Source organism: Streptomyces sp. NPDC058678 (assembly GCF_042714835.1).
Classification (GTDB): Bacteria; Actinomycetota; Actinomycetes; order Streptomycetales; family Streptomycetaceae; genus Streptomyces.
This window is the reverse complement of sequence record NZ_JBHXSG010000029.1, coordinates 1-56,451: the sequence shown is the minus strand read 5'-3', so window position 1 is coordinate 56,451 and position 56,451 is coordinate 1. Positions and strand designations below refer to the sequence as shown.

The window sequence follows — 56,451 nt, the reverse complement described above, 5'->3', positions numbered from 1 at the left end:
CTGACGGTCGAGGAGTGACGGCGGGCGCCGCCACGCGCCGTCGACGGTGACTGAGCGACCCGGCCCGTGTGGGCCGGGTTGCGGCCGTTGCGGGACGGCAGCCAGGGCGCGGCCGAAAGTTTGCTGTTACCCGGAGGAACCCCTTTCCTCGTGGGATCCCGTCCACCACTATGGTCACCCTTCACAGACTGGCCGGTACGTCAGGATGTCCGGGTCGGCCGGCTTCGCGGGGGCGAGGAGGCGGGTGGATGGCTGGGGCCGACGGGATCGACGACGGCGACGTGGTCGGGGGTGGCCCGTACACAGGCGTGCCCGACGCACGCCTCACCGAACTGCTGCGCGCCGGCACGAGCACCGCGTACCTGGCGCTCCAGGAACTCCGCGCCCGCCACCGCACCCAGGTCCTCGCCTACGCCCGTCTGTGCGCCACCGGCGACTCCACCGCCCGCCAGCTGGCCGCGCAGGCCTTCACGCTCGCGGCCCGCGAGACGGCACGCGGCATCGACCCCGGCGTCCCCTGGCGGCACCGGCTCCTGCTGCTGACCGGGCGGGTGGCCGCGTCCTGGGCGGCGGACGAACGCTCGGCCGGCCTCGACGCGAGCCTGCTCCTGGTCCTGAACACGACGGGGGCGGACGGCCCGACCCCACCCCTCCTCGGCCCGTTCCAGTCGCTGCCGTCCCGGGCGCAGGGGCTCATCTGGTACGGGGTGGTGGAGCGGGAGAGTCCGACCATCACGGCCGGTTACCTGGGTCTGACGCGCGAGGACGTGACGTACGGCACGGACCAGGCCCTCCAGTCCCTGGCCCGGTCCTGCCTGCACTTCCGCCTCGCCGCCTCCGACGATCCGCGGTGCGGCGACTTCCGCCGGCTCATCGAGGAGTCCGTACGGCCGGACAGCCCGCGTGAGAGTCCCGACCTGCACGCCCACATGGGGCACTGCGCCCACTGCGCGACGGCGCACGAGGAACTGTCCGCCCTGCGGGACGCGCCGCGCACGGCGTTGGCGGAGGGGCTGCTGCCGTGGGCGGGGACGGCGTACGCGGCGCGCGAGGGACGGGCACGAGGCGGGGAGTCCCGTACGCCGCCGTCCGGCGCCCGGCAGCCGTCCCGTCGCCTGGTACTCACCTCTGCGGCGCTCGGCGTGGCGGTGGCACCGCTGCTGGTGTTCCTGCTGACGCAGGGCGGCGGTTCGGCGCCGCGGGAGTCGGCGGGCGCGGTGGCGACGCCGTCGAGTCCCCCTCCGGTGACGGTGACGGCGACGGTCTCGGCGACACCGTCCCCGTCGGCGACGAGCAAGTCGCCCTCACCGACGACGAGCCCGACCCCGACGAGGACGGCAAGCCCGACACCGTCGCCGTCGCGGTCACAGCCGCCGTTCCGCCCGCCGGGAGGGACGTACACGCAAGTGGTGAACCTCGTCTCCGGTCGCTGCCTCGACGTCTTGGGCCCCTTCGAGAACCGCACGGACGTCGTCACGGCCCCGTGCGACGCCTCCCTCACCCAACGCTGGCGCGTCGACGCCGGCCGCGGTGTCCTTCAGTCGTCCGCGGACCCCGACTTCTGCCTCGACAGCAGGGGTGGCGTGGACAAGGGCGTGGGCATCTGGGAATGCGGGTCCGTGGAGGGCCGCAACGGCGCCAACCTCAGGTTCACGGTGGACGAGGACGGGGTGATCCGCCCGGACATCGCGATCGCGACGGCGCTCACGCCGGTGGGCGGAGGGCTGTCGTTGGAGCCGTTGAGCGGGGGTGCGGGGCAGCGGTGGCGGGCGGGAGCCAGGTGAGCGCGCCACACGGCGAGAACGCCGAGCCGCCTACGGACTCCCGCCGAAGGAATACCGGCTGCGGGCACTTTCCGAGCGGAAATGGACTCAACGCCAAGGAACTGTGGACGGAGTGCCAACACATCCGGACAGCGCCCAGGCATTCTCGATCATGCGCAGGTCATCGACTCGGCGACCACCCATGGGTCGTCTGCCGTCCCTGCGGCCCTGCTGTCGTGAGTTGCGAGTACTTCGGGGGTACCCGCGAAAGCAGGGCCGCAGGCAGGCGGAAGGCGACCGGAGCTCAGACCTCTCGCACGCCGCGCCGCCACACGCCACTCACCAGCGGCACCCCCGGCCGATACGCCAGATGCACGTGGCTCGGCGCGTCCAGGAGCGTCAGGTCCGCGTACGCCCCCGGTGTGAGGCGTCCGACGTCCTCCCTGCGCAACGCCTGCGCGCCACCCGCAGTCGCCGACCACACCGCCTCGTCCGGCGTCATTCCCATGTCGCGTACCGCGAGGGCGATGCAGAAGGGGACGGAGGAGGTGAAGGACGAACCCGGGTTGCAGTCGGTGGAAAGGGCTACCGTGACGCCGGCGTCCAGGAGGCGGCGGGCGTTCGGCCACTCGGCGCGGGTGGAGAACTCGGCGCCGGGGAGCAGGGTCGCCACCGTGTTGCCGCCGGCCAGCGCGGCGACGTCCGCGTCCGTGAGGTGGGTGCAGTGGTCGGCGCTGGCCGCGTCGAGCTCCACCGCCAACTGCACGCCGGGGCCGTAGGACAGCTGGTTGGCGTGGATGCGGGGGTGGAGCCCCTTCGCCCTGCCCGCCGTGAGGATCGCGCGGGCCTGGTCGCCGTCGAAGGCGCCCTTCTCGCAGAAGACGTCGATCCAACGGGCGTACGGGGCGCAGGCGTCGAGCATCTCGCCGGTGACGAGGGCGACGTACGCGGCGGGGTCGTCGGCGTGCTCGGGGGAGACGATGTGGGCGCCGAGATAGGTGACCTCGTCGGTATGGGCGGCGGCGATGCGCAGGGCGCGGGACTCGTCGGCGACGGTCAAACCGTAGCCGGACTTGGTCTCGAAGGTGGTCGTGCCCTGGCGGAGGGCTTCGGCGAGGTAGCGGGTGAGGTTGCGTTCGAGGTCGTCGTCGCTCGCGGCCCGGGTGGCCGCGACCGTCGTACGGATGCCTCCGGCCGTGTACGAGCGCCCCGACATGCGGGCGTTGAACTCCGCCGTCCGGTCGCCCGCGAAGACCAGGTGGGAGTGGGAGTCGACGAAGCCCGGGAGGACCGCGCGGCCGGCCGCGTCGACGTGATGGTCAGTGGCGGGTGCTTTGCTTGATTCACCGGTCCACGCGATGCGGTCGCCGTCGATGACGACGGCCGCGTCCTGGATCAGACCGAGGGGAGAGCCTCCCCCACTCTCGAATTTGCTCGAGCGGGGGGACCCCCATCCGAAGGAGGGGTCGTTGGTGACCAGCGTGGCGATGTTGGTGATGACAGTGCTGCTCATCGTGTCCTCGTGGGCGTGGGCGTCGGTGGGGTTCAGGAGCGCAGGGCTTCGACCGCGGCCGCCAGGGCTCCCGGCACGTCCGGTACGAGCGTGTGCACCCCGTCGCGTACGACGTGCCGCCCGCCCACGATCGTGTGCCGTACGTCCGCCGCGGTCGCCGCGAATACGGCCGTCTCGGCGCCGAGCCTGGGCAGCGGCCCCGCTGTTCTGACCGAGTCGAGCGCGATCGTCGTGAGGTCGGCGAGCGCGCCGGGTTCGATGGTGCCCGCCTCGTCCCAGCCGAGGGCGGCGTGGCCGTCGGTTGAGGCGGCCCGCAGCAGGGCGGCTGCCGTCCAGTGACCGCGGGTGCGGGTGCGCAGGCGCTCGTTCAGCTCCATGGCGCGGGCCTCTTCGAGGAGGTCGATGACGGCGTGGCTGTCGGAGCCGAGGGAGAGCGGGGAGCCGGCTTTCTGCAGGGCGGCGGCGGGTCCGATGCCGTCGGCCAGGTCGCGTTCGGTCGTCGGGCACATGCAGGTGCCGGTCCCCGAGTCGCCGAGCAGGGCGATGTCCTCGTCGGTGAGGTGCGTGTTGTGGACGCCGGTGGTGCGCGGGCCCAGCACCCCGTGCTCGGCGAGGAGCCGCGTCGGCGTGCAGCCGTGCGCCTCCCGGCAGGCGTCGTTCTCGGCGGTCTGCTCGGACAGGTGCACATGGAGCGGGGCCCGCCGCTCCTCGGCCCACCGCGCCACTGTCGCCAACTGCCGTGCGGGCACGGCACGTACGGAGTGGATGGCGGCCCCGATCCGCGCGTGATCCCGGTCCTTGAGAACTGAACAGCGTTCCGCCCAGGCGTCCGCGCTCCCGTCGGAGAAGCGGAGCTGGTGGGTGTTGGGCGGCTGTCCGAAACCGGCGGAGAGGTAGGCGGTGTCGAGGAGGGTGATGCGGATACCGGCTTCGGACGCGGCGTCGACGAGGGCCTCGCCCATGGCGTTCGGGTCGGCGTACGGGGTGCCGCCCGGGGCGTGGTGCAGGTAGTGGAACTCGCCGACGGCCGTCACGCCGGCCAGCGCCATCTCCGCGTACACCGCGCGGGCGAGCGCGTGGTAGGTCTCCGGGGTCAGCCGGTCGGCCACGGAGTACATGACTTCGCGCCAGGTCCAGAAGGTGCCGGAGCCGACCTGGACGGTGCCGCGCAGGGCGCGGTGGAAGGCGTGCGAGTGGGCGTTCGCCAGGCCCGGGAGGGTCAGGCCGCGGAGGGTTTCGGCGCCGGGGGGCGGGGTGGCGATGTCCGTGCGGACGGCGGTGACGCGACCGTCCGTGACCTCGACGGCGACCCCCGGCTCGACGTGGGTGTCGAGCCAGGCGTGCTCCAGCCAGTACGTACGTGTCTGCTCCGTCGGCGTCACGCGCAGGCCAGCCCTTCCAGTACGTCGGCGAGAGCGACAACTCCCGCCACGCAGTCGTCCTCCGCCGCGTACTCGGCCGGGGAGTGCGAGACGCCGGTGGGGTTGCGCACGAACAGCATGGCGGTCGGGATGCTCCCGGAGAGGATTCCGGCGTCGTGTCCGGCACCGGTACCCAGGACGGGGACCTTCAGGTCGGTGTCCTGGCCCAGGATGCGGGCGAGTTCGTCGCGCAGGGCGTGGTCGAACTCGACGACGGGCGTGAAGGACTCACGGACGACGTCGAGGGCGACGCCGTGTGCGGCGGCGTACTCACGGGCGGCCTTCTCGACCCCGCCCACGACGGTGTCGAGGGTCTCCTGGTCGGCGGCACGGGAGTCCAGCCAGCCGCGCACCAGGGAGGGGACGGCGTTGACGCCGTTCGGCTCGACGGCGATCTTGCCGAAGGTGGCGACGGCACCGGCGAGTTGAGCCTCACGGCGGGCGGCGAGCACGGTCTCGGCGTACGACAGCATGGGGTCGCGCCGGTCGACCAGCCGGGTCGTCCCGGCGTGGTTGGCCTCGCCCCGGAAGTCGAACCGCCACCGTCCGTGCGGCCAGATGGCACTGGCGATGCCGACCCGGTCGCCACTGAGGTCGAGTGCCCGCCCCTGCTCGACGTGCAGCTCGACGAAGGCACCGATGCGGCCGAGCCGCTCCGGGTCGGGCCCGATGGCATCGGGGTCGTACCCGGCGGCCTCCATGGCGCGCGGCAGGGTCACCCCGTCCCCGTCGGTCAGCAGATGCGCCTGCTCGACGCCGAGCTCCCCGGCGGCGAGCCGCGACCCGACACAGGCGAGCCCGAAGCGGGCCCCCTCCTCGTCACCGAAGTTCACGATGGCGAGGGGCCTGGTGAACGTGACCTGTCGCGCGCGCAGCTCATCCAGCGCGGCGAAGGAGGACACGACCCCGAGGGGCCCGTCGAAGGCCCCACCGTCGGGCACGGAGTCGAGGTGTGACCCGGTGACGACGGCGTCCCCGGCGAGCGGATCCCCGAGCCACGCCCACTGGTTCCCGTTCCGGTCCAGCTCGTACGTCAGCCCCCGCACCTCGGCCTGTGCCTTGAACCAGGCCCGGCACTCGACATCGGCACCGGTCCAGGCGAAGCGGCGGTAGCCGCCGGTGGCGGAGCTGCGGCCGATCGGCAGCAGCTCCGTCCACATGCTGTGGAAGGTCACGCGTCGTCACCCTCGCGCATCGGCACCCGCACGCCCCGCTCCGCGGCCGCCGACTCGGCGATGTCGTACCCCGCGTCCACGTGCCGGATGACACCCATACCGGGGTCGTTGGTGAGAACCCGGCGGATCTTCTCCCCGCCCAGCTTCGTACCGTCGGCAACGGTCACCTGCCCGGCGTGGATCGACCGGCCCATGCCGACGCCTCCGCCGTGGTGGATGGACACCCAGGACGCACCGGACGCCACGTTCACCATCGCGTTCAGCAGCGGCCAGTCGGCGATCGCGTCCGAGCCGTCGAGCATCGCTTCCGTCTCGCGGTACGGCGATGCCACCGACCCGGCGTCGAGGTGGTCGCGGCCGATCGCCAGCGGTGCCGCCAGCTCGCCGCTCGCGACCATGTCGTTGAACCGCTCACCGGCCTTGTCGCGCTCGCCGTAGCCGAGCCAGCAGATGCGGGCGGGCAGGCCCTGGAAGTGGACCCGCTCCCCCGCCAGCTTGATCCAGCGGGCGAGGGACTCGTTCTCGGGGAAGAGGTCGAGGATCGCCTTGTCGGTCTTGGCGATGTCGGCCGGGTCGCCGGACAGCGCGGCCCAGCGGAAGGGGCCCTTGCCCTCGCAGAACAGGGGGCGGATGTAGGCGGGGACGAAGCCGGGGAAGGCGAAGGCTCGGGAGTACCCGGCGAGTTGGGCCTCGCCGCGGATCGAGTTGCCGTAGTCGAAGACCTCGGCGCCCGCGTCCATGAAGCCGACCATGGCCTCGACGTGACGCGCCATCGACTCGCGGGCGCGGGTGGTGAAGCCGGCCGGGTCCTTGGCCGCGGCCGACGCCATGTCGTCGAAGTCGACGCCCACCGGCAGGTAGGCCAGCGGGTCGTGCGCCGAGGTCTGGTCGGTGACGATGTCGACGGGGGCGCCCTCGGCGAGCATGCGCGGCAGCAGCTCGGCCGCGTTGCCCAGCAGGCCGATGGAGAGGGGGCGGCGGGCGTCGCGGGCTTCGACGGCGAGCTGGAGGGCGTGCTCCGGGGAGTCGGCCTTCACATCGAGGTAGCGGTGCTCGATGCGGCGCTCGATGGCACGCGGGTCGCAGTCGATACAGATCGCGACGCCGTCGTTCATGGTCACGGCGAGCGGCTGGGCGCCGCCCATGCCGCCGAGACCGGCGGTGAGGGTGATGGTCCCGGCGAGGGTGCCGCCGAACTTCTTCGCGGCGACGGCGGCGAAGGTCTCGTAGGTGCCCTGGAGGATGCCCTGGGTGCCGATGTAGATCCAGGAGCCGGCGGTCATCTGCCCGTACATGGTCAGCCCCAGCTGTTCCAGGCGCCGGAACTCCTCCCAGTTCGCCCAGTCCCCCACCAGGTTCGAGTTCGCGATGAGGACGCGCGGGGCCCACTCGTGGGTCTGCATGACGCCGACCGGGCGGCCGGACTGGACGAGCATCGTCTCGTCCTGCTTGAGGGTCCGCAGCGTGCGGACCATGGCGTCGAAGGAGCGCCAGTCGCGGGCCGCCTTGCCCGTACCGCCGTAGACGACGAGCTTGTCGGGGTGCTCGGCGACCTCCGGGTCGAGGTTGTTCTGCAGCATCCGCAGGGCGGCTTCCTGCTGCCATCCCAGGGCGCTCAGTTCCGTACCGCGCGGCGCTCGTACGGGGCGGGGTCCTGACATGGTCTGCCTCCTGGCTCCTGGTGGGTTGCTCCCAGCGGATTCTTACTGTCGATATTCACATCCTGGCTCTCTGAATAGAACTAGTCAATACGTTCGTGCGTCGGCATGGGTGGGGCACGGGTGTTTCGCTGGACACAGGGACAGAAGGGTCCAGGACAGAAGGACCCAGGGTTCAAGGGCTCAAGACCCGTGGGCGCGGGCAGTGACAGGACGGGGGAAGTTGTGGACCAGGACAACGGCAACGCGGATGCACTGGGCGGCGACACCGACGGAGAACGGGTCGTCCGCCGGGACGAGGCGGTTCGGGCGGCCGTGGAGCAGGGGCTGCTCCGGCCGGACGTTCCCATCGTCGGCCTGCTCGACGTCACCGGCATCCGGGAGTCGGCCGCGGCCCTGCGGGCGGCGTTCGACGCGGTCACGGCGCCGGGCACGCCCGTACTGCACGCCTTCGCGGTGAAGGCGACCCCGCTGGTGCCGGTGCTGCGGCTGCTGCGCGAGGAGGGCATCGGCGTCGAGGTGGCGAGCCCGGGCGAGCTGGCGCTGGCGCGGGCGGCGGGGCTGCCGCCGGACCGGACGGTTCTGGACTCGCCCGCCAAGACGCCGGCCGAGCTGAGGGAGGCGCTGGCGCTGGGGATCGCCGTCAACGCCGACAACCCGCAGGAACTGGACCGCATCGACGCTCTGATGAGGTCGGCGGTCAGTCGCTCCCCCCTCGGCCTCCGGGTGAACCCACAGGTCGGAGCCGGGGCCATCGAAGCACTCTCGACTGCCACGGCGACCTCGAAGTTCGGGGTGGCACTGCGGGACGAGGGGGCTCGCGAGTGGGTGGTGCGGGCGTACGCCGAGCGCCCCTGGCTGTCCCGGCTGCACGCGCACTCCGGGTCGCAGGGCGTTCCGTTGTCGCTGATGGCGGAGGGCGTGGCGGCGACGTACGCGCTCGCGGAGGAGATCAACCGGCGGATCGGGCGCCCGCAGATCGACACGATCGACATCGGCGGCGGGCTGCCGGTGAACTTCACCTCGGACGTGACGACACCGACGTACGCCGACTACGCACGCGTGCTGAGGGAGACGGTGCCCGGACTGTTCGACGGGCGGTACGGGCTGGTCACCGAGTTCGGGCGGTCACTGCTGGCCAAGCACGGGACGGTGGTGGCGCGGGTCGAGTACGCCAAGAGCGCCGGCGGGCGGGCGGTCGCGGTGACGCACGCGGGCGTACAGGTGGCGACGCGGACGGTGTACGCGCCGGGTGCGTGGCCGCTCAGGATCGCCGCGTACGACGGAAAGGGGCGGCCGAAGGACGGGCCCGAGGTGCTGCAGGACGTCGCCGGACCTGCGTGCTTCGCGGGCGACCTGCTCGCCCAGGGGTACGCGCTGCCGCTCCTCGAACAGGGCGACTACGCGGCGGCGCTGGACACGGGGGCGTACTACTTCGCGCACCACTACGCCTACAACTCCCTGGCCCGGCCCGGGGTCTACGGCTTCGCACCGGACGGGGCCGGGGGCACCGCCTTCGCGACCGTGCGGGAGGCGCAGACCGTCGAGGAGATCGTGGCCGAGTCGGGAGGGGCGCACGCGGGCGCGCTCACCGCACTCCACGCACCCGGGCGCCGTTGACGCGCTCCGGGGGGCCTGGTGATCAACTGGACTGAAAACGAGGTCAGTTGACCCACCTTAGCCACTTGCCGCATGTTCCACCGGAAAATGCCAGAACCCTCACCCCTCACGCACACGTTGCGTAGCTTCGGCGTCACTCAGCCGAACCCCAGGCGGGAGGGGAACAACGGTGCCCGGAATCGACGAGTGCCTGCTCGAAGCCATGCGACTACCCGGTGCCAGGGGCGCCGCACTGGTCGACTGGACGAGCGGGCTGGCCCTGGGCGTCGTCGGGGAGTCCCCTGGCGGCGACCAGGAGACGGCCGCGGTGGAGGCCGCGGAGCTCGCCCGGCTCGCCGCCGAGCAGCACGCCTTCGCAGCCGACCCCGGCGAGGACGGAGCGGCCGGAGCGGCCGGAGCGGACGACCGAACAGGGCACGAGGACGGCATCGATCCGCCCGTCGAGGACCTGATCATCAGCAACCGGGACAGCTATCACGTGCTGCGGTTCGTGCGGACGGACTTCGACAGCAGCGTGTGTCTGCACCTGTGGCTGGCCCGCGCGGAGGGCAATCTCGCGCTGGCCCGCATCCGGCTCGGCGAGATGGCCGGACGGCTGGTGCTGGGATGACCGCCGTACAGACCACCCCACCGCCCCGGCTGCCGGTGCGGGACAAGGCGGCGGTCCGGGACCGGGGCTGGGGCGGCGTCTCGCCGATGCTGTCCCGGCTGGCCACCGAACGGGCCACCGGCGTCCTCGTCCGCGAGCGCGGCACGCTCCACCTCGCCGAGGGCCGGGTGGTGCACGCCGACAGCCCGTCCGCCCCCGGCCTCGACGTCCTGCTCACCGCCCGCGGCACGCTCGACGCCGACGCCTGGCGGCAGGCGCTGGCCGCGACCGGCGACCGGCACCGCGCCGGCCACCTCCTGGTCGACGACGGGCACCTCACGCCGGGTGCGCTGGAGCTGTGCCGGCTGATCGCGCTGTACGACGCCGCGTACTTCGCCCTCGCTCCCAGCAGCACGCCGGGCCGCTTCCGCTACGGCACCGGCGCCGACGAGGACGCGGGGCCCGCGCCGGTCTGCGGGTGCCTGGTGCCCGTGGCCGCCCTGGAGCGGGAGACCCTGCGCCGCCGGGACCTGCTGCACCGCATCTGGCCCGACCCGACGACCGACGAGGCTCCGCTGACCCGGGCGCACCGCGCCGCGTCCCCGGCGCCCACCTCCCGCCAGCGGGCGGTCCTGGCCGAGCTGGACGACGTACGCACGGCGTCGGACATCGCGCGGGAGCTGGGCCGCCCGGCGTTCCACACGCTCGTGGACATACGGCGCCTGGCGGCGGCCGGCGTCGTCAGACCCCGCCCGCCGGCCCCCGCCGAGACACCCGGGACGGCCGAGGCGCCCCGCACACCGGCCGCACCCGAAGCACCCCGAGCACCGGACCCGCTCGCGGGAATCCCCATCGACGTCACCGACCCCCACATCACGCTGCTGAAGAGGCTCAGGGATGCGCTGGAGGCCCTTTGAACGGCAGCGGCAGCAGCAGCGGACCCGCGCCGAGAGGAGCGACCTGATGGCAGCGGAGGCCGACATCCTGGAGGAGCTGCGCCGGCTCAGAGCCCGCGTCCCCCAGCTCACCGGCGCCCTCGCGACCGGCGCCGACGGTCTCGTCCTCGCCCAGGACACCCCCGGCGTGGACCCGGCGAACGTGGCCGCTCTCGTCACGACCGCCCGCGGCCTCGCCGCGCAACTGGCCGACGTGACCGGTCAGGGGGACTTCCGCGAGGTGCTCGTGCGCGGGGTCTACGGCTATGTGGCCACGTACGCGGCGGGCCACGGTGCCGTCCTGACGCTGCTCGCCCAGGACCGTGTCAACGTCGGCCGTCTGCACCTGGAGGGCCGGCGGGCGGGCGCCCGTGTCGGCGAGCTCCTCGACACCGCGACGGCACCCTCGGCGCCCCCTGCCGATGCGGCTGCCCGGCCCGATCCGGCTGCCCCGCCCGGCGCGGCCACCCCCGCCAAGCCCACCGCCAAGCCCCCTGCGAAGGCCGCGACCGCCGCCCGGACCAGAACTCCGCGCACACCACGGGCCACAACGACCACCAACCCCCGTACGACCACCGAAAGTTGAAAGGAACCGAGGGAACAGTCATGGCCAACACCGAAACCACACTCAAAGAAGCGCTCGCCTCCATAGAGGGCGCCACCGGCGTCGCGCTCGTCGACTACACCAGCGGCATGGCGCTGGGCACGCTGGGCGGCAGCAAGGGCTTCGACCTGAACGTCGCCGCGGCAGGCAACACCGACGTCGTCCGCTCCAAGATGCGCACCATGGAACACCTCGGGCTCAAGGCCCAGATCGAGGACATCCTGATCACCCTCTCCGACCAGTACCACCTGATCCGGCTGATCAGCGGCCGCGGTGGCAACGGGCTTTTCCTCTACCTGGTCCTGGACGCCAAGCGGGCCAACCTGGCGATGGCCCGCCACCAGCTGAAGAGGATCGAAGAGGACCTGGAGGTCTGACTAGACCAGGGCCGCGGTGCGGCGGCGTGCTCCACCCGGGGCCGCGTCGCCCGCCGCGATGCCCGTACTGCGATAGGCCTTGACCGTCTTGCCGGCCGGACGGCCACCGTTCGCCGTGAGCCAGTCGACACGCACCCACAACAGCGCGTCCTCGGCTCGCTCGAGCCGCCCCAGCCAGGCGGCCTTCAGCCGCAGCCCCGTACCGCATCCGGCGAGCAGCATGCCGCCCGCGGCGGGCGCGGCGAACCCGCTGCCCAGCGCGGCGAGGAAGGCGAGCAGCAGCCACCAGCGGTGACCCCGGCGCCAGGTGCGCGCGCTCACCGCACGGTCCTGGAGCACGTCGTGCTTCCCGGCACGGACGGCCGAGCGCGCCAGCCCGGCATACCGCTTGCGGCCGCGGTACGCCACGACGGCCGCGGCCACGATGAACAGGACGGCCCCGGCCATCACCCCGATCCGCCGGCCCGTGATGCCCGGCACCAGTGCGCCGATACCCGCCGCGAACACCCCGAGCCACCACATCGGCGCGGCTCCCGCCCGTACCACGACGGCCACCCGAGCCAGCCCCTGACCTCCACGACCCTCGCGAACTCCGCGTGACACGATCCGCCTCCTCGTCGCCTCAGCACGATTTCTGGTCGCACAGATTAGCGAGCGAACGTGAGACGAGTCTGAGAGCGACCCGCACCTATTCGACGAACAGTCCTCGTGCCGCCGCCCGCGCGTCGAACTCCTCCAACCGCGCCTGTGCGTCCGGCAGGTCGTCGCACATCGCCTCCAGCAGGACGCGGCCCAGCAGCATCGGCGCGCAGGCCGTGTCGAAGGCCAGCCCGGTGCCGACGGCGGCCGGCAGCAGCAGGTCGGAGACCTTGGCGACCGGCGCGAAGGCCGAGTCGGCGACGCTGACGACCGTCAGACCCGCCTCCTTGGCGTACGCCAGGGTGTCGACGACCTCGCGCGGATGACGGGGCAGCGCGAAGCACAGCAGGGCCGAGGCGCCCGCGCGTACGGCGGCGTCGATCCGGTCGTGGATCATCGTGCCGCCCTCGTTGAGCAGCCGTACGTCCGGATGGACCTTGGCGGCGAAGTACGAGAAGCCGTACGCCTGCGAGGCCGCCGCCCGCAGCCCGAGAACGGGAAGCGGGCGCGAGGCCGCGAGCAGCCGTCCCGCCTTCTGCACGGGCCGCGGGTCGGCCAGCACCTCCGCGAGGTGCCGCAGGTTCTCGATCTCGGCCTCGACGGCCTGCTGGTACTCGTTGTACGAGGCCGAGGCGGCCGTCTGTTCGGTGGGCGCGACCTCGCGCAGGTGCTTGCGCAGGGCGGGGTAGCCGTCGAAGCCGAGGGCGACGGCGAAGCGGGTGACGGAGGGCTGGCTGACCCCGGCCAGCTCGGCCAGCTCCACGCTGGACAGGAACGGCACGTCGGCGGCCCGCCGCACCATGCTGTGCGCGATGCGCCGCTGGGTCGGCGTCAGCCGGTGCCCCTCGAACAACGCCTGCAGCCGCGCGGCGGGACTGTCCGGCACGGCCGCACCCGCGTCCGGCACACCCGCGTCCCGCACACCCGCACCCGTCTCCGCGCCCACCGCGCCCGTCTCCGTGCCTCCCGCACCCACGTTCGCGTTCACCGCACCCGTCTCCGTGTCCGCGTTCATGCCTCGCTCCCCCTCCAGATGTCCGTGAACCGGTCGAGCAGTGCGGCCGCGGTCGTCACGTCGTGCGTGAGCGGCCGATCGGCCGGGTCCTCGTCGAGCACCGATTCGGCGAGCTCCTGCGCGCGGCCCACCGGAAGGTCCGGGTCGGGCCTGAGGTCGCGCTGGCGCAGCGCCCGTACGGCGGCGACGAGTTCGCAGCCGACGACGAGACGGTACGCGCCGCACGCGCGCAGTGTCTGACGTGCGGCGAGCGAGGCGAAGCTGGCCTGTTCCTCGACGCCTCGGGAGAGTACAGCGTGGCCCAGGGAGGCGGGCGCGGAGAAGGCCCGCAGGTCGCCGAGGGCGGCTCCGGCGGCGTACTCGAGGATCATCACGCCGGAGGAGGCGGCCTCCTGGTCGGCGAGGAAGGGGCGCAGCCGGGTGAACCCGGGTTCGTTCAGGGACGACAGGCGGGACGTGGAAAGCCGCGCCACCTGTGTCATCGCCAGCCTGAAGTGGTCCAGGGCAAGGGCGAGTTGGGCCTGGTAGAAGCCGCCGTGGTGGTAGGCGGCGAGGTCCTCGGGGCAGATCAGGGGGTTCTCGGCGGCCGCGTTGATCTCTATCGCGAGGACCTGTTCCAGGGCGTCGGCCGCGTCGTGGGCCGGGCCGTGGATCTGGGGCAGGCAGCGGAAGCCGTACGGGTCCTGGATGCGGCCGAGCGGCGGCGTCGGGCGGTCCGCGGCACCGATCAACTCGCGCATCCGGCGGGCGACCTCGCTGGAGCCGCGGTGCGGGCGGGCGGCGTGCACGGGGGCGGCGTACGCCTCGTGCGAGCCGTCCACGGCCAGCAGGGAGAGGGCGCCGACGACCTGGGTGGCCTCCAGCAGTCCGCGCAGTTCGTGCAGGGCGAGGGCGGACTGGCCGAGGGTGAGGGCGTTGCTGCTGATGAAGGCCAGGGCGTCGTTGTTGTCGAGGGGCTGTGCCTCGGGGGCGCCCGTGCCCCGCCAGGGGTGTTCGCCGGCCAGGGCGAGGCCGGCCTGGGCGAGGGCGGCGATGTCGCCGGTGCCGACCGAGCCGAACTCGTTGACGACCGGGTACGCCCCGTTCTCCAGCGCCTCGCACAGGGCCGTGACGACGGTGGGCCTGAGGCCCGCTCCGCCGGCCAGCAGTTGGTTGGTGCGGACGGCGAGCATCGCGCGCACCTGCCGGGCCGGGAGTTCCTCGCCGATGGCGCCGGCGTGGCTGCGCAGCAGTCGCAGACCGTGCTCGGCGGCCGCGTCGGTGGGCACGTCCTCGTTCCGGTTGGCGCCGACGCCGGTGGAGCGGCCGTAGACGCGTCCGGTGGCGGCGATCCGGCGGGCGGCGTCCCAGGAATCCTCGACGCGCCGCACTCCTTCGCTCCCCGGGACCGGCCGTGCGGCCCCGTCGGCGAGCCGCACGACGTCCGCGACGCCGAGAGCGACCCCGTCGAGGACGACAAGGCCCGAGCCCGCGGTCCACGGCGTGTCCACGATCCGAGACGACATAAAGCCCAAAACCTCCTCGATACGGACACCTGATCTTGCTTCTCGGTCATCCGTTACCTCGGATTAACACCGGGCCGTTGACAACCTATTCACCTACCGAGAACTCTGCATGACGTTATACAGCCGGGCAAGGGACAACTCATGATCCAGTTCGACGCGGTCCACAAGCGCTTCCCCAACGGCACGACAGCAGTCCACGACCTCACCCTCGACATGCCGGAAGGCGGCGTGACCGTCCTCGTCGGATCCTCCGGTTGCGGCAAGACGACCACCCTGCGGATGATCAACCGGATGGTCGAGCCGACCTCCGGCACCATCCGCGTCGGCGGCAAGGACGTCACCCGGCAGGACGCGGCCGAACTGCGCCGCTCCATCGGGTACGTCATCCAGCAGTCGGGCCTCTTCCCGCACCGCACGGTGCTCGACAACATCGCGACCGTGCCGCTCCTGCTCGGCCACGGCCGCCGCAGGGCACGGGCCCGCGCGGCCGAACTCCTCGAAACCGTCGGCCTCACCGCCGAGTCCGGCCGCCGCTACCCGCACCAGCTCTCCGGCGGCCAGCAGCAGCGCGTCGGCGTGGCCCGCGCGCTCGCCGCCGACCCGCCGGTACTCCTCATGGACGAGCCGTTCGGCGCGGTCGACCCGGTGGTGCGCACCCAGCTCCAGGACGAACTCGTCAGACTCCAGAAGGAGCTGAGCAAGACCATCGTCTTCGTCACGCACGACATCGACGAGGCGGTCAGGCTCGGCGACCAGATCGCGATCTTCCGCACCGGCGGGCACCTGGTGCAGTGCGCCACGCCCACCGAGCTGCTGGCCCGCCCGGCCGACGACTTCGTCGCCGACTTCCTCGGCGCCGAACGCGGCCTGAAGCTGCTCTCGCTGAAGACCCTCTCCGACGTCCCGCAGGGCCCGGCCCCCGAGGGCGGCACCTGGGCCCTCGTCCTCGACGAGGCGAGCAAGCCGCTGCACTGGGCGTCGAAGGACGCCGAGATCCCCGTACGGCCGCTCAAGGACGACGACTCGCTCCTCGCGGCACTCAACGAGTCGGTCGCCTCCCCCACCGGCCTGATCGCCCGGGTCGACGCACACGGCGTCCTCACCGGCGTCTCGTCCCGCGACGACGTCCACACCCACGCCGGCCAGGCCCACACCGATGCCCGCGCCGAGACGGGCGTGGCCGCATGACCATCGACTGGTCGTGGATCTCCGGCCACTCCGACGACCTCACCACCCTCACGATCTCCCACCTCCAGGCGGCCCTGAGCGCGGTCTTCTTCGGCCTGCTGATCTCGCTCCCGCTCGCGGTGATCGCCCACCGGGTCCGCCTGCTGCGCGGCTTCCTGCTCGGCGCGTCGAACGTCCTGTTCACGATCCCCTCGATCGCGATCTTCGTGCTCCTGCTGCCGGTCAGCGGCCTCACCCGCACCACGACCGTCATCGGCCTGACGGTCTACACCCTGGTCGTCCTCCTCCGGAACACGGTCGAGGGCCTCGACTCGGTCCCCACCAGGACCAAGGAGGCCGCGAAGGCGATGGGCACGCGCCCCCTGCGCACGCTCCTCACCGTCGAGTTTCCGCTCGCGCTCCCCGTGATCATGGCGGGCGTCCGGATCGCGACGGTCATGTCGATCTCCCTGGTCTCCGTCGCCACCTACATCGGCGACGGCGGCCTCGGCCAGCTCTTCACCGACGGCTTCCAGCGCGACTACCCGACCCCGGTGATCGTGGGAGTGGTCCTCACCCTCCTCCTCGCCGTCGTCGCGGACGCGCTGCTGGTCGCCCTCCAGTACGCCCTCACCCCGTGGAAGAGGCGGCGAGCCTGAGATGTACGAACTCTTCGCGAACCTCGGCAGCTGGCTGACCAGCGGCACCCAGTGGTCCGGCTCGGACGGCATCGCGCACCGCCTGGCCGAGCACCTCCAGTACTCGCTCCTGGCCACCCTCATCGCGACCGTCATCGGCCTCCCCCTCGGGCTGCTGATCGGCCACACCGGCAGGGGCGCGTTCCTCGCAATCAACCTCGCGTCCTTCGGCCGTGCCCTGCCGACCGTCGGCCTCGTCGTCCTGGTCTTCCTGGCCGGCGGCCTGTCCATGACCCCGGTGTACGTCGCCCTGGTCGCCCTCGCGGTCCCGGCGATCGTCACCAACACCTACGCCGGGATGACCGCCGTCGACCCGGACGTGAAGGACGCGGCGCGCGGCCAGGGCATGCGCGGCCACCAGGTCCTCCTCCAGGTGGAGTTCCCGCTCGCCCTGCCCCTGATCATGACGGGCCTGCGCCTGGCACTCATCCAGGTGGTGGCCACGGCCACGATCGCCGCCTACGTCTCCTTCGGCGGCCTGGGCCGCTACGTCTTCGACGGCCTCGCCCAGCGCGACCTCGTCCAGGTGCTCGGCGGCGCGGTGCTGGTCGCCGCGGTCGCCGTCGTCCTCGACCTGGGCCTGGCCGGCCTCCAGCGCTTCCTCTTCCGCCACCGCACCCACCGCACCGCCTAGGGAACCCCGAATGAATCGTCGTACGCTCCTCGGCGGCCTCTTCGCGGCCGCCTCCGTCCCCGCCCTCTCCTCCTGCGCGAGCGGCATCACGTCCCTCGACAGCCAGGGCTCCACCTCCGGTGGCGGCGGCTCCAGCAAGGGCGGCGTCACCATCGGCACCGCCAACTTCACCGAGAACCAGGTGCTCGGGTATCTCTACGCGGCCGTCCTCGAAGCGGCCGGTGTGAAGACCACCGTCCGCCCCAACCTCGGCACCCGCGAGATCCTCATCCCCGCCCTCAAGGGCGGCGACATCGACCTCCTCCCCGAGTACCAGGGCGCCCTCCTCCACTACCTCGCCCCGAAGGCGACCGCGACCGAGGAGGGCGAGATGCAGAACGCCCTCGCCGTCGCCCTGCCCGCCGGCCTCCAGGTGCTGCCGTACGGCATGGCCGAGGACTCGGACGCCTTCGCCGTCACCCGGGCGACCGCGAAGAAGTACGGCCTGACCTCCCTCGCCGACCTCAGGAAGGAGAACGGCAAGCTGGTCATCGGCGCCGCGCCCGAGGTGAAGACCCGCCAGGTGGGCGTGGTCGGCCTGAAGGACGTCTACGGGGTGGAGTTCAAGGAGTTCAAGTCGCTCGACTCCTCCGGCCCGCTGGTCAAGGGAGCCCTGGAGAAGGGCGACGTGGACGTGGCGAACCTCTTCACCACGGACACCGACATCGTGGCCAACGACTGGGTGGTCCTGACCGACCCGAAGAACCTCATCCCCGGCCAGCACGTCGTCCCCCTCATCGCCGACCGCAAGGCCGACTCCACGGTCCGCAAGGCCCTCGCCGAGCTCGGCAACGTCCTGACCACGGCAGACCTCACCGAACTCAACCGTCAGGTGGACAAGGACAAGAAGGACCCCGAGGACGTGGCGAACGCGTACGCCGAGCGGCACCGGCTGACGCGGCGGGCCTGACCACCCCCCGCCGAACAGGGGGGCTAACCCCAGTGCGGCAGCCGTTCCGGCTCCTTAACGTGGATCGCATGACCGGAATGGACGCACAGGACACGGAACTCAAGAAGGAACTCGATGCCACCCTGCAGGCACGCAGGGAACTGGGCGCCGAGTACGAGTCCGCGCTGGTCGACTCGTTCCTGGAGAAGGTCGACCAGCGGATCGACGGCGCCGTGGAGCGCCGGTTGCGCCGGCAGATGGCCGAGCAGCAGATGGTGGTGGCCCGGGGTTCACGGTCGCCGAAGCCGACCGACTCCTGGGGCGAGCGCTTCGGCTTCGGCCTCGTCTCGCTGGTGATGGCGATCCCGCTGTCCGCGATCGGCGGCGGCGTCGCCCACCTCCCGGGTCTGATCGTCGCCTGGATCGGCATCGTCGGGGTGAACGCCGTCCAGGCCGCCCGCTCCAACCCGGGCCTGTTCCGCCCCCGCAGGCGCGGATCGTCCCAGGACAGCGACTGGGAGGACTGACCGAGCGGCACAGGCTCAGGCCTGCCGGGTGGGCAGCACCATGATCTGCCGCAGGTTGACCCGCCGCGGCCGGCTCGCCGCGTAGGCCACCACGTCGGCGACCTCCTCGGACGCCAGCCCGCCCAGCGCGTCGAACATCCCGTCCAGCTGCCCGGACAGCTCCGCGTTGTCGATGTGGGACTTCAGCTCGGTGTCCGTCAGCCCCGGCTCGACGTTGGTGACCCGGACGTCACGCGGCCCGAACTCGGTGCGCAGCGATTGGGAGAGGTGGGTCAGCGCGGCCTTGGTGGCGCAGTACACCGCGTAGTGGGGGAACGTGAGGTGCGCGCCGACGGACGAGATGTTCACCAGGTCCGCGGTACGTCCCTCCGCTGCCGTCGCCACCAGGTCGCCGGTGAAGGCGCGGACGACCCTGAGTACGCCGGTGACGTTCGTGTCGAGCATCCGCTGCCACTCGTCGATGCGGCCCGCCTCGATCGGGTTGGGCAGCATGACGCCGGCCGAGTTGACGACCAGGTCGACGGGCCCGTACGCCTCGTGGATCCGGGCCGCGGCCGCCTCCACCGACGTGTCGTCGGTGACGTCCGTGACCACGGCCAGCGCCTGTCCCCCGTCGGCCCGGATCTTCTCCGCGATCGCCTCCAGCCGCTCCGCGCGCCGGGCGAGCAGCGCGACCCGCGCCCCCTGCCCGGCCAGCAGCACGGCGACGGCCTCGCCGATCCCGCTGGCGGCTCCGGTGACGACGGCGGTACGTCCGGCCAGGTTCTCGTACGACATGAAGGACTCCCGGGTGTTCGGTCGTCGCCGGTCCGTCCGGCGACACCACTCACCCTCGTCCGCGCCGCCCGGGCCACCCAGGGATGAGCTTTTCCTGGGTCTGCCAGTACCAGGCTCCCGGTCCGCCCCTCGCCTAGGCTCGCACCATGGACGGCGAACTCGGAGACTTCCTGCGCTCACGTCGGGCCCGTATCCAGCCCGAGGAAGTGGGGCTGCCCTCCTACGGGCGGCGCCGGGTCCCCGGGCTGCGCCGCGAGGAGGTGGCGCAACTGGCCGGGGTGAGCGTCGACTACTACATCCGGCTGGAACAGGGGCGTGGGCCGTCCGTGTCGGACGCCGTCCTGGACGCGGTCGCGCGTGTCCTGCGCCTGGACGAGACGGAGCACGCCTACCTGCGTACGGTGGCCCGGCCGACCCGGCCGAAAGGCCACCGCCCTGCCGCGCCGCGCGTCCGCCCCGGCGTCCAGCTGATCCTGGACGGCATGGAGCGCGTCCCTGCGTTCGTGCTCGGCCGCCGCCTGGACGTCCTGGCCTGGAACGCCCTCGCCGATGCCCTGAGCGGCTTCAGCCTCATGGCGCCCGGTGAGCGCAACGTCGCCCGTCAGGTCTTCCTCGACCCCGCCGCCCGCGACCTGTTCCCGGACTGGGCCGCGGTGGCCGCGGTGAACGTCGCCCAGCTGCATCTGAACGCGGGCCACCACCCCGACGACCTGGGGATGGCCGCGCTCATCGGTGAACTCTCCCTCAAGAGCGAGGACTTCCGCCGGCTGTGGGCGGATCACGAGGTCAGGGAGTGCCGGTTCGGTGTGAAGCGCGTCCGCCACCCGGTGGCCGGCCTGCTCACCCTCCCGTACGAGACGCTCACGGTCCCGGCGGACCCGGAGCAGACGATCGTGGTCTACACGCCGGAATCCGGTTCGGAGACGGAGGAGAGGCTGGCGCTGCTGGGAAGCTGGTCGACCAGTCAGGCCCGCTGAGTAAACCCGCAGAGCAGACCCGCAGCGGCGACCTGCTGAAAAGGCTATGCGCGGGGACCGCCGCACCCCCGTTGCCGGGGGGCGGGACGACGGCGGTCCCCGCGAGGGACGCGGGCCGGGTCAGGGCCAGACTCCGCGTCCTAGGCGTCTGTGGAGGTCCGGGAGCCGCTCCGGAGGTCCGTGACGCCGTTTCGGTGCCGGCCGGGGCGGGGAGCCGCTCCCGCCCTGCCGACAACCACTAATGTGCCGGACCCGTGTTAAGCGGGTGCTGCGTGGACGTGACGCCCTCGTACCACTTCTGCGAAGTCCATGCTTCGCGTGTCCCACAGCAAGTTCGCCCTGGACACCCGCAGTTCACCGGACGTTTGTGCTACTTCCCGCCCTTGGCCAGGAAGGCCAGCAGGTCCTGCCGGCTGATGACACCGGTCGGCTTGCCCTCGACGAGGACGATCGCCGCGTCGGCCGCGCCCAGTACGGACATCAGGTCGCCGACCGGTTCGCCGGAGCCGACCTGGGGCAGCGGGGCGGACATGTGCTTCTCCAGCGGGTCCTCGAGCGAGGCACGCTGAGTGAACAGGGCGTCGAGCAGCTCGCGTTCGACGACGGAGCCGACGACCTCGGCGGCCATCACGTCCGGGTGACCGGCGCCGGGCTTGACGATCGGCATCTGCGAGACGCCGTACTCGCGCAGCACCTCGATGGCCTGGCCGACGGTCTCGTCCGGGTGCATGTGGACGAGGGACGGGATGGCGCCGTGTTCCTTGTCGTTGAGGACGTCCGCGACCCGGGCGCTGGGGCCCTCGTCCTCCAGGAAGCCGTAGTCGGCCATCCACTCGTCGTTGAAGATCTTGCTGAGATAGCCGCGCCCGCTGTCGGGGAGAAGGACGACCACGACGTCGTCGGGGCCGAGCCGCTCGGCGACCTTCAGCGCGGCGACGACGGCCATGCCGCAGGAGCCTCCCACCAGCAGGCCCTCCTCCTTGGCCAGCCGGCGGGTCATCTGGAAGGAGTCCTTGTCCGACACCGCCACGATCTCGTCGGCGACGGTCCGGTCGTAGGCGGTGGGCCAGAAGTCCTCACCGACACCCTCGACGAGGTACGGCCGTCCCGAGCCGCCGGAGTAGACGGAGCCCTCGGGGTCGGCGCCGACGACCTTCACCTTGCCGTCGCTGGCGTCCTTGAGGTAGCGGCCGGTGCCGGAGATGGTGCCGCCCGTGCCCACACCCGCCACGAAGTGGGTGATCTTCCCCTCCGTCTGCTCCCACAGCTCGGGGCCGGTCGAGTGGTAGTGGGAGAGCGGGTTGTTCGGGTTGGAGTACTGGTCGGGCTTCCACGCGCCCGGCGTCTCACGGACCAGCCGGTCGGAGACGTTGTAGTACGAGTCGGGGTGCTCCGGGTCCACGGCGGTCGGGCAGACGACGACCTCGGCGCCGTACGCCCGCAGCACGTTGATCTTGTCGGTGCTCACCTTGTCGGGGCACACGAAGATGCACTTGTACCCCTTCTGCTGGGCCACGATGGCCAGTCCGACACCGGTGTTGCCACTGGTCGGCTCGACGATCGTGCCCCCGGGCTCGAGCGCGCCGCTCTCCTCCGCCGCCTCGATCATGCGCAGGGCGATGCGATCCTTCACGGAACCGCCGGGGTTGAAGTACTCCACCTTGGCCAGGACGGTCGCCCGAATGCCCTTGGTCACGCTGTTTAGCCTCAGCAGCGGGGTGTTGCCGACGAGGCTGATCATCGAGTCGTGGAATTGCACCGTTGTCTCCGGATGCTTGCAAAAAAGTGGTCGTGATTGGTTCCGCCAGCCTATGGCCTCCCAGAGGTCTGTGACGGTCGTTCACTCCCCGTTGAGATTGGGCGACCGTCCGTACGGGGCAAGGAGTGGATGTACGGACACGAGGAGGTGGCGGCGACGCATGACGAGCATGTCGAGGGCGAGGGTGGCCAGGCGGATCGCGGCCGGCGCCGCGTACGGCGGCGGTGGGATCGGTCTGGTCGGCGCGGCGGCCATGGGCCTGGTGCTGGCGGAGGTGCACCTGGCCAAGCGCCAGGTGGGCAACGGGACGGCGCCGCACGTCCCGCAGGCCGCGGGCAGGTACGGCAGTTCCTACACGACCGCCGGTGAACCACCCCTGCGCCTGGTGATGCTGGGCGACTCCACGGCCGCCGGCCAGGGCGTCCGCCGCAGCGGCCAGACGCCGGGCGCGCTGCTGGCGTCGGGGCTCGCGGCGGTGGCCGAACGCCCGGTGGTACTCCGTAACGTCGCCCTGCCGGGGGCGACCTCCGACGACCTGGACCGCCAGGTGGCGCTGACCCTGGCGGACCCGGCCCGGATCCCGGACGTCTGCGTGATCATGATCGGCGCGAACGACGTGACCACGCGGATGCCACCGACCCGTTCGGTACGTCATCTGTCGTCGGCGGTACGACGGCTGCGCACGGCCGGCGCGGAGGTGGTGGTCGGCACCTGTCCCGACCTGGGCACGATCGAGCCCGTCCAGCAGCCGCTGCGCTGGCTGGCCCGCCGGGCCTCCCGGCAGCTGGCGGCCGCGCAGACGATCGGCGCGGTCGAGCAGGGCGGCCGTACGGTGTCGCTCGGCGACCTGCTGGGCCCCGAGTTCGCGGCGAATCCGCGGGAGCTGTTCGGCCCGGACAACTACCACCCGTCGGCCGAGGGCTACGCCACCGCGGCGATGGCCGTCCTGCCGACGGTGTGCGCCACGCTGGGCCTGTGGCCGGCCGAGGAGGAGCGTCCGGACGCCTCCCGCCGCGAGGGCTTCCTGCCGGTCGCGCAGGCCGCCGCCGAGGCGGCGTCGGAGCCGGGCACGGAGGTCGCGGCCGCGATGCCGACGGGGCCGAAGGGGCCGTGGGCACTGCTCAAGCGGCGCCGTAGGCGGCGGGTCGCAGCAGCCGAACCGGAGACCCAAGCAAGCGCTTAGTAAATTGCGGTCAGGGTCACACTGCTCCAAGCGTGACCCTGACCATACGTACGGGTAACTTCCCACACAGCCCTGCACAATCCCCTGTACGTCAATGGAGCCGTCATGCCCGAAGCCGTGATCGTCTCGACCGCCCGCTCCCCCATCGGCCGCGCTTTCAAGGGCTCCCTGAAGGACCTGCGCCCCGACGACCTGACCGCCACGATCATCCAGGCCGCCCTGGCCAAGGTCCCCGAGCTGGACCCGAGGGACATCGACGACCTGATGCTCGGCTGCGGCCTGCCAGGCGGCGAGCAGGGCAACAACCTGGGCCGTATCGTCGCCGTACAGATGGGGATGGACCACCTCCCCGGCTGCACGGTCACCCGCTACTGCTCCTCCTCGCTGCAGACGAGCCGCATGGCCCTGCACGCCATCAAGGCCGGCGAGGGCGACGTGTTCATCTCGGCCGGTGTCGAGATGGTCTCCCGCTTCGTGAAGGGCAACTCCGACAGCCTTCCGGACACGCACAACCCCTTCTTCGCCGAGGCCGAGGCCCGCACCGAGGCCGTCGCGCAGCAGGAGGGCACCACCTGGCACGACCCGCGTGAGGACGGTCTCGTCCCGGACGCCTACATCGCGATGGGGCAGACCGCCGAGAACCTGGCCCGCTGGAAGGGCGTCACCCGCCAGGACATGGACGAGTTCGGCGTCCGCTCCCAGAACCTCGCCGAGGAAGCCATCAAGAACGGCTTCTGGGAGCGCGAGATCACCCCGGTGACCCTCCCGGACGGCTCGGTCGTCTCCAAGGACGACGGCCCGCGCGCCGGCGTCACCCTGGAGGGCGTCCAGGGCCTCAAGCCGGTCTTCCGTCCCGACGGCATGGTCACCGCCGCCAACTGCTGCCCGCTCAACGACGGCGCCGCCGCGCTCGTCATCATGAGCGACACCAAGGCCCGCGAGCTCGGCCTGACCCCGCTCGCCCGCATCGTGTCGACCGGCGTCTCCGGCCTCTCCCCCGAGATCATGGGCCTCGGCCCGGTCGAGGCGTCCCAGCAGGCGCTGCGCCGCGCCGGTCTCGGCATCGGCGACATCGACCTGGTCGAGATCAACGAGGCGTTCGCCGCGCAGGTGATCCCCTCCTACCGCGACCTCGGCATCGACCCCGAGAAGCTGAACGTCAACGGCGGCGCCATCGCGGTCGGCCACCCCTTCGGCATGACCGGTGCCCGCATCACCGGCACGCTCATCAACTCCCTCCAGTTCCACGACAAGCAGTTCGGCCTGGAGACGATGTGCGTCGGCGGCGGCCAGGGCATGGCGATGGTCATCGAGCGCCTGAGCTGACCAACCTCCCGTAGCCGCACGGGAACCCAGCGTCACCTTTGGGCCCAGAACCCTTGAACCACCAGGGTTCTGGGCCGATTTGTGATCCAATCTCCCTCAGGATGTGACCTATCTCCCTCCGAAGAGGGAGGTGCGCAGGTCAGACCCACTTCACCCCCGAACACCAGCCCCAAAATCATGTCCGTTTCGTGACGTTACGCACTGACAGCGGGATAGTCCGCCCTTCAAGCTGATGTAGGAAGTCGGGGGTCGACTTTGAATCGGGAGTACGTCAGTGAGCGCCATGCCGATCGCCTTGCTGGTCACCACGGCCGCCACGGGCGCCGTGGGCGTCGCCGTCCTGCGCACCCTCATGGTGCTGCGCCGACAGGTCGCCGCCCTGCACGCCGAGATCGCCGAGGGGAACGCCGCCGCGGCGCGGGGCCGGGTGCCGGCCGCCCGCCAGTCCGCCGATGTCGACGAGATACGTGCCGCCGTGGCCGAGGCCCTCGCCGAGGAGCGTGAGCGCGAGCTCGCCGAGGCGCGAGCCTTCTGGGCCGCGCAGGAGGCCCGTGACGCCTCCGACGCGCCCTCGCTGCTGGGACTGCCCGACAGCGAGCTCTTCCTGCCCCGACAGGCCGATTTCGTGGGCCTGGAGCCGGTCGCCGAGCACGGCGCCGATGCCGACGAGTCCGCGGAACTGGCCGCGGCCCGCCGCCGCCACCCCTCCCACCCGGACTTCGTGCCGGTCTCGTCACCGGTCGTGAACGACCACGAGCGCACGGTGGCGACGCTGGAGGAACTGGCCGCGTCCCAGGTGGAACTCGCCGACGTCCGCCCGGGCCCCCTGGGCACCCTCGACGTCTACGTCTTCGCCGACGGCACCACCCTGTGCATGACGCCGGGCCACCGCGAGACCGCGGAACGCCTGGCGACGGCCCTGCACGCCGGCGAGACACCCACCCTGCTGGGCGGCTCGGGCATCTCCGGGGCCTACACCCTGACCTTCGCGTGCGGCGAGGAGAACGTCTACATCCTGGCCGACCGGGTCATAGCGTCCCTCTAGGGCTCACACGCCCGCACGCTTCTGCGCCTCCTCCACCAACCGCACAGCATCATCGACCTGGCCCTCGTCCGTGAGTACGAGAGCCAGGTCGTGCACGGCGACGGTGATCTGATCGGCGGCGGCGAACATCCCCGCGTCCGGCATCTCCCGGGGCTCGGCTCCGGGCTCCTCGACATCCTGCGCCCACCGGGCGAACTCCCTGGCCAGCCCCAGAGCCTCAGCGGCAGCGCCCCGCTGCAACCGGCTCTGCGGCGCGGCCCGCAGACGATCGGCAAAGTGATCCACCGCACGGCACAGACGCGTCGTATCCACCACGCCGCGAGCGTACGCGTCCCACCGGGACTGTTGCCAACGGGCGGACGCTCAGGCACGGTGACCTGAAGGACCGGCTTACATCCCCTTTGCGTCCGGAGGCGCCGATGTCCCACGTCCTCTCCGAGGAGACCCACCGCAACATGCTCGCCCGCATCCCCCATTGCACCGGTCGTGAAGTGTCCGACTGGCTCCGCACCGTCGAAGACGGCCCTTCTCTCTTCCGCTTCGAGGAGAAGGTCAGCTGGCTTCGCCACGAACACAACCTCGCGTACGGCCACGCGAAGGCGATCGTCCACGAGTACGACCTGAGGAGGGCGGCGCGCAAATTCCTCTAGGCGCGCACACGAAAAGGGCCCCGGGACGGAACCCGGGGCCCTTTCACACGCGGTGCGTGTCAGTCGCTGCTGTTGAGGATCGCGATGATCCTCAGGAACTCCATGTAGATCCAGACCAGCGTGAGCGTCAGCCCGAAGGCCGCCAGCCACGCCTCCTCACGCGGCGCGCCGTACGCGATGCCGTCCTCGACCTGCTTGAAGTCCAGGGCGAGGAAGCAGGCGCCGAGCAGGATGCCGACGACGCCGAAGATCACGCCGAGCGGGCCGCTGCGGAAGCCGAGGCCGTCACCGCCGCCGAAGACGGCGAACAGCAGGTTCACCATCATCAGCAGGACGAAGCCGAGCGCGGCCGCCATCACGAAGCCGTAGAACCGGCGGTTGACGCGGATCCAGCCCGCCTTGTACGCCACCAGCACACCGGCGAAGACCGCCATGGTGCCGATCACGGCCTGCATGGCCGCGCCGTCGGCGATGCGGTTGTCGACGATGTTGGACAGGACGCCCAGGAAGACGCCCTCGAACGCGGCGTACGTCAGGATCAGCGCGGGCGAGGCCTTGCGCTTGAAGGACTGGACGAAGGCCAGGACCATGCCGATCAGCGCGGCGCCGATGCCGATGCCGTACGAACGGCTGATGTTGGCGTCGTCGATCGGCAGCAGCGCCCAGGCGAGCGCGGCCGTGACGATCAGGACGCCGAGCGTGGTGCCGGTACGCAGGACGACGTCGTCGATCGTCATGCGGCCGGTGGTGACCGGGGCCTGCGGCGGTGCGCCGTGCTGAAGGTCCTGCTGCGCGTACGGGTTCTGCGCGTACGGGTTGCCGGCCTGCGGCTGCGCGTACGGGTTGCCCTGGGTGCCTACAGCTGCGCCCCCGGCCTGCGGCGCGGTGTTGAAGCCCGCGTAGCCGTTGTCGCGGCTGAACCCCCGTCGCGAGAAGACCGGGTTGCTGCTCCTCATTTCACTCCTCCATGGCCACCGTGTGTGGGCCTTGGGCTCAAGAGTAATAGGTAGGCAAAGGAATGACCCTAGTGCTTGGGGAGGATCTTTCCCTTGTTGTGCTGCGCAACACGCTACGCGGCCCCATGATTCCCCCGCACGGCGGTCCTCATCCCTGCCTCACCCGAACGGGAAGCCCGTGTACCCCTCGGCCAGATCGGTCTCGGCGGCCCGGGAGGACGCGAGCCGCTCCAGCCGGGCCAGCTGGAGGCGGTCCTCGAAGGGCGTGGCGTCGGGGGCCCGGTGCAGGAGGGTCGTCATGTCGTAGGAGAACCGCTCGGCCTGCCAGACGCGGCGCAGGCAGGTCTCGGAGTAGGCGTCGAGCAGTTCGGCCGAGCCGGTCTCCTTCTCGTACGCCAGCGCCTTCGCGAAGGTGACGACGTCGCCGACGGCGAGGTTGAGCCCCTTGGCTCCGGTGGGCGGCACGATGTGGGCCGCGTCCCCGGCCAGGAAGAGGCGGCCGTGCCGCATCGGCTCGTGGACGTAGGAGCGCATCGGGGTGACCGACTTCTGGGTGATCGGGCCGCGCTCCAGGCGCCAGCCGTCGGCGGTCTCGAAGCGGCGCTCCAGTTCCGCCCAGATGTCGTCGTCGCGCCACGCCTCGGCGTCGGTCCCCTCCGGCACCTGGAGGTAGAGCCGGGAGACGGACGGGGAGCGCATGGACAGGAGGGCGAAGCCTCGGTCGTGGTGGGCGTAGACCAGCTCGTCGTGGGAGGGCGGGACGTCGGCGAGGATGCCGAGCCAGCCGAAGGGGTACGTGCGCTCGAAGGTCCGGGACACCGGAGCGGGCACCGCCTTGCGTGCCACTCCCCAGAAGCCGTCGCAGCCGACGACGTAGTCGCACTCCAGGACGTCCTCGACACCCTCGTGGCGGAACCGGACGCGCGGGCTGCCGGCGCCGGCGCCCTCGACGGCCAGCGCCTCCGCCTCGAACAGCAGCGGGCCGCCCTCCTTGAGCTGGAGGGCGATGAGGTCCTTGCAGACCTCGGTCTGGGCGTAGACCATCACCGACCGGCCGCCGGTGAGGGCGGGGAAGTCGACGCGGTGGCGCTTTTTGGCGTACCGCAGTTCTATGCCGTCGTGGCGCAGGCCCTCGTGGTCCATGCGCTCCCCGGCGCCGGCCGCGCGCAGCACGTCCACCGTGCCCTGCTCCAGGATTCCGGCCCGCTGCCGCTGCTCGACGTAGGAGCGGTCTCGGCTCTCCAGGACGACCGAGTCGATGCCGGCGTTGTGGAGCAGCCGGGCGAGGAGGAGGCCGGCGGGGCCCGCTCCGATGATGCCGACGGTGGTGCGCATCGACCAGCCTCTCTGTTCGACCCTTGTTCGCGTGGTGAAGTTTTCTTCACTGACTCCGGGACATGAGTTTCCGACCGCATGCGCCCGCTGTCAACGGTCGAGCGGTGAACTCTTCAATGGAGGGTGCACAGGTCTCGGAAGTGCCCGGAGCCGGACTTGAACCGGCACGCCCGCGAAGGGGCAGCGAGGTTTAAGCTCGCCGTGTCTGCATTCCACCATCCGGGCAGGCCATGGGCTCCGCATCGAGGTTCCGAGCCTATCGGGATACTTCCCCCCAACATCGGGAGGGCGGACCGATGTTGTCTTATTTTATTGATGTCTGAGGGAGCATCAGCACCCGGTACAGGCCATCCGCACTTGCCAACAGCCTTGCGTGCGACCCCCGGCCGCGCATGCGGAATGACGGAATTTCACCGTCCGAACGAGGGGGCTCCACCTGTTCTCTGCATCAGTCAGGGTTTGCTCTCATCCCCAGGTATGACACAGCGGCGGCTGGTCCGACCCCAGACTGCCTTCAGAACCGGAACAGCGGGTGACTACACGGCGCCCCTCGCCCCGGACGATGGATGTCGTCCCTCCGACAACCCCTCGTCCTTCTGGAGTGCCCACTCGTGACCACCGCATCCATCGCCGGCCGGGCCACCACCGTGGCCGCGCGTGCCACGGATCTGTCGAAGATCTACGGACAGGGCGAGACCCAGGTGGTCGCCCTCGACCGGGTCTCCGTCGACTTCCGGCAGGCCGAGTTCACGGCGATCATGGGCCCCTCCGGGTCCGGCAAGTCCACGCTGATGCACTGCGTGGCCGGCCTTGACACCTTCTCCTCCGGTTCGGTGCGCATCGGCGAGACCGAGCTGGGCTCGCTGAAGGACAAGCAGCTGACCAAGCTGCGCCGGGACAAGATCGGCTTCATCTTCCAGGCGTTCAACCTGCTGCCGACCCTGACGGCCCTGGAGAACATCACTCTCCCGATGGACATCGCGGGCCGCAAGCCGGACAAGCAGTGGCTGGAGTCGGTGATCGCGATGGTGGGCCTGGCCGACCGGCTCGGCCACCGCCCCTCCCAGCTGTCCGGCGGCCAGCAGCAGCGCGTCGCCGTGGCCCGCGCCCTGGCGTCCCGGCCCGACATCATCTTCGGCGACGAGCCGACCGGAAACCTCGACTCGCGCTCCGGCGCCGAGGTACTGGGCTTCCTGCGCAACTCCGTACGGGAACTCGGGCAGACGGTGGTGATGGTGACCCACGACCCGGTGGCGGCGGCGTACGCGGACCGGGTGGTGTTCCTGGCGGACGGGCGGATCGTCGACGAGATGTACGGCCCCACCGCGGAGTCGGTCCTCGACTTCATGAAGCAGTTCGACGCGAAGGGCCGTACCAGCTGATGTTCCGCACCGCCCTGCGCAACGTACTCGCGCACAAGGCCAGGCTGCTCATGACCGTGCTCGCCGTGATGCTCGGCGTGGCCTTCGTGTCGGGGACCCTGGTCTTCACCAACACCATCTCCGAGGCCTACCAGAAGAGTTCGGCCAAGGGCTTCGACCAGGTCGACGTGGCCGTGGAGGCCGAGCTCCAGGAGGACAAGGGCGACACCGTCGGCAAGAGGGCCGAGCTGACCCAGGCGCTGCTCGACGACAGCGCGAAGGTGCCGGGGGTGGCCTCCGCCATCGGCGTCGTCAGCGGCTTCACCGCGATCGCCGACAAGGACGGCAAGCTGATCGGCGGCGGCTTCCAGTCGCAGGGCGGCAACTACTGGGGCGCGAAGGACCCCCGGTATCCGCTCGTCGGCGGGCACACGCCGAACGGCGAGGGCGAGGTCCTCATCGACTCCGAGACCGCGAAGCGCGCCGGATACGAGGTGGGCGACACCGTACGGATCTCGGTGGACGGTCCGGTGCTCGACCCGAAGATCACCGGCATCTTCACCACCGACGACGGCAACGTCGCCGCCGGTGGCAGTCTCGCCCTCTTCGACACGGCAACGGCCCAGCGGTTGTTCGGCAAGACGGGCACGTACGACCAGATCGACGTCAAGGCGAAGGCGGGCGTCAGCCAGACGGCACTGAAGGCCGAACTGGACAAGGCGCTGCCGAAGGACACCGTCGAGACCACGACGGGACAGGAACTGGCCGACAGTCAGGCGGAGGCGATCGCCGCCTCGATGTCCGGCCTGAAGCAGGGGCTGCTGGTCTTCGCGGGCATCGCGCTGTTCGTCGGCACGTTCATCATCGCCAACACCTTCACCATGCTGGTCGCCCAGCGCACCAAGGAACTGGCCCTGCTGCGGGCCGTCGGTGCCTCGCGCCGGCAGGTCACCCGCTCCGTCCTCGTCGAGGCGTTCGTGGTCGGCGTGGTCGCCGCGGTGACCGGCCTCGCCGCCGGTGTCGGCATCGGGGCCGGGCTGCGGTCGCTGATGGGCTCACTCGGCGCGACCGTCCCTGACGGGCCACTGCTCGTCACGCCCGGCACGGTCCTCACGGCCCTCGCGGTCGGCGTCCTCGTCACCATGCTGGCCGCCTGGCTGCCGGGCCGCCGGGCGGCGAAGATCCCGCCGGTGGCGGCGATGAGCAGCGTGCACGCACCGGCGACCGGCAAGTCCCTGGTGCTGCGCAACACGCTGGGCGCGCTGTTCGCCGGTGCGGGCATCGCGGTCGTCCTCGCGGCCACGACCATGTCCGGCTCGGACGGCCAGGCCCCCATGGGTCTCGGCGCCGTCCTCCTGATCATCGGCGTCTTCATTCTGACCCCGCTGCTGTCCCGCCCGCTGATCGCGGCCGCGGCACCGGTCCTGCGCGTGTTCGGCGTCTCGGGCAAGCTGGCCCGCCAGAACTCGGTGCGCAACCCGCGCCGTACGGCCGCCACGGCCTCCGCCCTGATGATCGGCCTCACGCTCATCACCGGCATGACGGTGATGGCGGGCAGCCTGCAGAAGGCGATCGACAAGATGGCCTCGGCCGCGATCCGCGCGGACTACGTGGTGTCCATGGCGAACGGCAACGAGCTGTCCCCGGACGTCGAGAAGAAGCTGGGCCGGGTCGACGACGTCACCGCCACCAGCCCGCTGCGCAACGCGCCCTCCCGCATCGACGGCGAGACCGAGTACCTCACCGGCGTCACCGGCAGCACGATCACCGAGTTGACCGACCTGAAGGTGGACAGCGGCACCTTCAAGGTGGGCGGCACGCAGGTCGTCGTCGACGACAGGACGGCCGCCTCGCACGGCTGGAAGGCAGGTTCGCGCTTCACCGTCGCCTACGAGGACGGCAAGAAGCAGGAACTGAGCGTCGCCGGGGTCTACGAGGGCAACGAGATGATCCAGGGCATCATCCTGGACAACGCCACGCTCTCCCCGCACCAGACGGACCCGGCCGACATGCAGGTGATGGTCAAGACGTCCGACGGCACGTCGAGCGCGACGAAGGACAAGCTGGAGAAGGCCCTCGGCGCCAACCCGGCCATCAAGGTCCAGGACAAGAAGGACCTGTCCGAAGAGATCGCGCAGATGTTCACGCTGATGCTGAACATGCTCTACGGCCTGCTGGCCATGGCCGTGCTCGTCGCGGTCCTCGGCGTCATCAACACCCTGGCCATGTCGGTCTTCGAACGCTCCCAGGAGATCGGCATGCTCCGCGCGATCGGCCTGGACCGCAAGGGCATCAAGCGGATGGTCCGTCTGGAGTCCCTGGTCATCTCCCTGTTCGGCGGGGTCCTGGGCATCGGCCTCGGCGTGTTCTTCGGCTGGGCGGCCGGCGAACTCCTCGGCACGAGCCTGGCGACGTACGAACTCGTCCTGCCGTGGGCCCGGATGGCGCTCTTCCTGCTCCTGGCGGCGACCGTGGGCGTCCTGGCGGCCCTGTGGCCGGCCCGGCGGGCGGGCCGGCTGAACATGCTGGCGGCGATCAAGTCGGAGTAGCGGTACGGCAGTCGGGGCCCCGTCCTCCCGCGAGGACGGGGCCCCTGTCGTGTCCTCAGTTCCAGGTGCGGGACCGCAACGGCAGCCCCGAGACGCCCGACTCGGGAGTCCGGATCGCGAGGACCTGGTTGACGCCGATGCGGTTGTGCTCGAAGGCGAGCGCGGAGGCGGCCATGTACAGCCGCCAGACCCGGGCCCGCCCGGCACCGGCGAGCCGCACCGCACGCGCCCACTCCCCCTCCAGGTTGGTGACCCAGCGGCGCAGGGTGAGGGCGTAGTGCTCGCGGATCGCTTCGACGTCCCGCACCTCGAAACCTGCGCGTTCGAGCTGGGTGACGGTGGTGCCGAGGGGGGCGAGTTCGCCGTCGGGGAAGACGTAGGAGTCGATGAACTCGTCGACGCTGTGCGTCGACCCGGCCCGCTCGGGCCTGCGGGCGATCTGGTGGTTGAGCAGCCGCCCGCCGGGCTTGAGCAGCCGGTGCAGGACGTCGGCGTACTCCAGGTACCGCTCGGCACCCACGTGCTCGGCCATCCCGACGGAGGAGATGGCGTCGTAGAGGCCGTCGGCCACGTCCCGGTAGTCCTGTACGCGGATCTCGACCCGGTCGGTGAGTCCCTCGTCGGCGACGCGCTTACGGGCGTACGCGGCCTGCTCCTGGGAGAGCGTGATACCGACGACGCTCACGCCGTGCTCGCGGGCCGCGTGGATGGCCATGGAACCCCAGCCGCAACCGACGTCGAGGAGGCGGCGGCCGGGTGCCAGGTCGAGCTTGCGGGAGATGAGCTCGAGCTTGTCGCGCTGGGCGGTTTCGAGGGTGCCGCCGTCCGCCTCGGGGGCCGGCCAGTAGGCGCAGGAGTACACCATGCTGGGGCCCAGGACGATCTCGTAGAAGTCGTTGCCGACGTCGTAGTGGTGGCTGATGGCGCGCTTGTCGGTGCGCTTGGTGTGCAGGTGGCCGCGAGGTCTGCGGACCTCTTCGCGGGGCGGGGCGGGCGGCAGCGGAGGGCCCGCGAGGGCTACGAGTCCGCGTACGGCGGCCCGCACCTCGGGGTCGCGCAGGGACTGGACGACCCCGCGGGCGTCCTCGTCGCGCTCCCAGACGAGGCCCGAAATCGAGTCGAGGGCGGTGTAGAGGTCCCCCTCGACGTCGAGGTCCCCGGCGACCCAGGCGCGGGCGAGGCCAAGCTCACCCGGCTTCCACAGCAGTCGGCGCACGGCCCTGCGATTGCGCACGACGAGTGTCGGCGCGCCTGGCGGCCCCGCCTGCGAACCGTCCCAGGCGCGGATGCGCAAAGGGAGCGGTACACCCAGCAATGGTTCGACGAGGCTTTTCAGCCGCAGCGCGGCGTCTGCCATGGCGTACACCTCCGTGACGAGGGATCCCGGAATGTTCAACACCACGTAAACACCTGCGGGGCCGGGACGCAGTCCCCCGTTCGCGTTACGGCTGAGCAAAATGTGTGCACGCCACACGGACTTTGCCCGTCCGTTTGCCGTCCCGGGCCGGGTGGCGGGCGGGAACGCCGAAGGGGCCGCCCGCACCACGGATGGCGGGCGGCCCCTTCGGGGCGTTCAGTGGCCGGAGGTCAGGAGGCCTTGGCCTGCTCGGCCTTGGGCTTCTCCTCGGCCTTGGACTTGCTCTCGGCCTTGCTCGCGGCGGCGACCGGCGCCGGCTTGGCGGCCTCGTAGAACTCCTCGCGGGGAGTCTCCAGGGCACCGAGGGCGACGACCTCGCGCTTGAGGAACATGGCGAGCGTCCAGTCGGCGAAGACCCGGATCTTGCGGTTCCACGTCGGCATCGCCAGACCGTGGTAGCCACGGTGCATGTACCAGGCGAGACGGCCCTTGAGCTTGATCTTCATCTTGCCCATGACGATCATCGCGACGCCCTTGTGGAGGCCCAGACCCGCGACCGCACCCTTGTTGGAGTGCGAGTAGTCCTTCTGCGGGAAGCCACGCATACCGGAGATCACGTTGTCACCGAGGACACGCGCCTGCCGGAGGGCGTGCTGCGCGTTCGGGGGGCACCAGGCGTTCTCGTTGCCCGCCTTGCGGGCGGCGATGTCCGGAACCTGGGCGTTGTCGCCCGCGGCCCAGATGTAGTCCGTGCCCTTGACCTGGAGGGTCGGCTCGCAGTCGACGTGACCGCGAGGGCCGAGCGGAAGGCCGTAGCGACCGAGGGCCGGGTTCGGCTTGACGCCGGCCGTCCACACGATGGTGTTGGAGTCGACCTCCAGGCCGTTCTTCAGCACCACGTGGCCGTCGACGCAGGAGTCCATGGAGGTGGAGAGGTAGACCTCGACCCCACGGCCCTCCAGGTGCTCCTTGCCGTACTGGCCGAGCTTGGGGCCGACCTCCGGCAGGATCTTGTCGGCGGCGTCGACGAGGACGAACCGCATGTCCTCGCGGGAGACGTTGTTGTAGTACTTGGCCGCGTCGCGGGCCATGTCCTCGACCTCGCCGATCGTCTCCGCACCCGCGAAGCCACCGCCGATGAAGACGAAGGTGAGCGCCTTGCGGCGGATCTCCTCGTCGTTCGTGGAGTCGGCCTTGTCGAGCTGCTCGAGGACGTGGTTGCGCAGGCCGATGGCCTCCTCGATGCCCTTCATACCGATGCCCTGCTCGGCGAGGCCGGGGATCGGGAAGGTGCGGGAGACCGCGCCGAGCGCGATGACCAGGTAGTCGAAGGGCAGCTCGTACGCCTCGCCGACCAGCGGGGAGATCGTGGCGACCTTGCGGTCCTGATCGATGGTGGTGACCCGACCGGTGAGGACCTCCGCCTTGGGCAGCACGCGTCGCAGCGGGACGACGACGTGGCGCGGGGAGATGCTGCCGGCGGCGGTTTCGGGGAGGAAGGGCTGGTAGGTCATGTACGACCGGGGGTCGACGACCGTGACGGTCGCCTCGCCGTAGCGCATCTTCTTCATGATGCGCCGAGCTGCGTACAGGCCTACGTACCCACCGCCTACTACGAGGATCCTGGGACGCTCCGTGGTGCTCATGCCATCGAGTATCCACCCGCCCCAGGGGGGTCGCTCGTGCGCCCCTTCACAAGCTTCCCGGCCGTGTGTGCTATCCTCCGCCGCTCGCGTGATCCAGGTCATGGCGCGGAGCGGGAACCAGCGTGTAGGGCCCGGCGTTGTCAATGCCGCGTGAGCTGCTTCTCTGGCCCCGAACCCCCTCCACCGGACCTCCGCGGCGCACCCCTGCGACACCTCCGCGACCGACCCGTGTCCGCCTGTTTTGAACACGTTCACACGAGTGTCGGGGCCCTGGAAGGGTCAACGCGGGCATCTTCGTCCCCCGGCAGGGCCGAATTCCTTGTGAAGAACTTCACGAACTTTCTCGGCGGGGTGGCACCGAGTGCCCGGAGAGGCCCCCTCGGGCGTGCTCAAACGGGCATCGGAGCTGCTCAGCAGAGTGCCACCGAGCAGGGGCGACCGACGCGCGGCGCCCTCTCATTCGCGTGCGTCGAGGCGATGCTCAGTGCGCGTCGAGCAGATGCGCGGAGGCGAGTCGCAGCACTTCCCGCAGGATCGGCGGAGTGGCCCAGGGGACCACGGAGCGCAGCCCCGCGACGGACCGCGCGTCCGCGTCGAGGAGCAGAGCCGCGTGCAGCTCCGCGATCAGCGCGGGGAGCAGGTGGGCGCAGCCGCCCGGGTGCTCGCTGGTCACGCCCGCGAGCACGCCCTCCTCGAAGGTCCCGTACTCGTCCGACTCGACCCACCAGGAGAAGTCCCGCAGGTGGGCGTACCTCAGCTCCGCCTCCCAGGCGGACATCGGGAGGTCCTCGAACCGGGCGATCCCCTCGCGCTGCGAGGTACGCAGCCGGAGGGCCGTGTCCGTGAGGAACTCCGACCGGTTCCGACCCCCTGCGGCCTCGTCGAGCCTCCGGAGGAAGCCCGGTGGCAGGTCCCGGCCCGTAGCGGCCCGCAGATCCTCGGCGAGGAGATCGAGGAGGGCTGCCGAGGTGGCGCTCGGCATGGCCCACCGTGCGGCGGCGCAGCTGTCGAGCGTGCGGTTGACGCGGGCGATCTCGTCGGCGAACGGTGCCGTCCCGCCTCGCTCGCGGGCCGAGGCGAGGACCTCCAGGAGGCCCGCCACGATCCCGTTGTTGAAGACGGCACCGGTGTAGGTGGTCACGACGGCCGCTGCTCCTTTCCGCTTCCAGCCTCGGTCGCCGACCGCTACCCGGTCGGCATGGACGTGAGGACGATAAAGGGTGGGTCAAGACCTCTCTTGTACCGCAGGACGACGTTCGCGCCGTGCGCGTCGCTCCCCCGCGCCTGCAGTCCGTCCGCGTCGTAGGCGGTGCGGGGCACCGTGCGCCCCGTCACCTCGGTGAACGACTTGTCCAGGGTCAGGGTCGATCTCTCGTTGGCGACCGGATCCCGCTCCAGCCGGTCCAGCCAGCGCTCGATCTTCTCCGCGTTGGGGATGTCGTCCAGGGTCTCCTGGGTGAACCGCTGGGCGGCCGCCAGGTCCGGGTATGAGGACGCCGCCAGCGGCCGCACCGATCCGTCGGGACGGGTGATCTGCTGGTCCCTGAGCCGCTGCGCGAGCTGCTCGTCCGTCTTTCCCACGTGTTTGTCCACGCTGTGACCGCCGTAGAGGCCTTCCGCGTTGGCCAGGTCGATCGGGTAGAAGTGGTTCTTCTCGTCGGCGTCCGTCGTGTACTTGTGCTGCTTCTTGAAGTCGTTGAGCGCCCGCGCCCCGAAGGCCTCGGCACGCGCCTCCTCCGCGGCGTAGGTGGGCGCGCTGCGGTGCGCCTCGTCCAGGGCCGCCGTCAGCCCCGCGAACCTCGGCGTGAGCGCGTTGACGCGACGGTTGTACCCCTCGACCACGGCGTTCAGGGCAGCCGTGTCGATGTTGAGGGTGATCTCCACGCTGAGTTCCGCGGCTCCCGTGGCGAGCCCCTTCAGGAAGCGGCCGACCCCCTTCGCGCCTTCCTTGACGTCGTTGAGGTCGACGCCGTCACTGAGGTCGATGTCGCCGACGGCCTGCTTGACCGCCTCCATGTAGATGTCCCAGACCTTGCCGTTCAGCTCGACCGCGGCCTCGGCGAACTCGCGCAGCAGGTCGCTGATCTTCATCGCGGTGTCGAACAGGACGGTCATGACCGGGTGACTGGCGGTCGGGGACAAGGAGCTGTCGTGCTTCCACTCGTACCCCGCCGTGCTCTTGCCCCAGTCCGTCGTCCCCCACAGCGAGCTGCAGAACTGCCGCATCGCGTCGTACCACTCGCTGTTGCTCTGCAGCGTGATGCTGCTGACGAGCCCGGTCAGACCGCTCTCCGTGACGGACAGCGACATGGTGGTGTTCGACCATGCCTGGGACAGCGAGTTGAGGTAGTGCTGCTGCGGGTACGGGTAGACCTCGGCGACCTTGCCCCAGCGGAACGCGTGCTCCAGCAGCGGACGGATGACGTGCCACACGACGTCCGGGATGCACTCCAGGAGGGAGCGGATGAAGTCGTCACCGCCGTCGTCGTCGCCCCACTTCAGGTCCGGCACCAAGCCGTAGTCGGGCACCTTGTCGATGACGACAGGCGGCGGCTGTGTCCGGGCGACGGTCTGCCCCGAGGCGTCATTGGCCGCCTCCGCCTTGGCGTAGGTGTTGGCCGTCGTCGCGAAGCCGACCGCGGCGCCTCCAACACTGATCACGGACTTGGCCCACACCTCGAGGAACCGGCTGCCCGCCTTGACGTACGCGGTCGCGAACGCCTGGGCCGCCGTGCCGTATCCGCCGGCGTCCGGGTACTCCTTGAGAGCGGTGACGAGGTCCTTGGCCGCCTTGTCGAACGGGGTCTGCTGACCCGCGAAGCCGCCCGCCACCTGATGCAGGTTGGACGGCTTGACGTCGATGGTGCCGCCGCCGGACGGCGGCGACGGGGTTCCCATCAGGCCGCTCCCCAGCCGCGCAGCACCGCTCGGTGCGCGGCCGAGTAGTTGGTGTGGCCGGTGGTGACGACCTCGTGCAGCCACTTCTGCGCCGCCTGGAGGTCCTGCGCGGAACGATCCCACTCCTCAAGCTTGTCGACGAATGTCTCGCGGGTCTCGCCGCTCCAGGACAGCACGACCGGCGCCACCCGGTCGTAGAGGTCGTCGAGCCTGCCGTTGAGCTGCTTGAGGATGTCCTCCAGGTCGCCCGCCAGAAGCTGAAGGCCGGCGAGCTGGACGGTTATGTGGTCGTCACCGGCACCGGTTGCCATGCGTCCCCCGTCACCCTGGTTGTCCCTGACCCCATGATTCGCACATGTGAGCCTAGTCCAAGGGGAATTGAGGGTCAGGCGAGGGACCACGCGATGCCGTCGAGGATGTCGTGCTCGCTCACGACGACCTCCTCCGCGCCGATCCGCTCCATGATCGAGAGCAGGACGAGGGCGCCCGCCCCGATGACGTCGACGCGCCCCGGATGCATGGAGGGGACCGCCGCGCGCTCGGCATGGGTGGAGGCGAGCAGCCACTCGGTGATCTCGCGGACCCGGTCGTGGGTGACGCGGGAGTGGTGGATGGCCGTGGAGTCGTACTCGGGGAGGTTCTGGGCGATCGCCGAGATCGTCGTCACCGAGCCGGCCAGGCCCACCAGTGTGTGCGCCTCCCGCAGCGGGACCGTCTGCTCGGCGAGATCGAGGGCCGCCTCGATGTCGGCCCGCATCGCCGTTATCTGCTCCTTGGAGGGCGGGTCGCTCACCGCCCCGTCCCGCACCAGGTGCCGCTCGGTCATCCGGACGCACCCCACGTCCACGGAGCGCGCCGCGCGCACGTGGTCGTCGCCGACGACGAACTCGGTCGAGCCGCCGCCGATGTCCACGACGAGGTAGGGCTTGGCGTGGTCGTCGCGGCCGGTCAGCTCCCTGGTGGCGCCGGTGAAGGAGAACTCGGCCTCCTGGTCGCCGGTGATGACCTCCGGCTCGACACCGAGGATGTCCAGCACCCCGCGCACGAACTCCTCCCGGTTCTCCGCGTCCCGGGAGGCGGAGGTCGCGACGAAACGCAGCCGCTCCGCGCCGTGCTCCTTGATGATCGCCGCGTACTCGCGGCAGGCGGCGAAGGTCCGCTCCAGAGCCTCGGGGGCCAGCCGGCCGGTACGGTCGACGCCCTGCCCGAGGCGGACGATCGTCATACGGCGGTCCAGTTCGACCAGGTCGCCGGTCGCCCCCGCGCCGGAGGCGCTGTCGGACGCAGGGGTGTCGGCGACGAGGAGCCGGATGGAGTTCGTACCGCAGTCGACGGCGGCGACCCGGGTCACTTGGCCTCCCCCTGAACCGGAACGTCCTGAACGGGCGTCACACACGTCCCCTTGCGCCACCACTCCGGCAGCATCTCCAGCGCCTCGTCGCCCAGCGGGTTGACCCCGGGACCGGCCGCCAGGGAGTGGGCGACCAGGACGTGCAGGCACTTCACCCGGTCCGGCATGCCGCCCGCGCTGGGGAAGCCCTTCAGCTCCTCGATCTCGTCGCGGCGCCGGACGTAGTCCTCGTGCGCGGCGCGGTAGGCGGCAGCGAGCTTCGGGTCGGTCTCCAGCCGCTCGGTCATCTCCTTCATCACGCCGTTCGCCTCGAGGGTGCCGATGGCGGAGTTCGCCTTGGGGCACGTCAGGTAGTACAGCGTCGGGAAGGGTGTGCCGTCGGGGAGGCGGGGGGCCGTCTCGACCACGTCCGGCTGGCCGCACGGGCAACGGTGCGCGATCGCGCGCAGACCGCGCGGCGGACGCCCGAGCTGCTGCTTGAAGGCCTCGACGTCCGCGTCGGTGGGCTCGGTGCGCGGGGTGGTCGGCGGGGGCGTTTGCATGCCTGTCTTTCCATCGGTCGGTTCACTGGTCGGAGGCGTCGGACTTGTCGACGCCGTCCCAGACGTTCGCATACCAGGGGCGGTCGGCCGCGCCGAGGTCGGCGCGCGACTGCCTGGCCGCGTCCGGGTCGATGACGATGTAACCAGTCTCGCCCGGCATGACGTAGTGCAGCCGCTGCCGGATCTGCTGCTCCGCGTACGCGTCGTCCTGCCAGCGCGCCTTGAGGTCGCGCAGCTGCTCGACCCGCTGCCGGGCCTGCTCCTGCTGGCGCTGCACGTCGGCGATCTCGGCGCGCTGGGAGACGTACTGCCTTATGGGATAGGCGAGCGCCACGACCAGCGTGCACAGGACCATGGCGAGCAGCGCGGCCCGGCCGGTGAGCCGGGAGCGGCGGGCCTGCCGTTTGGTCTGGGAGCGGTAGACACGGGCCGCGGTCTGCTCGCCGAGCAGCTTGATCCTGGTCGCGGTGGAGAAACGGTCCCGGTCCTTCACGGCCATGTCCCCCGCCTCCCGTCTCACACGTACGTACGTCCCCGGACACGGTACGGGACCGGGTACGGGGACGTACGTACGACTGGCTAGGGCTTGACCCCGCTTGGGTCAGCCCTTGCTGTGCCTAGTTCGCAGAGCGGAACCGCGGGAACGCGCTGCGGCCGGCGTACACCGCGGCGTCGTCGAGGATCTCCTCGATGCGCAGCAGCTGGTTGTACTTGGCGACGCGCTCGGAGCGGGCCGGGGCGCCGGTCTTGATCTGGCCGCAGTTGGTGGCGACGGCGAGGTCGGCGATGGTGACGTCCTCGGTCTCGCCGGAGCGGTGGGACATCATGCACTTGAAGCCGCTGCGCTGGGCCATCTCGACGGCGTCCAGGGTCTCGGTCAGCGAGCCGATCTGGTTGACCTTGACGAGCAGGGCGTTGGCGGCGCCCTCCTCGATGCCGCGGGCCAGGCGCTCCGGGTTGGTGACGAACAGGTCGTCGCCGACGATCTGGACCTTGTCGCCGAGCTTGTCGGTGAGGACCTTCCAGCCGGCCCAGTCGTCCTCGAACAGCGGGTCCTCGATGGAGACGAGCGGGTAGGCCGCGACGAGCTCCTCGTAGTACTCCGTCATCTCGGCGGCGGAGCGCTCCTTGCCCTCGAAGGAGTAGACACCGTCCTTGTAGAACTCGGAGGCGGCGACGTCCAGGGCCAGGGCGATCTGCTCGCCGGGGGTGTAACCGGCTTCCTTGACGGCCTCGAGGATGAGGTCGAGGGCCTCGCGGTTGGAGCCGAGGTTCGGGGCGAAGCCGCCCTCGTCGCCGAGGCCGGTGGACAGGCCCTTGGACTTCAGCACCTTCTTGAGGGTGTGGTAGACCTCGGTGCCCCAGCGCAGCGCCTCGGAGAAGGACTCCGCGCCGATCGGCGCGATCATGAACTCCTGGATGTCCACGTTGGAGTCGGCGTGCGAGCCGCCGTTCAGGATGTTCATCATCGGAACGGGCAGCAGGTGCGCGTTCGGGCCGCCCAGGTAGCGGAAGAGGGGGAGGTCGCTGGCCTCGGAGGCGGCGTGGGCGACGGCGAGGGAGACGCCGAGGATGGCGTTGGCGCCGAGCGAGCCCTTGTTGTCGGTGGCGTCCAGGTCGAACATCGCCTGGTCGATCAGGCGCTGCTCGGTGGCGTCGTAGCCGACGAGCTCCGGGCCGATCTGCTCGATGACGGCGAGGACGGCCTTCTCGACACCCTTGCCCTGATAGCGGTTCGGGTCACCGTCGCGGAGCTCGATGGCCTCGAAGGCACCCGTGGAGGCACCGGACGGAACGGCGGCACGACCCGTGCTGCCGTCGTCGAGGCCGACCTCGACCTCGACCGTGGGGTTGCCTCGGGAGTCCAGGATTTCCCGGGCTACGACGACGTCGATGGACGGCACGAGCATCTCCTTCTTCAATGTGACGCGGGCTGGCAGGACCGCGATGGGTACTGCGGGACGAGCCTAACCGGCTCCGGGCGATCGGCCAGCCCGTCGACCACCCGATGGACAGAACCGAGAGTAAATTGTTTCCGAACGGAACAAAGAGCCCCGTACAACGTGCGCGGAAACCCCACGAAACCCCGCACGCAACCACGCACGGGGCTCGCACCGAAGCCGGCACCGAAGCCCGCAGTCAAACCCCATGAAAAAGCCCCGCCCCGGTGCGTACGGGGGAAGACGCACCGGAGCGGGGAGCCCGTGGGGACGGGGGTGGCCCTCACGCGGACTCCACTGTGGAGCCCGCGGGTATAAGGACGCTGTGGCTGAGCTACGAGCCGCGTGTCACTTCAGGTGCAGCTGCTGGCCCGGGTAGATGAGGTTGGCGTCCTCGACGATGTCCTTGTTCAGCTCGAACAGCTTCGCCCAGCCGCCCTTGACGTCGTTCTCCTCGGCGATCGAGCTGAGGGTGTCGCCCTTGACGACCTTGTACTCGCCGTCACCCTTCTTGACCTTCTTGCCGGTCGGGGTGGTGACGGTCTTCTTCGCGGCCGGACGGTCCGCGGAACGGGACGCCTGCTGCTCCGAGGAACGGGTCGTGGTCTCCGAGGAACCGCTGCTGGAGCTGCTGGAGCCGCTGGAGCTGTTCGACGAGGTGTCGGTGCTGCCGTTGTACGCGGAGCTCGACAGGTTCACGCCGCAGCTCGGCCAGGCACCCTTGCCCTGGGAGGCGAGGACCTTCTCGGCGACGGCTATCTGCTGCGACTTGGAGGCCTGGTTGGCCTGCGAGGCGTACTGCGTGCCGCCGTACGCGGCCCAGGTGGAGGCGGAGAACTGCAGGCCGCCGTAGTAGCCGTTGCCGGTGTTGATGGACCAGTTGCCGCCGGACTCGCACTGGGCGACGGCGTCCCACTCGGAGGCGGTGGCGGCGGAGGCGTTGCCGGCCGCCATCAGCGGGGCGGCGACGGCGGCGCCGGTGACACCGGCGATGGCGATGGCCCGGGTGGCCTTGGACGGACGGCGGTGCTTGCCCTTGCCGGAAAACAGCATGGTGGATCCCCTCACCGACGCCTGCGAGGTGAGCTGTCGGGTTCGGGCCGGTTGAGTTGCCCGGCCGTGCCTCGCACTGTTTCGTGCGCGGCACGGCTTCACCCCAAGCCGGACCCAGCTCAACTGCTGGTTCCGGCGCTTACCTTGGGTCCCCCGCTCCTGCCTACGGCGCTTGACGCGACGACTGTTCCCGTACGGCCGCTGGCAGGATTCGGCGTTGCGGCAGCCGGGGCTCGTGTTGGCGAGCGGTCCTGACCGTAGACACGCGATCCGCGGAATTTCAAAGACGATCAGGGCTTCTGAGAGTCATCCCACACTTTCACTAAAACGGACATTCAGTGTGAAGTGTGACGCGAACTCCCGCTAGTTTTCGCCCGATTCGACACCGACGGAGAGGGTCTGACCGGGCACGATGACGCTCGGGTCGACGCCGATCGCCTGCTTGTTCTCGGCGTAGAGCTCGCGCCACCCGCCCTGGAGGTCAAGGGAGTCCGCGATGGACGCGAGAGTGTCTCCGACGCGGACGGTGTACGAGTCGGCGCGGACGGCGTGACGGCCCGTGGAGGTGCCGTCGGCGGCGTCGCCGGTACCACTGTCGGCGGCGGTCTCGTCGGCACTGCCACCGCGGTGCCGGCCGGCACTGAGGGAGCCGGTGTCGACGAGGGCCGAAGAGCCGCCCTCTTGCCAGGACTTGTCCGAGTCATCCTGCTTCGTGGTGTCCGTGGCGGAGCTGTCGGAACCCTGTGAGTCCTGCGAGTCATCGGAGCCCGGGACGGAATCAGAGGAGGAGTCGGACTTGCCCGAGTTGCCTGCCTTGTCCGACCCGTCCGACTGGTCGCCGGAGCCGGACGGGGTGGGCGACACGGACGCGTCCGAGGACGCGTCTGCCGACGAGTCCGCCGAGGACTCGGAGGAGTCCGACAAGCCGGGCGAGTCGGACGATTCGCCGCTGCCCGACGTCGCGCCGTCCACCACACCCGTGTCGACGTCGGCCGCCGCGGAGTCCTTGCTGAGCCCGTTGAGCAGTCCGCAGGTGGACCAGTAGCCGACACCCTTGTCCGCGAGGATTTTCTCGGCGACCGATATCTGCTGGTTGCGGCTGGCCTGGTCGGCGCGCGAGGCGAAGTCGAGACCGCCGTACTGCTCCCAGTCCTTCTGGGCGATGTGGAGCCCGCCGTAGTACCCGTCCCCGCTGTTCTCGCTCCAGGAGCCACCCGTCTCGCAGTTGGCCACCTGGTCCCACGTGGTCCCGGTCGCCGCGCTCGCGCCGGTGGCGCCGAGGAGCGGGATCGCGATGGCGGAGCCCGTCACTCCGGCCGCCACGAGGATGGCCGGAGCCTGGCGGGGGCGACGATGACGGCCGTTCCCGGAGAGCATGCGGAAACCTTTCGCGAGACAACGATGACCAGCGCGGCGGGTGAGGCTCGGCGCCGCGCTGATCCGTGAACGTATAGGCAGTCGAACACTTGTCACAAGTTAATGCCGCGTAGATCACGTGAAGATCACAGAGGTGAGGGCGCGTCACCTTTACGCAGGTGAGAGGAGTCAGACACGCGGCGTGAACTCGACGGGCAACGTCCTCAGTCCGCGCATGATGAGACCACCCCGCCATCGCAAATCTGCCGATTCCACCGCGAGTTGCAGATCCGGAAGGCGCGTCAGGAGCGTGGCGAGCGCGGTCTGCCCCTCCAGACGGGCGAGGGGTGCGCCCAGGCAGTAGTGGATGCCGTGGCCGTATCCGAGGTGCTGATTGTCACGGCGGGACAGGTCGAGAGTGTCCGGATCGACGAACCGCTCCGGATCCCGGTCCGCGGCGGCGAGTACGACGAGAACGGGATCGCCGGCCACGATGTCCTGCCCACCGATGCGGAGCGGCTGGGTCGCGAACCGCCAGGTGGCGAGCTCGACGGGGCCGTCGTAGCGGAGCAGTTCCTCCACCCCGGTCTCCAGGAGGCCCCGTTCACCGGCGGCGAGGGACTTCTGGAGCCGGTCTCGCTGCTCGGGGTGGGTGAGGAGGGCGTACGTGCCGTTGCCGATCAAGTTGACGGTGGTCTCGAACCCTGCGAACAAGAGGATGAAGGCCATGGCCGCCGCCTCGTTCTCCGAGAGGTGCTCGCCGTGGTCGGAGGCGCGGATGAGGCCGGAGATGAGGTCCTCGCCGGGGGCGGCGGTCTCCGGTAGCGCTTCCCGCTTGCGGTGGATGAGCTCAGCGAGATAGCCCCGCATCTTCTTCACCGACCGCGCCACACCGCCCCGGGGCCCTCCGCCGTGACGGATCATCATCCCCGCCCAGTCCCGGAAGTCGTCCTGGTCCTCGCGAGGGACGCCGAGCAGGTCGCAGATCGCGTAGATGGGCAGGGGGAAGGCGAACTCGTGGATGAGGTCGGCGCTGCCCTTCTCGGCGAACTGGTCGATGAGGTGGTCGGTGAGTTCCTGAACCCGGTCCGCGAACTCGGCGACGCGTCTCGGCGTGAACGCCTTGGAGACGAGCCGGCGGAGCCTCGTGTGGTCCGGCGGGTCGATGTTGAGCAGATGGGTCATCAGCTCGGCCTTGCGCTCACCGGGGATGCCGGTCTTGCCCTTGGCGTGGGCGGGCTCGTCGTGATGCGCCGGGTTCTTGGACAGACGCGGGTCGGCGAGGGCCTGCTTGGCGTCGACGTACCGGGTGACCAGCCAGGCCTCCACGCCGCTGGGGAGTTTGGTTCTGTGCACGGGGGCGTTCTCGCGGAGCCAGGCGTAGGCAGGGTAGGGATCCGTCGCGAACTCCCAGGTGAAGAGTTCCGGGGCGGGGTCCGTGGGGGTGGGCTGGTCGGTCACTCCCTGACGGTATCCGGAGACTCGGCTGGGGGAACGCCGGGTGGGAGCCGGGATGGGGCCGAGCTGGGGCGGAGGGATCGCTGCGGGGAGGCTGGTGAGGAGGCGGAGGGGGCGGGCGGGGCGGAGAGAGCCCTTCGGGGGGCCGGTGAGGCGGCGGGGAGGACCGGGGTGCGGCGGAGTCCTCGAAGGCCGGGGGCCTCGGAAGAGGCCGGGAGCCTCGGAAGAGGCCGGGAGCCTCGGAAGAGCCGGGGCGGAGAGAGCCCTTCGGGGAGGTTGGTGGGGTCCAGGTGGCAACCTTGCGCGGCCGTTCCTCGGCTTCCGCGGACCTGCCCGGCCTTCGCTTGTGCAGACCTGCTGTGCTTTCGGCATCCGCGACTTGCCCTGCTTCGGCATTCTCGGCAGCCTGCCCTGCTTTCGCGGCAGCAGCTCAACGGGCCGGTCAGAGTCCCGAGGAGACCTCGGGACTAGTCGCCGAGCCCTTCAGCAGCGCGAACCGCATCCCGGTACGCCCGTGCGGCGACGCGCAGTGCCGCCTCCGGATCCACGCCCTCCGCCTCCGCTCGTACCGCCAGGGCGAGCAGGTCGTACCCGATGCCCTCGGCCTTGGGCAACGGCACTTGCAGGCCCGCCGTCCGTACTCTCGACGCCAGCTTCGCCGCCAGGGCGAGGCCCGGCTGGCCGAGGGGAACGCCGTCCGTGACCGACTCGCGCTGCTTCTCTATCGCCTTCGTGCGCAGCCAGTGCTCCTTGACCTCCTCGGGGGTCGTGGCCGTCTCGTCGCCGAAGACGTGCGGGTGGCGGTGGATGAGCTTGGCGACGATGCCGCCGGCGACGTCGTCGACGGAGAAGGGGGCGTCAGGGTCCTCCTCGGCGATACGGGCGTGGAAGACGACCTGGAGCAGGACGTCGCCCAGTTCCTCGCGCAGTTCGTCGCGGTCGCCCTCCTCGATGGCCTCGACGAGTTCGTACGCCTCCTCGATGCCGTACTTCGCCAGGCCCTTGTGGGTCTGCTGGGACGACCAGGGGCATTCGGCGCGGATGCGGTCCATGACCTGGACGAGGTCGAGGAGGCGGGCGCCCGGCAGGTCGTAGGAGGCGGGGAGCAGCTCCAGCTCGGGCATGTGGACGCGGCCGGAGCCCGCGAGGCGTGCCAGGCCGTCCGTGAGGGCCGGCTCGCCCTCGCCGGTGGCGACCACGACCACCGTCCGCCCTCCGGCGCACGCGCCGACCAGTTCCTCGGCGGTGGGCGACGCCTCGTCGACCGCTGTTCCCGCCTCGCGCAGATACGGCAGCTGCGGGTGCGCGCCGTCCGCGCACAGCACGCGGTCGGCGGCGTGCAGCGCCTGCCAGGCGGGCCAGGACAGCAGGCCGGGCGCGACGCGGTGGCTGGTGGTGAGGAGGACGATGCGGCCGGTGGCGGCTTCGGGGCTGGTTGCGTTCACCATTCGAAGCTAACGCACGCCGCCGACGAGGCGATCAGTTGTCCACAGGGCAGGGGGGCGTAGTGCGATCGTATGAACAACCCTGCGGTGTAGTCATGCGCCTGCTGCGCACCCGGTCATGCCGTCTGCTGCGTCCCCGTCGCCGTGACCTCGCGCAGCCACGGCGTCTTCGTGTCGACGCGGCTGCTCTTGTTCACGTCCCAGCTGCCGTAGCGCGGGTTGAGGTCGACGTCCAGCTTCTTGGACGCCTTGGCGAGGGTGTTCCAGAAGGCGGGGTCTCCGGTGTCGGTGCCGAGCTGGGTGGCGAGCTTCTGGGCCTCCAGCTGGAGGCGGAGGTTCTCGTCGAGGCGCTCGGGGGCGATGCCGTACTGCTGCAGCCAGGCCGCTTCCAGGGCCTCGGCGCCGCCGGTCTGCTGTTCCAGGCCGCTGCGCATCTGCTGGATCTCCTTGCGGCTGACGGTCACGCCCGCGTCCTCGGCGGCGCGCTGCAGCACGCGCTCCAGGACCATGTTGTGCAGGGTGTCGCGGGTGAGCGTGCCGGTCTTGGCGATGGCCTGCTCGTACTGTGCGTCGTCCGGCACCGCCGCCCGCTGCGCCGCGCGCACTTCGCTCACCCGGGTTTCCAGCTGGGAGACGGTGATCCGCTGGCCGCCGACGACGGCCGCCGCGCCGGGATGCGCATCGTTTCCGCAGGCGGTGAGGAGGGGGGCCGCGGCGATCGCGGCGGAGAGGAGGAGCGCGGTGCGACGGCGGCGGTGCAAGGAAGCCTCCCGAGGAGTTTGTGCGGCGGTGCACAAGGTCTTGCGGTGATCGATGGTAGGCAGTGGGCAAGCTCTGGCCAACCCATTCGACCAACGATTCACCAGGACTTCGGGCACCGCCGCGCTCCGCGGCCACTTCGACCGTCAGCCGGTGATGGCCACCGGCCCGTCCCAGGCGTCCCGGTCCACCGTGATCGTGTAGCCGCCGCGGCTCTCCTTGCTGTTGACCATGTACTGGTGACCGCGGCTGTGGTTCGTCCACTGGGTCGCGCCGAAAGGCCAGTCCGCGGTCGTGGTGTTCTGCTTGTCCCACAGCGCGTACCACATGTTGCCGGGGAGATCGGTCTTGTCGGTCGCCTTCGCGATCGCCTTCGCGCTGGAGCTGGTGAAGCCGTAGTAGCCGGTGCGGTACGTCTTGGCGCGCAGCGCCTTGTCGAAGGACCGGACGTAGGTGAGGACGGCGTCGTTGCACGCCTTGTTCGTGATGTCGTACGGCTCCATGTCGAGGAACACCGGGCTGCCCGCCTTCATGCCGAGCGCGGAGGCCTTGGCCACGGCGTCGGCGGCGTCGCTCGCGCCGAGGGAGGCGGCGGTGCTCGCGGTGATCTTCTCGGGGCTGGAGCCCGTCTGGCACGGCGGCTGGGCGCCGACGTAGAGCGGGATGAGCTTCCAGCCGACGGTGCTGACGGACTTCACCCAGGAGGCGGTGAGGTTGGGCTGCGAGCAGCCACGGTTCTTGCCGCCGATGTAGACCGCGGCGGCGCCGTAGAAGCCGGTGTGCCAGGCCTTCATGGCGGCGAGGGACGGTGCGGCGCAGGTGTCGAAGGCCCGGCCTGTGTAGGTGCGCTGCGCGGGCCAGGTCGTGGCGGCCATCGAGGTCTGCGCGGCGATGCCGGCTCCGGCGACGACGGCGGCTCCCGCGACGCCCCACGTGAGATATCTGCGCTTCTTGGACTGCCGATGGCCGGACATGTGTGACCCCACCCCTGGTTGTACCGAACTGGTTGTACCGAACAAGTTGCTGTCGACTGACGGGCGCGCACAGAAGGCGCGCGGCGCGCGGGAAGCGGATCGCAACCTATCCCGTTCGCCTACGTGTTCGGGAAACATCGCCCCCAGAGGCTCACAAGGATGTCCCTGGGCGTGGCAAAATCCCGCCGCCCTCCTGGCAGCACACCTCGCCGCCCATCTGGCGGCACACCTAGCCGCGCACCTGCCCCAGCCACTCCAGGGTCCGGCGGATCTCCGCCGCGAAGGGGTGCCCGGGCCCGCGCAGCCGCTCCGAGTCGTGCAGCAGCCGCACCAGCGTGTCGTGGGCGGCGGCGCGGTCGCCGAGGGCGAGGAGGAGGTGGCCCATGCGGCGGCGGACCTCGTGGGCGAGCTCGGGGTCGCCTGCCACGTACTGGTTCTCGTAGTACGGCAGCAGCGCCCGGTACTCCGCGAGCGCCGCCCCCGGTTCGCCGAGCTGCTCCAGGCACTGGGCGGCCTCGTAGCGGAAGCGGAGCGACTGCGGGTCGGACTGGCCCGCCTCGACGGCGCGTTCTTCGGCGAGGCGGCGCAGTTCGGGCAGTGCGCGCCGGTACTGGCCGTCGTCCATGAGGGTGGCCGCGTACTGCTTGCGCAGGGTGCGGACGACCGGGGAGTGCTCGCCGTGCTGTTCGGCCGCGGCGGGCAGGATCGCGCCGAGGATGTCGACGGCCTGGGTGATGCGGCCCTCGCCGAGGAGGCGCTTGACCTCGTCGACGGCCCGGGCGACGTCCGGCTTCTCGGCGGCGGGCGCCACGGGTGTGGCGGGAGCGGGCTGCGGCGCGGGCGTGCGCGCGCGGTCCGGCCAGGGAGCGTGCGGGCGCAGGAAGGGTCGTGTGGGGTCCAGGGGCGCCCCTGTGGGCATTCCGCGCGCGGGCAGGAGCAGCGCCAGCTCCTCGTACACGTCCTGCGCGGAGGCCGGGCGGTGCTGTGGGTCCTTGGCGAGCAGGCGCAGGACGAGCGCTTCGAGGGGCTCCGGGACTTCGGGGCGGATGCGGCGCACGGGCAGCGGCGGCTCGTACAGGTGCCGGTGCAGCACACCGAGCGCCGTCGAGCCCGCGAAGGGGACGTCTCCGCTGAGCAGTTCGTGCAGGAGCACGCCGAGTGCGTACAGGTCGGTGTACGGGCCGACCGCGCCGCCCATCGCCTGCTCGGGGGCCATGTAGGCGGGCGAGCCGATGGGCGAACCGGTGTGCGTGAGGCGGGTGGTGTCGGTGTCCATGACCGACGCGACGCCGAGGTCGAGGACGGTGACCGTGCCGTCCTGCTTCACCATCACGTTGCGCGGCTTCAGGTCGCGGTGGACGATCGGCACGGCGTGCACGGCGCTCAGCACGGCGCACAGTTGCGCGGCGACCGCGACCGCCCACTGCCACGGGTACGGGTCGTGCTCGGCGAGGTGGTCGGAGAGGTCGGCGCCGTCGACGTACTGCATGACGAGGAACAGCTCCTCGCCCTCACTGCCCGCGTCGTGGACCGTGACCAGCCCGGGGTGGTCGACCTGCGCCGTCACCCGGCACTCGCGCACGAAGCGGCGGCGCAGCTCGTCCGCCTCCTGGCCGGCCACCTTGTCGGGGCGCAGCAGCTTCACCGCCACGCGCCGGTCGAGCCGCTGGTCGTAGGCCGTCCAGACCTGGCCCATGCCGCCCTGCCCGATGAGCGTGGACAGTTCGTAGCGGCCGCCGACGACACGTCCTGTCGCCACGCTCACCTTCCGCCCTCGTGGTTGCCGTCGTGGTGGCCGTCCTGGCGGCGCAGATAGTCGCTGAGCTCGTCGAGCTCGGCGCGCACCTGGTCGATGCGGGCGGGCGCGGGGCGCTGGGGCGGCGGGGCCGTCGGCAGGGGCGGCTGCGGCGGCGTCTGCGGCCTCTGCAGAGGCCCTGGCGTCTGCGGCACGGTCGCCGCGGTGTACGGCGACGGTGCCGCGTGCTGCGGGTAGCCGTACGTCTGTGCCTGTGCCGGTGCGCCCTGCGGTGCGTAGGCGCCGTAGCGGAGCTGGTGGAAGTGGCGTACGTCCGCCGCGAGGTAGTACGCGGTCGCGGCCACGAGCGTGCCCAGGAGCAGTCCTATCCCGGTCCAGCCGCCCACGGTGTGGACCTCCTCGCCCGGCTCGGTGCCGAGCAGCACGAGCGCGAGGACGTCGGCCACGCCCGCGGCCACGAACAGGCCCCAGTCGAGCCCCTTGCGCGTGACGATCGCCAGGCGCAGCAGCATCGTCCAGGCCAGGATGCCGATACTGAAGATCGAGATCGCCACGAACAGCACGCGCACGAAGACCAGCCACCCCGTCGGGGGTGGCTTCTTCACCGGCTGCGTGTAGCCGTGGCCATGCATGACAGCTCCTGATGTCTGAGGCGGGCGCACAAAGGCGGGCGCACAAAGGCGGGCCGGCGTCGGGCAACGCCGGTCGCACGATTGTCGCTTCGAGCGTATAGGCCGACACGGACAAGCGGTCCTGGGTTGTACCGAACCGTTGTCATGCTGATCACTCCGTCTCAGCCGGGCGCGACCGTCCCGTCGGTGAGGCCGTCGTACATCCCGCGCACCAGCTGCTCCCCGAGTCGGCCCGCACGCCGGATCACCCCCTCGAAGTCGTCGAGGGCGCGGAAGCGCGCGCCGTAGCGCCGCTGTTCGTCGAGCGGCAGCCGGGGCAGCTGGAGGCGGCGCACGTCGAGGCGCGTGGCGGTGGACGCGTAGCTGCTGGCCTGGCGGTTGTTGGCGGTGCCGCGCAGGAAGCCGGCCAGGAACCACGGGTCGAGTGCCGAGAGGTCGGGGCGCAGGAGCACGAGGTTGCGGCCCAGGGCGGCGCCCGCCGTGGCGTCGTCGATCACGCGCGTCACCGAGCCGCCGCCGAGCACCGGCACCACGACGTCGCCCGCCGCCATGAGGACGGCCTCCTCGTCGCTCTCGGGCAGCGTCCCCGAGGGGGCGGTTCCGGCGAGGACGTCGTGGTCGGTGAGAACGCGCACGCGTGCGTGGCCGCCGTTTCCGCCCGTACGCATCACCAGCGCGCCCCCGCGCGCGAGTTCGCCGACGGTGGTGAGCGGCCAGCGCGTGGGCTGTGCGGTGGTCGCGGGGGGCGGGGTGAGGTCGGCGGTCAGGCGCAGGGTCTCGCCCAGGCGCTCGCGCACGGCGGTGAGCGCCTCGGCGCCGTCGGCCGCCGCCGCGGGCGGCAGGTGGCGGGCGGGGGCGAAGTCCACGTCGTCGTCGAGGAGCTCGATGACGGGCAAGGACCGGGCCAGGCCGGGCCGTTCGTCGAGGCGGCCCGCCTTGTCGAAGGCACGCCAGGCGTCGAGCAGGGCATCGCGCACCGCCCGCCAGTCCGGCCCGCCGCGCCCCTCGGTGGCGAACTGCCCCGCGTCGGCGAGCAGCACCTCGGGCTGCGCGGGCGCCTTCGCGGGCCGGCGCAGCACCCACAGGTGGAGCGGGAGGTTGTACGGCGGTGCCGAACCGACCGGCAGCGCGAGGACGGCGCGCAGCGCACCGCGGCGCAGCAGGTCGGCGCGGATCCGGCGGCCGGAGCGACGGGAGGCCGCGGCGGGCGGCATGAGGAGGACGGCGGTGCCGCCGTCCTTGAGGCGGGCGAGCGCGTGCTGCACCCAGGCCAGCTCGGACTCGTTGCGCGCCGGGAAGCCGTACTCCCAGCGCGGGTCGTAGGCGAGCTCGTCGTGGCCCCAGTTGCGCTCGTTGAACGGCGGGTGGCACAGGACGGCGTCGGCCTGCAGTCCCGGGTGGCCATCGGCGCGCAGGGTGTCACCGGCGGCTGCGCGCACGGTCGCCCGGGCGTGCAGCGCGAGCCGGAGCGCGGTCAGCGCGGCGAGGTCGGGGGCGCTGTCCTGGGCGTACAGCTCCTGGTCGGGGCGCGGGGTGACGGCGCGCAGCAGGGCGCCGGTTCCGCAGGCCGGATCGAGGACGGTACGCGCGGTACCGGCCAGGTCGGCCATGAGACCGGCGAGTTCGCCGGGGGTGAGCGTGTACTGGCGCGGATTGGCGTCGAGGTGCCGGCCGAGCAGGAACTCGAACGCCTGGCGGGCGCCCAGCTCGGCGGCGAGTTCGGCGGCGCCGCGGAGGAGGGGGGCGGAGGGGAGGAGGGCCGGGCCGCTGGGGGCGTGAAGGGCGGGGGTGGCGTGTACGGCTCCGTCGGGGGTCGCGCCTCCGCCGGGGCTCACCACTCCGGCTTGATTCACGCTTCCAGTGGGGTTCACGCCTCCGCCGGGGTTCACGCCTCCGGCGAGGCTGAAGCCGCCGCCCGTGTTCACAGCCCCGCCCGTGTTCACAGCCCCGGCCGAGTGGACACCCCCACCGGCGTTCACAGCACCCGGTGGGTTCACAGCCCCAGAGCCGTGAACCGGTGTCGCAGCGTGCCGGCCTGCTGTAGCGGGTGCGGCGTGAACGGTCGCCGGGGTGTTCACAGCACCCGGGCCGGTCACGGCTTGCGGCGAGTTCACACCCGGCGGCGTGTGAACACCCCGGCCGCCGGCACCGCCGCCACCATCACCTCCGCTGCCGCCACTTCCGCCGCCACGACCCCGCCCACCCCGAAACGCCCCGAAGCGCGGCACGAGCACCGGCTCCAGCGCGCCCGGCAGCATCGCGGCCAGCCGTTCGTCGGAGCCGGCGCTCACCTCCAGCCAGTCCGTGGGGCGGTCGTGGATCAGGAGCAGGACACATCCGGCGTGGGTGAGTGCCGTGACCGGGCCCTCGGGATGGCCGGCGAGCTGTTGCCAGACGCGTTCTCGCAGCGGGACTTCGGCGAGTTTCCCCTGGTGGCGCAGCCAGGCCTCGACCTCGGCGAGCGCGAAGGACGGGCTGGTCTCGGTGCCGCCGACCGGCTTGGGGAAGTCGGCGTGCCGGCGCCGCCAGTTGCTGACGGCGGCCCGGCCGACGCCGGCGAGCCGTGCGATTCCGGCGGCGGTCACCTCTGTCGCGTTGTCCTGCACCGCCGGCTCCCCTCGTCGTCCCGCGTCGTCTTCGTTCTCGCGGTCCCATGTGTGGCGTCGAGCATACCGACGTACTCGAGATCTACGCATTCACGGCCGTGTACGCGAGACATCTCGTGAACCGTGTTGACTCGGTTCACAGGCCCTGTTCTTATTGACCCAGCGAACGAGCGACAGCCGAACGGCGGCAGTCGCCGCGTGGGGGAGGGGACACAGCCATGGGCATGAAGGGCAAAGTCGCGCTGGGCGCCGTCGTCGGAGTCGTCGTGATCGGCGCCGTCTCGGCGAACGCCGGGGGCAGCGGAAGCGACAGCGGCTCCGGCAAGAGCGGCAAGGGCTCTTCGGCCTCCGCGCGGAGCAAGCCCGGCGGGGAGAAGAACAAGGACGCGGGGACGACGAAGGTCGCGGAGAAGAAGGTCGCGTTCTCGGGGGACGGCGACCTCGAGGTCGGTACGGACCTCAAGCCCGGCACCTACCGCACGACCGGCAACAGCGACGGCCTGTGCTACTGGGAGCGGGCCAAGGACGCCTCGGGCGAGATGGACTCGCTGCTGGCCAACGACAACGTCACCGGCACCAGTTACGTGACCGTCAAGGCCACCGACAAGCTCTTCAAGTCGAGCGACTGCAACGACTGGGAGGCCGTCGACCTGAAGGCGAAGGACTCCCCCGCCTCCGAGATGGCCGGCGACGGCGGCATGTTCAGAGTCGGCGCCGACATCGCGCCCGGCACCTACAAGTCCACCGGCAACGCCGACGACTCCTGCTACTGGGAGCGCGACAAGGACGCCGAGCACTCGATGGACTCGATCGTCGCCAACAACAACGTCAACGGCACGGCCGTCGTGACGATCAGTTCCTCGGACGTCTACTTCAAGACGGCCGGCTGCAAGGACTGGAAGAAGACCGCCTGACTCCGGTCCCCCGCCTCGCAGCCACGGCACGTCCCACGGCCGCGGCGCGTACGGCACCCGTTGCCGCACGGGGCGCGGCGTATCCGCCCGACGCGTATCCGCCCGACGCGCATACGACCGACGCACGACCGCTCGACGCGCAACAACTCCACGCGCAACCGGTCGACGCCTCGCCCCGCCTCAGCCCACCGCACCACATCCTCACCTAGGAATTCCCATGCGTCGCACCACACTTGCCACCCTCTGCCTCGCCGCCGCGGCCACCACCGGACTCACCGGCTGCCTCCCCGACCAGGACAAGGCCGACAGCGGGCCGGACACACCGGCCAGGTCGAGCGCCTCGAACACGCCGAAGGACCCCTTCGCCGGACTGAGCGGCGGTGAGATCGCCGAACGGGCGATGGAGGCGACCACGGGTGCCTCGTCGCTGCGCATGAAGGGCGACATCCCCGACGAGGAGGGCGGCGGCACGCTGCGGATCGACATGGCCCTGAACAAGAAGGGCGAGTGCGCCGGCACGATGAGCGCCGGCGGTCAGGGCCAGGCCGAGTTGATCAAGACCGGCGACACCGTCTACATGAAGTACGACGAGGCGTTCCTGCGCGCCCAGAGCGAGGGCGAGTCCAAGGCGGACACCGACGCGGCCGTGGAGCTGCTGGCCGGGAAGTGGACCAAGATGTCCGCGAAGGGCCAGGACGCCCAGGACATCGCGAGCTTCTGCGATCTGGACACGGTGCTCGGCGACGCCGAGGCCGGCCGCTCGGACGCGACCCGCGGCAAGACCACCACCGTCGACGGCACGCCCGCGATCGTCCTGCGGGAGAAGGACGGCAAGGACCGTTACACGCTGTACGTCGCCACGGAGGGCGAGCCGTACGTGCTGAGGGTCGACAGCGCCTCGGCCGAGGATCCGGGCACCCTCACCTTCGGCGCCTACGACGAGCCTGTCTCGGCGCAGCGGCCCGCCGGCGACATCCTGGACCTGGACGCTCTGAGCGGCTGATCCGGCCGGGCGTTTTCGCCGCACCGCACCAATGCGCCGGCCACCTGCCCCGCCTCCGGGTGTGGGGTGGCGGGG

The 56,451-nt window shown here is 71.0% G+C and carries 51 protein-coding genes, 1 tRNA gene and 1 riboswitch (1 of these 53 only partly in view); of the genes, 21 read left to right on the top strand and 31 right to left on the bottom strand.

From position 1 onward, the window contains the following. Both ACFWWR_RS25190 and ACFWWR_RS25185 read left to right on the top strand, forming a co-directional pair. Positions 1–18, top strand: partial view of an RNA polymerase sigma factor SigF gene (locus ACFWWR_RS25190; RefSeq protein ID WP_384305427.1) — the 3' end only. 888 nt of this gene lie to the left of the window's left edge; the window shows 18 of its 906 coding nt (coding positions 889–906); its start codon lies beyond the left edge, outside the window; the stop codon is at positions 16–18. Between the two features lie 230 nt (positions 19–248). Beyond that, entirely contained in the window at positions 249–1,784 is a 1,536-nt protein-coding gene (locus tag ACFWWR_RS25185; RefSeq protein WP_384305424.1) for a ricin-type beta-trefoil lectin domain protein, read from the top strand. Between the two features lie 283 nt (positions 1,785–2,067). On the opposite strand, the gene hutI is transcribed toward ACFWWR_RS25185, so the two are convergent. Genes hutI through hutU form a run of 4 tightly spaced genes read right to left on the bottom strand, consistent with a single transcriptional unit; the run spans position 2,068 to position 7,533 of the window. Next, positions 2,068–3,276 carry an imidazolonepropionase gene (gene hutI / locus ACFWWR_RS25180; protein ID WP_384305421.1) on the bottom strand — a complete coding sequence of 403 codons (1,209 nt, stop codon included), beginning with the start codon at positions 3,274–3,276 and terminating at the stop codon, positions 2,068–2,070. Positions 3,277–3,308: 32 nt separating this feature from the next. Further along, positions 3,309–4,658, bottom strand: coding sequence for a formimidoylglutamate deiminase (locus ACFWWR_RS25175; protein WP_384305418.1), 1,350 nt, complete (start codon positions 4,656–4,658; stop codon positions 3,309–3,311). After that, entirely contained in the window at positions 4,655–5,872 is a 1,218-nt protein-coding gene (locus ACFWWR_RS25170; RefSeq protein ID WP_384305415.1) for an allantoate amidohydrolase, read from the bottom strand. Before ACFWWR_RS25170 ends, ACFWWR_RS25175 begins: the two co-directional genes overlap by 4 nt. Next, entirely contained in the window at positions 5,869–7,533 is a 1,665-nt protein-coding gene (gene hutU, locus ACFWWR_RS25165; protein WP_383858627.1) for a urocanate hydratase, read from the bottom strand. The genes ACFWWR_RS25170 and hutU overlap by 4 nt, the downstream gene beginning before the upstream one ends. Positions 7,534–7,638: 105 nt before the next feature. On the opposite strand from hutU, the gene ACFWWR_RS25160 reads away from it, so the two are divergent. The 5 genes from ACFWWR_RS25160 to ACFWWR_RS25140 all read left to right on the top strand — a co-directional run bounded on the left by ACFWWR_RS25160 (position 7,639) and on the right by ACFWWR_RS25140 (position 11,655). Beyond that, complete coding sequence (locus ACFWWR_RS25160; protein ID WP_383858629.1) at positions 7,639–9,150, top strand: diaminopimelate decarboxylase; 1,512 nt, start codon at positions 7,639–7,641, stop codon at positions 9,148–9,150. Positions 9,151–9,319: 169 nt separating this feature from the next. Then, positions 9,320–9,760 (top strand): hypothetical protein, encoded by a 441-nt coding sequence (locus tag ACFWWR_RS25155; RefSeq protein WP_383858632.1) that lies wholly within the window; start codon positions 9,320–9,322, stop codon positions 9,758–9,760. Then, entirely contained in the window at positions 9,757–10,656 is a 900-nt protein-coding gene (locus ACFWWR_RS25150) for a hypothetical protein (RefSeq protein ID WP_383858635.1), read from the top strand. Before ACFWWR_RS25155 ends, ACFWWR_RS25150 begins: the two co-directional genes overlap by 4 nt. 46 nt (positions 10,657–10,702) lie before the next feature. Continuing rightward, the gene (locus ACFWWR_RS25145; RefSeq protein WP_384305412.1) at positions 10,703–11,260 is read left to right on the top strand and encodes a roadblock/LC7 domain-containing protein; all 558 of its coding nucleotides are present in this window, start codon (positions 10,703–10,705) and stop codon (positions 11,258–11,260) included. Between the two features lie 20 nt (positions 11,261–11,280). Continuing rightward, positions 11,281–11,655, top strand: a complete 375-nt coding sequence (locus ACFWWR_RS25140) for a hypothetical protein (protein ID WP_217242361.1) — start codon at positions 11,281–11,283, stop codon at positions 11,653–11,655. Here ACFWWR_RS25140 and ACFWWR_RS25135 read toward each other — a convergent pair whose 3' ends face one another. From ACFWWR_RS25135 to ACFWWR_RS25125, 3 genes are all read right to left on the bottom strand, one after another. Continuing rightward, positions 11,656–12,210, bottom strand: coding sequence for a hypothetical protein (locus ACFWWR_RS25135; RefSeq protein WP_384305456.1), 555 nt, complete (start codon positions 12,208–12,210; stop codon positions 11,656–11,658). A gap of 133 nt (positions 12,211–12,343) precedes the next feature. Beyond that, entirely contained in the window at positions 12,344–13,309 is a 966-nt protein-coding gene (locus ACFWWR_RS25130) for a MurR/RpiR family transcriptional regulator (protein WP_384305409.1), read from the bottom strand. Then, the gene (locus ACFWWR_RS25125) at positions 13,306–14,814 is read right to left on the bottom strand and encodes an aromatic amino acid ammonia-lyase (protein WP_383858644.1); all 1,509 of its coding nucleotides are present in this window, start codon (positions 14,812–14,814) and stop codon (positions 13,306–13,308) included. The genes ACFWWR_RS25130 and ACFWWR_RS25125 overlap by 4 nt, the downstream gene beginning before the upstream one ends. Before the next feature lie 141 nt (positions 14,815–14,955). Here ACFWWR_RS25125 and ACFWWR_RS25120 point away from each other — a divergent pair, with 141 nt between their 5' ends. The 5 genes from ACFWWR_RS25120 (at position 14,956) to ACFWWR_RS25100 (ending at position 18,768) form a co-directional block, all read left to right on the top strand. Then, a complete protein-coding gene (locus ACFWWR_RS25120; RefSeq protein ID WP_383858647.1) occupies positions 14,956–16,002 on the top strand; it encodes an ABC transporter ATP-binding protein in 1,047 nt (348 codons plus the stop codon). Beyond that, positions 15,999–16,640: an ABC transporter permease gene (locus ACFWWR_RS25115; protein ID WP_384305406.1), complete on the top strand. Its 642-nt coding sequence runs from the start codon at positions 15,999–16,001 to the stop codon at positions 16,638–16,640. Before ACFWWR_RS25120 ends, ACFWWR_RS25115 begins: the two co-directional genes overlap by 4 nt. Position 16,641: 1 nt before the next feature. Next, positions 16,642–17,313, top strand: a complete 672-nt coding sequence (locus ACFWWR_RS25110) for an ABC transporter permease (RefSeq protein ID WP_383858653.1) — start codon at positions 16,642–16,644, stop codon at positions 17,311–17,313. Between the two features lie 10 nt (positions 17,314–17,323). Further along, positions 17,324–18,262: an ABC transporter substrate-binding protein gene (locus ACFWWR_RS25105; protein ID WP_383858656.1), complete on the top strand. Its 939-nt coding sequence runs from the start codon at positions 17,324–17,326 to the stop codon at positions 18,260–18,262. A 77-nt stretch (positions 18,263–18,339) separates the two neighbouring features. After that, the gene (locus ACFWWR_RS25100; protein WP_383859115.1) at positions 18,340–18,768 is read left to right on the top strand and encodes a hypothetical protein; all 429 of its coding nucleotides are present in this window, start codon (positions 18,340–18,342) and stop codon (positions 18,766–18,768) included. Between the two features lie 15 nt (positions 18,769–18,783). Here ACFWWR_RS25100 and ACFWWR_RS25095 read toward each other — a convergent pair whose 3' ends face one another. Beyond that, complete coding sequence (locus tag ACFWWR_RS25095) at positions 18,784–19,545, bottom strand: SDR family oxidoreductase (RefSeq protein ID WP_383858659.1); 762 nt, start codon at positions 19,543–19,545, stop codon at positions 18,784–18,786. Between the two features lie 146 nt (positions 19,546–19,691). On the opposite strand from ACFWWR_RS25095, the gene ACFWWR_RS25090 reads away from it, so the two are divergent. Continuing rightward, positions 19,692–20,522 (top strand): helix-turn-helix transcriptional regulator, encoded by an 831-nt coding sequence (locus tag ACFWWR_RS25090; RefSeq protein ID WP_383858662.1) that lies wholly within the window; start codon positions 19,692–19,694, stop codon positions 20,520–20,522. Between the two features lie 370 nt (positions 20,523–20,892). Here the strand turns inward: ACFWWR_RS25090 and ACFWWR_RS25085 are convergent, their stop codons facing one another. Then, positions 20,893–22,281, bottom strand: a complete 1,389-nt coding sequence (locus ACFWWR_RS25085; RefSeq protein ID WP_383858665.1) for a cystathionine beta-synthase — start codon at positions 22,279–22,281, stop codon at positions 20,893–20,895. Between the two features lie 160 nt (positions 22,282–22,441). Between ACFWWR_RS25085 and ACFWWR_RS25080 the strand changes: the two genes are divergently transcribed. From ACFWWR_RS25080 to ACFWWR_RS25070, 3 genes are all read left to right on the top strand, one after another. Then, a complete protein-coding gene (locus tag ACFWWR_RS25080; protein WP_383858668.1) occupies positions 22,442–23,464 on the top strand; it encodes an SGNH/GDSL hydrolase family protein in 1,023 nt (340 codons plus the stop codon). 105 nt (positions 23,465–23,569) lie between these two features. Next, positions 23,570–24,790 (top strand): acetyl-CoA C-acetyltransferase, encoded by a 1,221-nt coding sequence (locus ACFWWR_RS25075; protein ID WP_383858671.1) that lies wholly within the window; start codon positions 23,570–23,572, stop codon positions 24,788–24,790. 274 nt (positions 24,791–25,064) lie between these two features. Then, on the top strand, positions 25,065–25,835 hold the full coding sequence (locus ACFWWR_RS25070) for a hypothetical protein (RefSeq protein WP_383858674.1): 771 nt from the start codon (positions 25,065–25,067) through the stop codon (positions 25,833–25,835). 3 nt (positions 25,836–25,838) lie between these two features. Here the strand turns inward: ACFWWR_RS25070 and ACFWWR_RS25065 are convergent, their stop codons facing one another. Then, entirely contained in the window at positions 25,839–26,120 is a 282-nt protein-coding gene (locus tag ACFWWR_RS25065) for a hypothetical protein (RefSeq protein WP_383859118.1), read from the bottom strand. A gap of 134 nt (positions 26,121–26,254) precedes the next feature. Between ACFWWR_RS25065 and ACFWWR_RS25060 the strand changes: the two genes are divergently transcribed. Continuing rightward, positions 26,255–26,485, top strand: coding sequence for a DUF4287 domain-containing protein (locus ACFWWR_RS25060; RefSeq protein ID WP_383858677.1), 231 nt, complete (start codon positions 26,255–26,257; stop codon positions 26,483–26,485). Between the two features lie 59 nt (positions 26,486–26,544). Here ACFWWR_RS25060 and ACFWWR_RS25055 read toward each other — a convergent pair whose 3' ends face one another. From ACFWWR_RS25055 to ACFWWR_RS25045, 3 genes are all read right to left on the bottom strand, one after another. Further along, entirely contained in the window at positions 26,545–27,441 is an 897-nt protein-coding gene (locus ACFWWR_RS25055; RefSeq protein WP_383858679.1) for a Bax inhibitor-1/YccA family protein, read from the bottom strand. 159 nt (positions 27,442–27,600) lie between these two features. Beyond that, a complete protein-coding gene (locus tag ACFWWR_RS25050) occupies positions 27,601–28,776 on the bottom strand; it encodes a 4-hydroxybenzoate 3-monooxygenase (protein WP_384305403.1) in 1,176 nt (391 codons plus the stop codon). A gap of 141 nt (positions 28,777–28,917) precedes the next feature. Next, positions 28,918–29,001 (bottom strand) — tRNA-Leu (locus ACFWWR_RS25045). A gap of 386 nt (positions 29,002–29,387) precedes the next feature. On the opposite strand from ACFWWR_RS25045, the gene ACFWWR_RS25040 reads away from it, so the two are divergent. Further along, on the top strand, positions 29,388–30,158 hold the full coding sequence (locus ACFWWR_RS25040; RefSeq protein WP_383858684.1) for an ABC transporter ATP-binding protein: 771 nt from the start codon (positions 29,388–29,390) through the stop codon (positions 30,156–30,158). Beyond that, a complete protein-coding gene (locus ACFWWR_RS25035; protein WP_384305400.1) occupies positions 30,158–32,686 on the top strand; it encodes an ABC transporter permease in 2,529 nt (842 codons plus the stop codon). Before ACFWWR_RS25040 ends, ACFWWR_RS25035 begins: the two co-directional genes overlap by 1 nt. A 55-nt stretch (positions 32,687–32,741) precedes the next feature. Here ACFWWR_RS25035 and ACFWWR_RS25030 read toward each other — a convergent pair whose 3' ends face one another. The 18 genes from ACFWWR_RS25030 to ACFWWR_RS24945 form a co-directional block, all read right to left on the bottom strand. Then, positions 32,742–34,043 (bottom strand): class I SAM-dependent methyltransferase, encoded by a 1,302-nt coding sequence (locus ACFWWR_RS25030; RefSeq protein WP_384305397.1) that lies wholly within the window; start codon positions 34,041–34,043, stop codon positions 32,742–32,744. A gap of 230 nt (positions 34,044–34,273) precedes the next feature. After that, positions 34,274–35,689, bottom strand: a complete 1,416-nt coding sequence (locus ACFWWR_RS25025; protein ID WP_383858693.1) for an NAD(P)/FAD-dependent oxidoreductase — start codon at positions 35,687–35,689, stop codon at positions 34,274–34,276. A 481-nt stretch (positions 35,690–36,170) separates the two neighbouring features. After that, entirely contained in the window at positions 36,171–36,830 is a 660-nt protein-coding gene (locus tag ACFWWR_RS25020; RefSeq protein ID WP_384305394.1) for a hypothetical protein, read from the bottom strand. Positions 36,831–36,874: 44 nt separating this feature from the next. After that, a complete protein-coding gene (locus tag ACFWWR_RS25015; protein WP_384305391.1) occupies positions 36,875–38,587 on the bottom strand; it encodes an RNase A-like domain-containing protein in 1,713 nt (570 codons plus the stop codon). Next, positions 38,587–38,898, bottom strand: coding sequence for a WXG100 family type VII secretion target (locus ACFWWR_RS25010; RefSeq protein ID WP_383858701.1), 312 nt, complete (start codon positions 38,896–38,898; stop codon positions 38,587–38,589). The genes ACFWWR_RS25015 and ACFWWR_RS25010 overlap by 1 nt, the downstream gene beginning before the upstream one ends. A 74-nt stretch (positions 38,899–38,972) precedes the next feature. Next, positions 38,973–39,938, bottom strand: coding sequence for an exopolyphosphatase (locus ACFWWR_RS25005; protein WP_383858705.1), 966 nt, complete (start codon positions 39,936–39,938; stop codon positions 38,973–38,975). Next, entirely contained in the window at positions 39,935–40,480 is a 546-nt protein-coding gene (locus ACFWWR_RS25000; RefSeq protein ID WP_383858708.1) for a DUF501 domain-containing protein, read from the bottom strand. Before ACFWWR_RS25000 ends, ACFWWR_RS25005 begins: the two co-directional genes overlap by 4 nt. Before the next feature lie 22 nt (positions 40,481–40,502). Next, entirely contained in the window at positions 40,503–40,979 is a 477-nt protein-coding gene (locus ACFWWR_RS24995) for a septum formation initiator family protein (RefSeq protein ID WP_383858711.1), read from the bottom strand. A gap of 118 nt (positions 40,980–41,097) precedes the next feature. Continuing rightward, a complete protein-coding gene (gene eno, locus ACFWWR_RS24990) occupies positions 41,098–42,384 on the bottom strand; it encodes a phosphopyruvate hydratase (protein ID WP_383858714.1) in 1,287 nt (428 codons plus the stop codon). Positions 42,385–42,768: 384 nt separating this feature from the next. Then, entirely contained in the window at positions 42,769–43,473 is a 705-nt protein-coding gene (locus tag ACFWWR_RS24985; protein ID WP_383858717.1) for a transglycosylase family protein, read from the bottom strand. Between the two features lie 3 nt (positions 43,474–43,476). Next, positions 43,477–43,654, bottom strand: a riboswitch (cyclic di-AMP (ydaO/yuaA leader). Between the two features lie 182 nt (positions 43,655–43,836). Further along, positions 43,837–44,850 (bottom strand): transglycosylase family protein, encoded by a 1,014-nt coding sequence (locus ACFWWR_RS24980; protein ID WP_384305388.1) that lies wholly within the window; start codon positions 44,848–44,850, stop codon positions 43,837–43,839. Between the two features lie 168 nt (positions 44,851–45,018). Further along, complete coding sequence (locus ACFWWR_RS24975; protein ID WP_383858722.1) at positions 45,019–46,290, bottom strand: cytochrome P450; 1,272 nt, start codon at positions 46,288–46,290, stop codon at positions 45,019–45,021. A gap of 464 nt (positions 46,291–46,754) precedes the next feature. After that, positions 46,755–47,732 carry a nucleoside triphosphate pyrophosphohydrolase gene (locus ACFWWR_RS24970; RefSeq protein WP_383858725.1) on the bottom strand — a complete coding sequence of 326 codons (978 nt, stop codon included), beginning with the start codon at positions 47,730–47,732 and terminating at the stop codon, positions 46,755–46,757. 116 nt (positions 47,733–47,848) lie between these two features. Next, positions 47,849–48,493 carry a SurA N-terminal domain-containing protein gene (locus ACFWWR_RS24965; protein ID WP_384305385.1) on the bottom strand — a complete coding sequence of 215 codons (645 nt, stop codon included), beginning with the start codon at positions 48,491–48,493 and terminating at the stop codon, positions 47,849–47,851. Between the two features lie 144 nt (positions 48,494–48,637). After that, positions 48,638–49,465: a glycoside hydrolase domain-containing protein gene (locus ACFWWR_RS24960; protein ID WP_383858730.1), complete on the bottom strand. Its 828-nt coding sequence runs from the start codon at positions 49,463–49,465 to the stop codon at positions 48,638–48,640. 229 nt (positions 49,466–49,694) lie between these two features. After that, the gene (locus ACFWWR_RS24955; RefSeq protein ID WP_383859121.1) at positions 49,695–51,188 is read right to left on the bottom strand and encodes a protein kinase; all 1,494 of its coding nucleotides are present in this window, start codon (positions 51,186–51,188) and stop codon (positions 49,695–49,697) included. 38 nt (positions 51,189–51,226) lie between these two features. Then, positions 51,227–51,853, bottom strand: a complete 627-nt coding sequence (locus ACFWWR_RS24950) for a hypothetical protein (protein ID WP_383858733.1) — start codon at positions 51,851–51,853, stop codon at positions 51,227–51,229. Between the two features lie 161 nt (positions 51,854–52,014). Further along, a complete protein-coding gene (locus tag ACFWWR_RS24945; protein WP_383858735.1) occupies positions 52,015–54,459 on the bottom strand; it encodes an N-6 DNA methylase in 2,445 nt (814 codons plus the stop codon). 218 nt (positions 54,460–54,677) lie between these two features. Between ACFWWR_RS24945 and ACFWWR_RS24940 the strand changes: the two genes are divergently transcribed. Together ACFWWR_RS24940 and ACFWWR_RS24935 are read left to right on the top strand one after the other, a co-directional pair. Further along, complete coding sequence (locus ACFWWR_RS24940; RefSeq protein ID WP_383858738.1) at positions 54,678–55,373, top strand: hypothetical protein; 696 nt, start codon at positions 54,678–54,680, stop codon at positions 55,371–55,373. 217 nt (positions 55,374–55,590) lie between these two features. Further along, positions 55,591–56,376, top strand: a complete 786-nt coding sequence (locus tag ACFWWR_RS24935) for a hypothetical protein (protein WP_383858740.1) — start codon at positions 55,591–55,593, stop codon at positions 56,374–56,376. Positions 56,377–56,451: the final 75 nt, after the last annotated feature.

Excerpts from the sequence above, each read along its gene's own strand:
- ACFWWR_RS25185 (WP_384305424.1), top strand. The coding sequence starts at position 249 with ATGGCTGGGGCCGACGGGATCGACGACGGCGACGTGGTCGGGGGTGGC.
- hutI (WP_384305421.1), bottom strand. The coding sequence starts at position 3,276 with ATGAGCAGCACTGTCATCACCAACATCGCCACGCTGGTCACCAACGAC.
- hutU (WP_383858627.1), bottom strand. The coding sequence starts at position 7,533 with ATGTCAGGACCCCGCCCCGTACGAGCGCCGCGCGGTACGGAACTGAGC.
- ACFWWR_RS25160 (WP_383858629.1), top strand. The coding sequence starts at position 7,639 with ATGGGTGGGGCACGGGTGTTTCGCTGGACACAGGGACAGAAGGGTCCA.
- ACFWWR_RS25150 (WP_383858635.1), top strand. The coding sequence starts at position 9,757 with ATGACCGCCGTACAGACCACCCCACCGCCCCGGCTGCCGGTGCGGGAC.
- ACFWWR_RS25145 (WP_384305412.1), top strand. The coding sequence starts at position 10,703 with ATGGCAGCGGAGGCCGACATCCTGGAGGAGCTGCGCCGGCTCAGAGCC.
- ACFWWR_RS25140 (WP_217242361.1), top strand. The coding sequence starts at position 11,281 with ATGGCCAACACCGAAACCACACTCAAAGAAGCGCTCGCCTCCATAGAG.
- ACFWWR_RS25130 (WP_384305409.1), bottom strand. The coding sequence starts at position 13,309 with ATGAACGCGGACACGGAGACGGGTGCGGTGAACGCGAACGTGGGTGCG.
- ACFWWR_RS25125 (WP_383858644.1), bottom strand. The coding sequence starts at position 14,814 with ATGTCGTCTCGGATCGTGGACACGCCGTGGACCGCGGGCTCGGGCCTT.
- ACFWWR_RS25120 (WP_383858647.1), top strand. The coding sequence starts at position 14,956 with ATGATCCAGTTCGACGCGGTCCACAAGCGCTTCCCCAACGGCACGACA.
- ACFWWR_RS25115 (WP_384305406.1), top strand. The coding sequence starts at position 15,999 with ATGACCATCGACTGGTCGTGGATCTCCGGCCACTCCGACGACCTCACC.
- ACFWWR_RS25110 (WP_383858653.1), top strand. The coding sequence starts at position 16,642 with ATGTACGAACTCTTCGCGAACCTCGGCAGCTGGCTGACCAGCGGCACC.
- ACFWWR_RS25105 (WP_383858656.1), top strand. The coding sequence starts at position 17,324 with ATGAATCGTCGTACGCTCCTCGGCGGCCTCTTCGCGGCCGCCTCCGTC.
- ACFWWR_RS25100 (WP_383859115.1), top strand. The coding sequence starts at position 18,340 with ATGGACGCACAGGACACGGAACTCAAGAAGGAACTCGATGCCACCCTG.
- ACFWWR_RS25095 (WP_383858659.1), bottom strand. The coding sequence starts at position 19,545 with ATGTCGTACGAGAACCTGGCCGGACGTACCGCCGTCGTCACCGGAGCC.
- ACFWWR_RS25090 (WP_383858662.1), top strand. The coding sequence starts at position 19,692 with ATGGACGGCGAACTCGGAGACTTCCTGCGCTCACGTCGGGCCCGTATC.
- ACFWWR_RS25080 (WP_383858668.1), top strand. The coding sequence starts at position 22,442 with ATGACGAGCATGTCGAGGGCGAGGGTGGCCAGGCGGATCGCGGCCGGC.
- ACFWWR_RS25075 (WP_383858671.1), top strand. The coding sequence starts at position 23,570 with ATGCCCGAAGCCGTGATCGTCTCGACCGCCCGCTCCCCCATCGGCCGC.
- ACFWWR_RS25060 (WP_383858677.1), top strand. The coding sequence starts at position 26,255 with ATGTCCCACGTCCTCTCCGAGGAGACCCACCGCAACATGCTCGCCCGC.
- ACFWWR_RS25055 (WP_383858679.1), bottom strand. The coding sequence starts at position 27,441 with ATGAGGAGCAGCAACCCGGTCTTCTCGCGACGGGGGTTCAGCCGCGAC.
- ACFWWR_RS25050 (WP_384305403.1), bottom strand. The coding sequence starts at position 28,776 with ATGCGCACCACCGTCGGCATCATCGGAGCGGGCCCCGCCGGCCTCCTC.
- ACFWWR_RS25035 (WP_384305400.1), top strand. The coding sequence starts at position 30,158 with ATGTTCCGCACCGCCCTGCGCAACGTACTCGCGCACAAGGCCAGGCTG.
- ACFWWR_RS25030 (WP_384305397.1), bottom strand. The coding sequence starts at position 34,043 with ATGGCAGACGCCGCGCTGCGGCTGAAAAGCCTCGTCGAACCATTGCTG.
- ACFWWR_RS25025 (WP_383858693.1), bottom strand. The coding sequence starts at position 35,689 with ATGAGCACCACGGAGCGTCCCAGGATCCTCGTAGTAGGCGGTGGGTAC.
- ACFWWR_RS25015 (WP_384305391.1), bottom strand. The coding sequence starts at position 38,587 with ATGGGAACCCCGTCGCCGCCGTCCGGCGGCGGCACCATCGACGTCAAG.
- ACFWWR_RS25010 (WP_383858701.1), bottom strand. The coding sequence starts at position 38,898 with ATGGCAACCGGTGCCGGTGACGACCACATAACCGTCCAGCTCGCCGGC.
- ACFWWR_RS25000 (WP_383858708.1), bottom strand. The coding sequence starts at position 40,480 with ATGCAAACGCCCCCGCCGACCACCCCGCGCACCGAGCCCACCGACGCG.
- ACFWWR_RS24995 (WP_383858711.1), bottom strand. The coding sequence starts at position 40,979 with ATGGCCGTGAAGGACCGGGACCGTTTCTCCACCGCGACCAGGATCAAG.
- ACFWWR_RS24985 (WP_383858717.1), bottom strand. The coding sequence starts at position 43,473 with ATGCTGTTTTCCGGCAAGGGCAAGCACCGCCGTCCGTCCAAGGCCACC.
- ACFWWR_RS24980 (WP_384305388.1), bottom strand. The coding sequence starts at position 44,850 with ATGCTCTCCGGGAACGGCCGTCATCGTCGCCCCCGCCAGGCTCCGGCC.
- ACFWWR_RS24960 (WP_383858730.1), bottom strand. The coding sequence starts at position 49,465 with ATGTCCGGCCATCGGCAGTCCAAGAAGCGCAGATATCTCACGTGGGGC.
- ACFWWR_RS24950 (WP_383858733.1), bottom strand. The coding sequence starts at position 51,853 with ATGCATGGCCACGGCTACACGCAGCCGGTGAAGAAGCCACCCCCGACG.
- ACFWWR_RS24940 (WP_383858738.1), top strand. The coding sequence starts at position 54,678 with ATGGGCATGAAGGGCAAAGTCGCGCTGGGCGCCGTCGTCGGAGTCGTC.
- ACFWWR_RS24935 (WP_383858740.1), top strand. The coding sequence starts at position 55,591 with ATGCGTCGCACCACACTTGCCACCCTCTGCCTCGCCGCCGCGGCCACC.